Below are 56,313 nucleotides of genomic sequence, written 5' to 3'. Positions count from 1 at the left end.
GCCCGACTAATTTACGATTAGCCTCCTCGGGAAATGGAGATCCTGCATGGTGACTGCGAAGTCCAGCTTCGACATGGATCAGTGGTATCCTATTTTGAAATGCGTATATGGCGCCAGCAAGCGTGGATGCTGTGTCACCGTGAACTATAACTGCGTCAAGTTCTCCAGGTACTACAGTCGCGTCGAGACCTTCGAGAGCTCTCTGAGTAACCTGGGTGAGACTCTGTCCTGCTCGCATTATTCCGAGATTAATTTGGGGAATTATACCGAACGCCTCAAACGTCTCATCCGCCATCTCACGATGCTGCCCCGTCGCTATAATTCGAGGACAGAAATTTTTGTCTTCCTGCAGCGCCGCGTAAAGCGGTGCGCATTTTACGATTTCAGGCCGTGTTCCGATAATGAAAGCTATGTTGATCATTGGTCTCTCCGTTCTGCTTGATTACCTAGGTGCTCATCCAGGAACAGAACTGTGCCGACCAATACGGCACAAACCCACCCTACTCTGAAGAACGGAAGAATGTCAATTTTTATTGCGTACGGACCGGTATGGATATATTAAACGTAACCTCTCGCTTGAATGCTGAGGTTTTGATATGGCGATTATCCAATCGGTGAGTCGAGCTCTCGCAATCCTTGAATCACTCGCGACCCAAGATCAGGGCTTCAAACTCAGTGAACTTGCTGGCGCTCTGGAACTCGAAGTATCAACTTGTCATAATCTGCTAAAAACCTTAGTGACTCGCGGATATGTCATTCGAGATGGCGTTACACGGAATTATAAAATTGCAGGCAAGTTTGGCCAGCCTACTTCTTTAGGCATTCACGATCTTAATCTCCTAGAGGACATCGCATGTATAGCTCGGGATTACTCTCGAACACCGGGTTTTAACACATATATAGCCCTCCCGGAGCTACACTTAGTGCGCTATGCGAATTCCTTTGTCGACGGCCATAACGATCCGCGTAACACTGCGTTCTATAGTGAAAGTATAGGCATACATTCTGCGTCAGCCATATTATTTTTGGCTCACATACGGGTTATGAGATGTCATGCAGATCTACGAGGTCTTTTGTCGACACCGGCTGTGCAAGCACGCTTGGCTTCAGCTGAGGCGAAGGGTTACGCGTTGGATTTGGGATACTCCGTCGCAGATGTCCACGGGGTCGCATCACCCGTATGGCAGCACGGAGAAGTTGTCGCAGCTGTAGGTTTATACGGGTCTCGCCGTCTGTTAGACAGGAAGAAGCTAGAACAACATGGTTGGATTCTAATGCGGAGACTGCAAGAAATTGTGGGGAATAATATAAGATTACCGTCACGTCGGGACGGCGAGGTCGGTGATTAGTGATATTTGTACATGTAATTCTGCGGGAAGCAGCAGGCATTAACTAGCTAGATTTCAGCATCTGCGGAATAAGCGAAATTTATGGAATGAATTGCGCTGTTGTCAACGGGCGGCATGAGCCGGTGAATGGCTTAAAAGCAAGTCAGCAATGTTCTTTTTTGTCCCACGAAAATTTTTGTCATCCACGCTCTAGAGGTAGAAGGTCAGCTTAGATGCGCAAGTGACTTAATGTCGCAGGCTTTACATCCCGATCGCTATTATTCGCTTTTTTGAAAATTCCCACGCGATTGCCCCACTTCCCCGCGTTGTTCCGGAGACCGCCTTTCCGATTTGCTTGTCAATCGCTGGCGTCCATGGAACTAACTGAAACCCCAGTCCGTTGTCGATCATCGCGTATCGTCCCGACGCTAGAGTGATGCGCTGACGATAAACACCAGCCACGTTGTCACCCGGCGCAACGGGATCGAACGGCCTTCCTTCCTGCCGCGCGAGTTTCTCCCCGGCAGCCCTCAGCTCGCGCTCTCGAAGCGTGGACAGCAAACCCCGCTCGAACCTGACACGTTCCCCGTCCCGCTGCGCGAGCCCTTCCCGCACGAGATGATCCGCACGTCGACGCATCGCGTCCCGCACCTCCGCCCCGAAGCCGCCACCCAGTTCTGGCGGTTCGTTGGCCAAGGCCTGTCTGTCCAGCCATGTGGCCCCCTGCGCCTCTACCTGCTGCTCCAGCGTGAAGTCCGACCGCACCGCCAGCGCGATCCGACTTCGCCCTTTCGCGTCCTCGAACCGGCGCAGTTCGAGGATCGCTCCCATCGGTGCGTCGGTGGTCGCTTCCAGGCTGGGAAGATGCACATGATGGGTTCGTCCGTCGATCCCGTCTACTACCGCAAAGGCCGTGCCCTTCAACTCGTCATCAAGCCCGCGCCCGACCAGTCTGCCGAGGACAGGATGCTCCGCTTCGTCGCTCGCCAGCACCCACGACGCTTGCGGTCGTTCCACACCCTGTTCGGCAAGGCCACGATGAATCCGTTTGATGATGTCGTTGCGTTGCCCCATTTCACGCAATGTCGCCTCGGCGTGCTCCTCCAGCGCCCAGCGGCCCAGTTCGATCTGCCGCGCCAGCCCCAGTCCTTCCAGGCGCCGGAGACGGCCGACCTTGAGCACCTCGAACGTGTCGGGCCGCCGATCCGGTGAGGGGCGCATATCAATGAGTCCATGTTCACCCGCATCGCGCTGAAGCTGCCGATCGAGTTGCGTCCAGCGGTCGGCCTCGACCTGGCGCTCAACGGCGCGCCGAATCTCCACATCGTTGCGCAGACCGAGTTCGCGGGTCACGAGTTCCTGCGCACGACCCCGCATGCCTTCCCGGATGTAATCGCGCGCGATCACCAGGTCCTCGCCGTCTTGGGCCTTGCCCCGCACGATGACATGAATGTGGGGATGCTCAGTGTTCCAGTGATCGACGGCCACCCAGTCGAGCTTCGTGCCAAGATCGTGCTCAGCCTGCGTCATCAGGTCGCGCGTGAAGCGCTTCAGATCCTGCATCTCCACGGCATCATCCGGGGAAACGATGAAGCGGAAATGATGACGATCATCGGCGCACCGCTCGGCGAAAGCTTTGGGATCGACCTCGTCCTGCTCGGGGCCGAACAGCTTCGCCTTCTCGCCATCCTGTGTCACACCCTCGCGCCGCAGATACCGGAGATGCGGAGTCAGTGGTGCTGCGCGCGGTCCATGCTTCACAACGCGCGCCTTGATCACCACCCCGCGTGAGCGACTGGTGAGGAAACGGTTGGCATGCGCGCTCGCCACACGGCCGCGCCCGAAGGTCGAGCGACCACCACCGCCCTGCCTCCCTCGTCCCATGCCCCCCGCCCGCTGAGTGGCCGCCAGCGCCTGGGCAATGAAGGGCCGTGCCCGCTGGGTGCCGGGCGAGCGGATGCGACCCGGTCGAACCCGGAAATCGTCGTCTTTTGTCATGGAAATCCCCGCGAGGTGCGCAAAATGGCCGGAAACCGCCAGAAACGGGGAGAAGCAGGCTTCAGAGCGGCCCGCACCTCGCAGAGGGGGCCAGAAATCCGCAGAAATTCGCCACAAAACCACCCCCAACCGAGACGCACATCGCGGCTTTTATCCTGCCTATACGCAACCCCCTCCCCCAGCGTCCTTCTGTGCCCATCCAAACCCGGACGTAGCAACGAGGCAGGAGCCAGCATGCACCATGCCGTCATGGTCCATCCCTCCAGCCGACCGAAACGAAGAGATCCGATGGTGAAGCTGGTGGGACAAGGCTCACACCGGTCGTCATCGTCCCACTCGTTGAAGCCCGCACAGGACCGACGAACAGCTTCTCACTGGGAATGTGCGAGACTGGCGAAGCCTCCGGCAGTTGACGAAGAAATGTCGAAACAGCGTTGTCCCCCATCCGCCGTGCGACCGCAGTCACGTAAGCCCGCGTCTCGTCGGGCAGCGGTCGACCGGTCGCCAGATGCTCGTCATAGCGTCCGGGACCGGCGTTATAGGCGGCCAGAAACCCGGCGTCCCCGTAGCGGTCGTGCAGCCAGCGCAGATAGGCGGCGCCGGCGACGATGTTGTCGTGCGGGTCGAACGGATCGGCGCCGAGATTGAGGGTATGGCGCAGGTCACGCCACGTGCCGGGCATGATCTGCATCAGCCCCATAGCGCCCGCCGACGATATGGCATGCCGATCGCCGCCGCTCTCGATGCGCAGCACGCCGCGGATCCATGACGGCGGGATAGCAGCCTGACGGGCCGCCTCCCGCACCAGCGCGTCGAAATCCTGTGCATGCCCCGGAACCGGCGAGAGCGCCAGCGCGAGCCCGAACCGGGCGACCGTCAGGGCGCCCCATCGACAGTAAACCGTTCTCGACATCACAAATCCTCCGGCATGAGCATGTCCAGCGGTGAATCATCCGGGTGACGTTTCGGCGGCGAGAGGGAGAGTTGTGGCAGGACGAAGTTCCGTCGCCACGACTCCCATGCCCGGGTCACCGCTCCGGTGCCGGGGTAGAGATCGTCCAGCGCGTCATCCGGATGGGCGCCCAGCAACTCGAACGCCCAGTGACACACGGCGTCGGGTTTGGCGCCGGTCAGTCCGCGACGCAGGGTGATGCTCTCCTGAATCCAGTCCCGCATCACCAGGCGACGGCTGACGACAGGACGCCGCGCCGCCTTGATGATGACCGGCTCCCACGCATAGGCGACCGGAACATTGCGCTTGAAGGCGGCGAAGCCCTTGACCCACACCATCCAGCGCGCGCCGGTGTCCATGACGAGCGGCGCCAGCGTGGCGATCGACGCCGGTGTCGCGGCGGCATGCAGCACCCAGCCGTCATAGGTCGCGTCGAGGTGCCGCACGAGTGCCGCGTGATCGACCTCGCCCGCGTAGTCCGGCTGTCCGCGATAGAGGTGGGCGCAGTTCACGTAGGGCGGGTCGGCATAGCCGAGCCGGAGACGGACGCGCGTCATTCCCGGCCTCCCTGACGCTTGGCGGCGCGCGTCCAGACGAGGTTCCAGACACGACCGCCGCGACCGGCCTGAAACAGGGTGGCGCGGATCGGCTGGGCGAGCGACGGATCGTCCAACAGCACCACGACGTATTCGCCGGCGCGTTCCCCGGTGCGGGTCCAGCCTGCCCCTATCTCGGGCGCCTCGGCGTTGTCACCGAGATGGATGCGATAGTCGGGCGCGTTCTCCGCGTCCGTGTTCTCGGCTCGCGCGAAGGTCAGTTCCGCGTCGAGGGAGAGTGTGCGCAGGCGGCCGGCGAAGCCGCTCGCCGTGCGCGTGAAGACACCGATGTGGGTCATGGGTTGAGAGCTTTCGTGTCAGGGATTGTGAAAAGGTCTGGCGACGTCACGACGTCACTCGAGCGGCGGCTCGGGCGGCCGCTGAACCGCTGGACGCACCAGCATCGTGGGGAACCGTGGTCGCGGGTCCGGCAGATCCGGAAGCGCTGCGAACTGCGGAGGCGGTGGCTCTGCCTCGCCCGTGCGCAGGTAGACAGGGGTGGCACGACCGATCACGGTGTCGGCCGACAGGACACCGAAATAGCGTCCGTCGAGACTGGCCGGGACCGCCGAGTTCATGACGAAGACCTGCCCCGGCGCGAGATGACGGCACCCTCGCCACCCGGGTAGCGGACGCCCCCGATGGTCAACGGCTTTGGCCTCTCCGACCGTCTTCCCGTCGATGGTGACACGCAGGCCGACACGACAGACGGTCTGACCGGCGAGTGCTGCAACCGGCTTGAGCAGCGGCACGCCGAAGGGCAGATAGCCGCGCGTCGCCAGCAGCGTCGCGTCGCGCTCGGGCAGATGCAGCGCCACGATGTCGCCGACGCGCAGAGCGGCCGTCGGCGTGACCCGATACAGCCCGACCGGCACGCTGGCGGTGGCGTTCCACATCCAGTGTGGCGTGGGCGAGATACCGATCGTCGCCAGTGTCGTGAGTGCTGCGAAATAGGTGGTGAACAACCAGCCGCGCCGGGTCATGACGCGGTTCTCCGCCATAGCCACGCCTCATGGCGGGCGCGGCAGTAAAGAGGGGGCGGCAGCCCGGCCCGCAGTCGCGCGTCGAGATCGCGCCAGTAGTCCGGGCAGACAGTGCGCGGGTCAAACGGCTGCCGTTCGATGCGAGTGATAGCATCGAGCACCGCGCGAACCGGCCCGTCGCCGGTCTGACGCAGCAGCCTGTCGGCAGCGCCCGTGATCCATGGCAGAACGGCGCATGGCTCGCCCGGCGGCATGGCTCGCACAATGTCGATGGACACCGTGACGGCGCCCGTGTCGCTGGCAAGCCAGCGCATCAGGGCAAACACATCGCCTGCTGCGAAACTCACGCGGCGCCTGTGGCGATCAATTCTGACGCTGGTCTCGGGGATGCCGAAACGCAGCCAGTGTTCGATGCGGGTCTCGATCCAGACCAGATCGAGCTGCGCACCGGTAGGAGCGCGAAGATCGTTCATGACGGTTCTCCGACGGGAAAGGGAAGGATGGTGGCAAGGCGATCGCGGGCGCGCCGCGCCATGTCCGGGTCGATTTCGCAACCGACATAGCGGCGGCCGGCCAGCCGGCAGGCGACGCCGGCCGCGCCGGACCCGGCGAACCAGTCGCCGACGAGGCCGTCAGGCGGGCAGCTCACGCGCACCAGCAGGTCGAGCAGCGGCACCGGCTTTTCGGTGGGGTGGATGGCACGACCATGAACGTTGCGGAAACGCTGCACGGAGCGGGCGAGACGCGGGCCGCCGTCGAGGCTGCGATAGGTGCATGCCGCGATGGCGCCGGTGTGCGGCGGCCGGTGCTTACGGCGCACCGTCCGCGCCCGGGCGTCGTCCGTGGTAGCCACTTCGTTGTAGATGTCCTGCCATCGGGCGGTCGCGGGATAGAACTGCACGATCAGTTCGTGAACACGCCGGAAGCGGTCAGCGTGAAACACGCTGCCGTTCTGCTTCTCCCAGACGATTTCCTGCGCGTGCCGCAGCCGGGCGACCCGGAAGTCCGTCTCGGTCGCCATGAAGCTGCGCAGGGAACCGAACACCCACAGCGAACCGGACGGCGTCAGGGCTTGTGCTGCCAGCGGCAGCCAGCCCTCGACCCGCCGATCCCACGACAGGGAGGTCTCGCCGTAGGGCGGGTCGGCAAGGATCAGGTCATACGGTCCCTGCGCCGGCATGAGGTCGCGGCAGTCGCCGCAGAGCAGCGTCATGGCGATGTCTCCGCAGCGCCCTGCCCGCGTCGTCCGCTCAATTGGCGGCCACGGCTCTGACGAGGTGGAACAGGAGACGGGAAAAACGGACCGTTCCCGATATTGGTTCGGCGTATGTCGCAGCCCTGCGGCACGAAGAAGATCGCACGCCATGGGCCATGCATAGGGTCGCGCGCGGTACACATGTACAAAGAGAGTCTATTTAGACTCTTTAGAGAGAGACGATTTGTCATTGTTTTGCAGTCCCTTATCGATGGTTTTCGCACGCGATAGGCGTGGATTCACTGGTCGATAGGCGTGTCCGCACAAAATTATCGACAGGGATATCAACAGACTTATCCACAGACGCATCGGGAGCGGGCCTCAGGCGCACCCGTTCCGGCCAGTTCAGATCGGATAGTTCGATGCGATAACCGGGAAGCGGGTTGCTGCGGGCTATGCGCCGGAGGATCGCCACGAACGCTGTGAGCGTCTGGGTAATTCCTGTCTTGCGGTGCAGATGGGCGACCTCAAAAACCCAGCCGTCACGTTGCCGCCCGGCATGGCGGCGTGCGATCAGGTAGAGCAGTCGTTCGAGACCGCTGGTGAGGGTAAAATACGCCGGGTCAAGCGCGAGCACGGCCCTTGGCGTGAGAACCGCTTCGCGCACCCAGCCGGCGAGACGGATCTGGACGAAGCCGGCGGAGATCCGCCAGTCTTCGATCCACGGCGCGCCGGTCTGCTCATCAGTCCATTCTGACGCGCTCATGACGACATTGGTCCGGCTGAGGCGTTCGAGCCCGTCTGGCAGACGCTCGTAATACCCACCCGAAACGCAGCGCCCCGGAAAGCCGAGGATCTCATACCGTGTGGCCTGAAGGACTGTCGGGATCGGGGCGCCGCAACGCTGCGCCGCGATCATCGTCGATGTTGCCCAGATCAGGATGTCAGCGTCCCATATGGTCGCAAGCGCCATCGGAGACGAAACGAGGATGTTCTGACTGCCCTGCCTGAAGCGCAGCGGGGCGTGACGGCGTCCCTTCCCCAGCGCAAAGAACGCGTTGGACATGAAGAGACGGGGCATGCAGGGGGTCATGATCGCCCCTTTCCGCGCCGTGCGACACCCGCGCGCATGAGGATGTAATTTTTAGAGAAAATAGACTTTGAAAGGCCGTTTTCGACCCATGTTTTCAGATCTCCAGTTGTATAGGTGACGCGGTTACCGAGCTTGTAGAAGACAGGACCACCGCCAATTGTGCGGTATCGTTCAAGTGTTCTTGGTGAAATACCGAGCCATTCAGCAGCCTGTGGGGTCCGCAGATGCCGGGCCGGTCTCGGTTGGGGCCTTTTCCTGACCATGACTATTCTCCACTGAAACAGGACGTGGCGTAACGCCGCGTACCGGGGCGGAGACTGGCGAAAAAAAAGGCCGGGGGTGGTGGACGAAAACAGGGGGCTCCCAAGGAATCGTCCACCCCATCAGCACGGCAGACAGACTATGTTCAGTGGGCGCCGCGTCGCGTTTACTGGCGAGGCGAATCAGAACACCTTATGGAGAAGACGGTTGTTTTCAGCAGGGAGTGTGCGATGTCGTCTGCGGAAATGCACGACGACCATATTGCAGCAAGGCGAGGTATTCGCCGGCGGCAAGTTGCTCCCCAAGCGTCAGCAGGCGTTCGACGCGGGCACGCTGGTGAACGTCTTTCCACAGAGAGCCGCTCAGAGACTTCACTTCGGGGTCCGTCAGGGCCGCGATGTCACGCGCCGTGGCGCCGGAACGTTTGGCGGTGAGCGCCTGCAAGGCGTGGGCAAGACGCCTGATTCTATAGCGTGTGGGGCGAAAGACGTTGGGCAACGGACCGCTCCTCCTGCCATACAGATGCTCGATGAAGCGACGCAAATGATGAAGACGTACCCAACAGGATTCATCAAGAGGAATCACGACAGCGGGTCTGCCGTGGCAGTCATCGGCGATCCATAACCGCAGCGGTCCGGCCCGATCTCCCATGATGACGTGAAGGCCGTCATCGGCGGTTGCGGCATGAATGTGTGGTGTCAGGATCAGGGGTGTAAATGTGGCGGCTGTGTAGATTTCAGGGGCGCGGACCAGCGCGATGATGGCAGAGAGAGCCTCCGCCGCCCAAAGCGCAGGGGCAGCCCACGCAGGGATGGACGGGTCAACAGGGAAATCGGAGGCCCCACTGACGTGCAAAAGCATCGAGATTGCGCTGGCGGACCGTCTCGTCTGAGTCGGAGAGTCCGGTAAATGCATGGTATCCACGCACATAATCCTGATTCAGGGAGAGGAACTCCTGCGCAAAATCAGGGAGGTCGAGCGTGAACGCCCTGTCCAGAAATCCGGGACTATACCAATCGGGTCGTGTCTCCATCGTCGGTCAATCTCCTGTCATCACGTGGACGCGTCATCCAAAGATCAATCACAAGCAGCATCTGATCGGTTCGTGTCGGCAAACGTCCGTTGCGCCCGAACAGCGCCAGGGACGCGCTAATTGCGTCGAGAAGGGAATGTTCCGGTCACAAGATCAGCGTCAGGGGCAAGCCGCGCAAAAGAGGCCGCCCCGACGACAGCGGCACCCAACACTCCGAGGATGATCCGCATGAGCGGAGAAGAAATGCCGATCTCGGCCAATCCAGTTGTGGCGAAGTATCCCGCAACAGAGGCCGGAAAACAGAAGGCAAGCACGACGGCAAGTCTGATTTCGGGACGCCGGGCCGTCGTCAGCGCTACCCGAAATAGCCATAGTACGAGACTACCAGCAATAATGGCAGGAAGAACGGCCGCCAATCCGGCACCCATGCGATATGTCCAGAAGAAGACGATCAGTCCCGCCATTGTGGGCACGACAATGGATACAAGGCTAAAGAAGACCCAACAGAGCAGTGCGATCCCCAAGACCCACGAGATGAGCCCGATGACAATCATCTCCACCTCCGGCAAACAGTACGGGACATTATAATACGTACTGTTCTGTAGTTATTCCAGAAAAAAAGACGTACCCGATATGATCTGGCGGGGATGTTTTGCTCAAACAGGCTTACCAGAAGTGTTCCCCGCCTACATGCATGGGACTGCCGTTCCGCCCGGCTCATTCGTCCGAGCGCCGGTGCGTCGCTGCGATCTGCGCCATGGCATGCTCCAGTTCGCGCTCGATCTGCTGGCGCTCGCGACGGCTCAGGTGAAAGCTGGTCAGTTCGGCGCGCAGCATCTGGATGTGGCCGTGGTGCGTGGTCATCGTCCTGCTCCTTTCGTTTCTTGAAGACAGGCCGCCGGCTCATGCCGGGGTGGACCGGGTCAGGGATCGCCGCAGGCGACCGGCTCGCCGGCGCGTGGGGGAGCCGATTTTGTTCGGCGCGCCCGCAGGGGTGCGTCGGGCAAAATTGGGGGGACCACGCGTCCTTGACGCGGTTTGCCCTCGCGCATGGTACAATGGGAAGGCTGAGGGAAAGCCTCGTGTTCCTCTTGCGTCTCACGTCGGGCGACCAGCGCTGCCGCCCGCGCCCGGAAGAGCACGTGGGAAAAGAAGTGCCGGAAGGCCCCGCCCGGGAAGACCGGGCGGGGTTGGTGGTGGGGAGCTTACTCCCCGTTCCGGCTGCGGGGCCGGGTCCAGATGAGGGTGTAGCCTTCCCCTTCCTCGTCGGTGAACAGGTTGGCGAAGATCGGGGCGGCGAAGGAGGGATCGTCCAGCTTCAGGCTCAGATAGGTGCGGCCTTCGTTGGAGCGGCGGGTCCATGCGGCGCCGAGTTCAACCCGTCCAAGGTAGACGCGGTAGTTGGGGGCGTTGTCGTTGGCCCGGTTGGTTTCCGCCACCAGGCGGACGTTGCGGGCCTGCAGGGCCAGGGTGACGATCTCGCCTTCGAAGCCTTCGCCCACCTTCTTGAAGGAACCGATGTTAGCCATTGTCGTATCTCCATGCTGTTATCGGGCCGCGACCACCGTGGCCTCGATGGCGATCGACCAGCCGGAGGCGAGCGGCAGAGCACCCTTCAGGGCCGAAGCGCAGCGGAGGACGGCAGGGCCGGAACTTTCTTGTCTCGCGAGGAATGACGGCGCAGCCGTCAGGGGAAGAAAGTTCTGGAACGCCGTTGCGGCCAGCCGATCGAGGCGCAGCCGGTCTTCGGCTAGATCAGCCATCCGACAGAGGCCATGGTGTGCGGACCCGCCAGCCCCATGGAGAGACGATGCCGGCATGACCGGTCCGACAGGTGGGGAACGTGCGACATAGGAGGATATCGCGCTCGCCCGGTGCGACCGTCTTACCTGCTGTTGGCGCGGATCGCGGCTAGAGACACCCGCCCCTATCTGCCGCGTCCCTGCTACAAACGGTTCGAGCCGCATTCTATGGACCCGTCGTTTCAACGAAGGCTGGGCAGCCAGTTGTCCGCTGGACGATCCCTGCTTCGCCACTGCAGTTTCGACCTGTTCACCGACGCGGAAGGGGACCACCGCCTCCCTCATCCATCGTCCCCGCAGCCGGAACGGGGAAAAGTTCTTCCCTCCTCCAGTCCGGCGTGAGGGGTGGGGCAGTCCGGCTTAATCTCCTTCAGTGTGGAAACAGGTTGCGAAGGCGCACTTTATCGAAGTCATATGTTGATATATCTCTATTTTGCATTTCTACATTGTGCGATCGACTCAATGCTTTCGTATAGAAAAGAGGAACTCGTTATCATGAAGGCCGGTCTTTTCGTTCTTCCCATTTTTTCTGGATTTATGCTGGCCAATATATCTGCGGCGAGTGCTCAGAGCGTATCGTCCTGTTCTGTCGATGCTGTAAACGAGATCGGAAAGAACAGGAGCGCGGAGGATCTGGACAAAGAATTCAAGGCACATACCTGCTATTCCGGACATCGGATTGAAATCAAAAAAATTCAGCCAGTTCCCGAAATAGGCACGGGTCGAGTATCGGGAGATGGCGACTATTATCGGCGTCTTCTTTGCGAAGAGGGGAAACCATTTCATATCGACGGTGCCTATAGCGGCGTTCAGAGCATCTCCTGCATTTATAAAAGCATATCGAAAGAATAAACTCTTCTCACCACGGATGTTGATATACCCTTCTTGGAGAACGATGGCGCTCACGCGCCACTGTCCTTGCGGAACCGCCAGACCGGGATACCCATCTGTTTGGCCTTGTCGGCCAGATTGTCCTGAATGCCCGATCCGGGGAATACCATGACCCCGATTGGCAGGACTTTCAGCAGAGCGTCGTTACGCCGGAACGGGGCGGCCTTGCCGTGCCGGTTCCAGTCCGGTTTGAAGGCGATCTGCGCCACCTGCCGATGATCGGCCCACCGGGAGGCGATGAATTCCGCCCCCTTCGGTGAACCGCCGTGCAGCAGCACCATGTCGGGATGCTTCTCCCGCACCTTGTCCAGCCGGTTCCAGATCAGGTGATGGTCCTCGTAATCGAGCCCGCCAGTGACCGCGACCTTGGGTCCGGGAGGCACGAGCAGTTCGGTTTCGGCCTTGCGGCGGGCGTTGAGGAAATCGCGGCTGTCGATCATGGATGCCGTCAGGGTGCTGCGGCTGACCAGCGAACCGGAGCGCGGTCGCCAGGGCGACATGGTCAGGCGTTCGAACTGGTCGCAGGCGAGGGCGCGGAAGATCTCGTAGGCGTTGCGTCGCTCCAGCAGGGTCAGGCCCTCGGCGATGAGACGTTCCAGTTCCACCGAGCGGATCTCGCTGCCATCCTGTTCCTGCTGGCTGCGCTTCTGCGCTGCCTCGTTGCGATCGAGATCCCGTTCGACCTGCCCGACCATGCGGTGAAAGACGTTGACCGTGGACCAGAGCAGCGGTTCGAGATCGGGTTCCAGCCTTGTGTCGGTCAGCGTGGCTGACAGGGCATCGAAGATGTCGGCGACCGCGCCACCGATGCGGGGTGCTTCGGGCAATGGCCGCGGGTCCGGCTCATCCTCGAAGGGACGGTGGCCGTAAAGCTGGAGTTCCGCCAGCACATGGGCGGTTGAAGAGGTGGCGTGGGCGGGTTCGAAATCGTCCTGTGTGCGGGTCATGGGTCTGTCCTCCGGTTCTGGCCGCGCCACTCGCGGCCTTTCCGGGGGCGGATAGCGGCAGACGAAGGCCGGGCCGGAACCGCGCAACGCGCGGCCGGAACGCAGTGAAGGATGGCAGGGAGACGGCTATTTTGTTTCGCGATGCAAAGCGCGGACGCAGTCCCGCGCGGCGGAAAATAGCCGGCTCCGCCATTGCAGGCCCGGCCTGGCTGACGCCCGCTCCCCCTCTTAAAAGGCCCGCGGGCGTGCCCCACCCGGAAGCAAGGCAGGACAGCCCCGCACGACAAGGAAAAACGATGCCCCCACACCCCCTTCCCGGCCCGCCTCAGTGCGCGACGGGTTGCAGGAACCGCGCCACGTCCTGCGGGGCAAGCTGGGGATGCAGGATCGCCCGCATCGCCCCGCGCCCGAGATAGCGCAGATCATCGTTGAAATCCGCCAGACGCGGTGACAGCACAAGGCACTCGATCCCGGCCTCCTGCGTCCGGGCGAGCAGGGTCGTCACCGCATGGTCGCCGGCCGGGTCGTCATCGCGCAGCACGTAGAGGCGGCGCAGGGCAGGCGGAAACGCCATGGCGGCGAGATGCGCCGAGGACAGGCAGGCGGCCAGTGGCAGATCGGGCATGACCTCGCGGAGCGACAGCACCGTTTCGATCCCCTCGCCTGCCGCCAGAGCGTCAGAGGCTGCGCCAAAACGCACGGCATGGCCGAGCAGATCGCCCATCGCCCGACGGGGTATGGCGACAGGCGCCTTGCCGCGTCCATCGCACGCCAGCCAGGTGCGATGAACGCCGGTGACGCGACCTCCGAGATCGGTGACGGCGGCGATCATCGCGGGCCAGGTCTCGGGCGGACTGTCGGCATCAGCGCGATAGTAGCAGTCGGGGTGAAAACGCAGGGCAGCCAAAGGGGAACAGCGCGTCAGATCGCGTCCCCGCAGATAGACAGCCGCGACACCGGACAGGGGCCGGCTGGCATCCCACAGGCGGCGTGCGGCGTCCGTGCTGCTGCCTCCCGTCCCGGGCCGGTGCGACGGGGACGTTCGCGGGCGATCCGCCGCCCGGTCAGGTTCAGGCTGAGGCAGCGCCAGAAAGCTGCGCGCCTCGTCAGCAACGTCGCGGAATTCGATCAGACCGAGGCAATCACGGATCAGGTCGAGCAGATCGCCGAACGCACCGGTGCTGGCATCCGTCCAGCGCCCGGCGGCCCCGCGCCCTTCCGAAGGGCCATGCAGGCGGACATAAAGCGAGCGGCCGGGGGTGTTACGAACATCGCCGACCAGCCAGTAATTGCCATGCCGTCGCCCGGCCGAGAGGTAATGACGGCACACCGCCTCGGCGTTCTCCGCCAGACGGCGTGACAGGTCCCGTGCATCATGCTCCGCCATCATGCCGCCTCCCTTTCCGTCACGCGCTCAATCGGCCAGGTTTCGAAGAGCCGTTCCAGAACCTTATCGCCCGCCTCATCGACCGGCACGAAAAACCGCAATGTCCACGAGATGATTTCCGAAAACAGGCCATAAGCCCGCAAACGTTCCCGCATCCCTTCGGTAAAGCCGGTCAGTTCGATCCGCGCCCGTCCCATCACCCGCACCCGCCGCACCTGCATGCGTTCGGCCAGATGCAGGACCGTTCCATCGTCCAGCATAGCCCTGCGTGCGTCCTGCCCGGATAGCGACAGACTGCCGGTCACTCCGGCACTGGTGGCCCATGCCACAGGTACGCGCCGGCCGAGCACGCGTTCGCCGTCACCGGTCTGCAGCCGATAGACCCGTGCATGATCTGTCGGCAGACGTTTCCAGACCGGCAACAGCAGCCCCGTCACCATATGGAACTCGGTCTCGACGAATTCATCGACCGTACGCAGATCCGCCTCCCACAAAGCCGCGAAAGTGGCCTCATCCACAGCCTTCCAGTGGCTCGCCGCGAAGGCGTCACGCGAGAGGATCTGCGTGTCCATGGACCTGACCAGGCGGACGCGCCATTCGAATTCCCCGTCTTCGGTCACCAGGCCGGGTGCCGGAACACGCACCGCGACCCGCCCCGACTGGGTATTGCGCACAAGACCGGACTCCCGCTCCCGTCCCAGAGCCAGTGCTTGCGAGAGCGTAACGGGTTCCGAGCGCCGACGTTCCCGGATGGTCAGCAATTCCGTGTCCGCACCGGTTTCGGCATGGGTGTGGATGGTCTGGCGCGCGAGAATGGTGAAACTGTCCGCACGCAGGGTTTCCAGCCCCGCATCATAAACACCAGCCGCCACCGCCGCCTCGACACGTCCAGCCAGCAGATCCTCGAATGTCGCGAACAGCAGGTTCTGCAACGCCACCGGCAGGGCGAGCATCCGGTTGAGGAACGTGGAAATCGGTGGAAGCTTGTCTTTCAGGCCCGTATCATCGACCAGAGACAGACCCGTCGCATCCTCGAATTGCGCCAGTGTGCAGCCTTCGACCTTCTCCCGGGCGAGAAGACGGTAGAACTGCCGCAGCGCATCGCGCGCATAAGGACTTTCGAGGTTGTCTTCCGGGCGGAACAGCCCCTGCCCGCCCGTCTGACGCTGGCCCCGGGTCATGGCGCCCAGCGTGTCCAGCCGGCGGGCGATGGTGGAGAGAAAGCGTTTTTCCGCCTTCACGTCCGTGGCAATCGGCCGGAACAGAGGCGGCTGCGCCTGATTGGTCCGGTTGGTGCGACCCAGCCCCTGAATGGCGGCGTCCGCCTTCCAGCCGGGTTCCAGCAGGTAATGCACCCGCAAACGGCGGTTCGCAGCGGAAAGCTCGGCGTGATAGGACCGGCCGGTACCTCCGGCATCCGAGAAGACCAGAATGCGCTTGGCATCATCCATAAACGCCTGCGTCTCGATCAGGCTGGCGGCGGCGGGTCGGCTTTCCACGGCAAGCCGATCCCCCTTGCGCACCACGCGCCGCGAGCGGCCGGTCACCTCGGCAACGGCATCGGTGCCAAAATGCTGGATGATCTGATCGAGCGCGCCAGGCAGTGCCGGGAGCGCTGCAAGCTGTTCGATCATCGCATCCCGCCGGGCCACGGCCTCACGGCTCAGGACAGGCCTGCCGTCGTGAAAGACCGGCCGTGAATACACATGATCCGACCCGTCGCTATAGGGTTCATAAAGCTGGACCGGGAAAGAATGTTCCAGATACCCAAGAACGTATTCGCGCGGCGTCACATCGATCCGCAGGTCATTCCAGTCTTCCGGCGAGATCTCGGCCAGCCGCCGTTCGGTCAGGGCCTCCCCCGTGGAGACAAGCTGGATGACGGCCGCATGGCCCTCGTCCAGATCGCGCTCGATTGCGCGGATCAGGGTCACGGTTTTCATGGCCGTGATCAGATGGTTGAAAAACCGCTGTTTCGTGCTCTCGAAGGCCGAGCGGGCGGCAGCCTTGGCCTGCCGGTTCAGCGTGCCGTCCGTTCCGGTGATGTTGGCCGCCTGCATGGCGGCGTCGAGATTGTTGTGGATGACCATAAACGCCTGGGCGAAGGCGTCATAGATGCGGATCTGTTCTGGCGTAAGCTGATGCTCGACCAGTTCATATTCGACGCCATCATAGGAGAGCGACCGGGCGGTATAGAGTCCCATGGCCTTGAGGTCGCGCGCCAGGACCTCCATGGCCGCCACACCGCCGGCCTCGATGGCGGCAATGAAATCGGCCCGTGTGACGAAGGGGAAATCCTCCCCGCCCCAGAGGCCCAGACGCTGGGCATAGGCCAGATTATGGACCGAGGTCGCACCCGTGGCGGAGACATAGACCACCCGCGCATCCGGCAGGGCATGTTGCAGGCGCAGTCCGGCACGCCCCTGCAAGGAGGCTTCCTGATCGCCCCGCTCTCCCTTGCTGCCAGCGGCGTTCTGCATGGAATGCGCTTCATCGAAGATGATGACCCCGTCGAAATCAGCCCCGAGCCACTCGACGATCTGCTGGACGCGGGAGGCTTTCGCGCCGCGCTCTTCGGTCCGGAGCGTGGCATAGGTGGTGAACAGGATGCCCTCGGTCAGACGGATAGCGATGCCCTGCGAAAAACGCGACTGGGGTGTGACCAGCAGCCGTTCCATTCTCAATGCCGACCAGTCGCGCTGCGCGTCTTCGAGGAGTTTGTCCGACTTCGACACCCAGACCGCGCGCCTGCGGCCGTTAAGCCAGTTGTCGAGAATGATACCCGCGACCTGGCGGCCCTTTCCGGTGCCGGTGCCATCGCCAAGGAACCAGCCGCGGCGGAACCGGACACCATCGGGATCGTCCTCACCGACACGGGTGAGGATGTCCCATGTCTGATCGGCTTTCCACCGACCTGCCAGAAAGCGATCATGGGCCTGGCCAGCATAGATGACGGATTCCAGTTGAGCGTCGGAGAGCAGGCCGTCATGGATGACGGCGTCAGGGAGGGTTGGCTTGTGGGAAGGCCCGGGCGGGCGCACCGAGGCCATGGCGGCCGACTGGACCAGTTTAGTGGGATGCGACCGGGCGCCGGGAATTGCGATGGTCTGGAGACGATAATCCTCATAAAGAGTATCAGATAGACGTGTCGCCGCAGTTTCATGCTTATCCGGCGGCAGGATGTCATACGACAAAAGTGCGCCCTGCATCTCAGAGACCGTCCTGTGACCCGCGGCGGCCTTGCGCCCGAGATAGCCGCGCACAGTGCGGGACAAGGAAAGAGCAGCAGAGCGTGACACTGGCGACGATTGGCGGGTCTGCGGCTGACGGGACGGCAGATCACCGGCGATCCAGCCCAGCAGGGTCGAAACATCCGGGGCCGTGCCGTGGGCCGCAACGAAGTGCGATGGCTCGGAAGCAGGTGTGCGATCGAACACCAGAAGCCGCGTTTCAACGCTCGTGCCATGCTGCCGATAGAGTTGCCCCGCGACACCCGCCGAAAACACCAGACGGGCTTTGGCCTGAAGAGTGGAGAAACCATCGGTCCAGCGCGGGTTATCAGGGCAGAAGGACAGACTGGTCAGGGCGACCAACCGACCACCGGGCCGCAACCGGTCCAGTGCTGAGGCGATGTGCCGGAAGGTCGTGTCAGGTGCGCGACCGGCCACATGCACCGTCGCCGAGAAGGGCGGATTCATAATGACCACATCCGGCTGGATGGTCTGCGGCAGATAGTCGTGGATCTGTGCGGCGTCATGCCGGAACAGGCGGGCTGCCGGAAAGAGCGCTGCCAGCAGGTCAGCACGGCCCGGCGCCAATTCATTGAGGGTCAACGAGGCACCGGCCAGTTCGGCGAAGATGGCCAGAAGACCGGTCCCGGCGGACGGTTCGAGTACGTGCTCGCCGCGCGCGAGACCCGCCGCCCGCATCAGGCAGAACGCCAGTGGCAGAGGCGTTGAGAACTGCTGCCAGGTCTGGCTGTCGTCCGACCGACGCGTCTGCGAGGGCATAAGGGACGCAAGCCGTGCAATGCTGGTGAGGAGATCCGCATCGCCCGAGGCGCGGGCCATCAGGGCCGGTCCATAGCGGCGCAGGAACAGGACGGACGCGGCTTCGGCAGCGTCATAAGCCATTTTCCAGTCCCACGCGCCTGTCGCATCAGGGGCCTTGAAGGCGCTCTCCATCGCCTGGCGCAACCGGCTGGCGTCCAGTTTCTCACCGCGTTCGAGATGGGCGAGAAGCAGTCGTGCGGCGGCGTGACCGCTCGTCTCACCGATAGGGGTTACAGGCCAATCCATGACGGAAGTCTCCGGGGAAAAAAGACGGACGGTCCCGGCACGCCTCCCTCTCCCGCACCGGAACCACCCGGTTCAGAACCACCCTTTCCCTCTCCGCTGCCGCACATCCGGGGCACGCGGGGCTTGAAGCCGCCACAATCTCTTCGTAACGGTTTTGCGAGGCTTACGCCTGAACCATTCCTACAGAAGGCATTGCACATGAAAATTTCCGAACTGGTCGATCAGATCGCCGAGACAACCGACGCCAGCAAGACCGACACCCGCAAGGTGCTCGATGCGCTCGTGGAGGCGATGACCGCCGCAGCCAAAAAAGGCGAGGAGATCTCCCTGCCCGACTTCGGCAAATTCAAGGTCAAGGACGTGCCGGCCCGGGAAGGACGCAATCCGGCGACCGGTGACAAGATCCAGATCGCTGCCTCCCGCAAGCTGACGTTTACGCCCGCCAAGGCCCTGAAAGACGCGTTGAACGACTGAAAACGCGCCCTCTCCGATGGTCCTGACAAACAGCAGGATGTCCTATTTTTGTGGATCGGAATGTCCTGTTTCTGTTACTGTGCAGGAGCATCAGGGAGGTCCATTGAGGTCATCATGACCCAGCCACGTCGCACCAGAACACTGAAAGATCGGCTGAAGACACGCATTCGCCGCGCACGCAGCGACGTCTTCGTGCCGCGTGACTTCGCCGACCTTGGCGAATATGACAGTGTCAAAAGAGCCCTTCGACAGCTCATTGTCGAAGGCGAGATCGCGCGTCTGGGCTACGGGGTCTACGCCCGCGTGAAAACGAACGGCCTGACTGGTCGCCCGATGCTTGCCGTCCGCGGCGGCTTTGATGGAGCCGTACGTCAGACTCTCAGCAAACTGAAGGTCAACTGGCGGGAGTCCGATGCGGTCCAACAGTACAATAACGGACGCACGACACAGGTTCAGGCCAATCCGGTCTTCGAAGTCCAGAGCCGGTTCAACCGGAAACTGCGCTACCGAAACCTCGAGGCGCGGTTTGAAAAGCCTTACGCCTGATCTGCTCGCTGAGGTTGCCGATGCGCTTGACCTGTCATCAGCATCTCTCGTGGAAAAGGACTACCGCGTTGTCGAGGTGCTGGCAGCACTTCAGCATACGGACCTCCCTCAAGGGATAAGTCTGGTTTTTGCTGGCGGCACGTGCCTTGCTCGTGCTCATCGGCTGGTCGCCAGAATGTCGGAAGACGTGGATCTGAAGATCGCGATTACACCGCTGCCGTCGAGTAAGAATGCGGCCCGGAAAATTCTGGGCGCCCTGAAGGAGACCATCAGAAAAATCACCGCAGACCTCGGGTTTCCCGATCCGGTCATTTCCGCGAAAAATGAAAACCACTATATCTGCGCCGAGCTGAGCTATGCGGACAGCACGGGCGAAGACGTCGAACTGCGCCCGCACCTTCTCGTCGAACTGACATATGCCCCCGCCGCTCTCCCGACCGTCGAAAGATCGGTCCGGTCGTTCGTCAGCGAGGCGACGAATTGCGAACCAGAGATACAGCAGATCACCTGCATTTCCGTGGACGAGACCGCTGCAGAGAAATTCGTGGCCCTGACCCGTCGGACAGCAGGTTATCTGGAAGGACGGAAAACAGACGCTTATGACCGCTTCCTGATCCGGCACGTCTACGACCTGCATTGCATCCTACCCCATCTCGATCTGCCTCGCGTCTCGACACTTGCCAGACAGATCATGGTCAGTGACGCAGAGCAGTTTAAGAGGTGGTTCCCTGCGTATGCCGCAGACCCGGAGGCAGGCACCGAACAGGCGTTAGCCTATCTTATGACGAATTCAGAATGTCGTGATTCCTTCGATCGGTTTCAGGCATCCATGGTTTACGGCGAACATTTCACCTACGACACGGCAATGGCGTCAGTACAGAGTCTCTATGCCGCCATTAAAGAAACCGAAAATCATGTAGATGAAAAGAACGATGTCGAACCAAATAGAAAACGACCGAAATAAAGACAACGACGATAAAGATTATCACTTTTCCAAAGGAAAAACCGGCAGGATCGTCCGTTGGCTGCTCCGCATTGGCAAGCGGTCTGAAACCGTTGATGAAACTGTCACCGCACCCGCCGTCCTTACACTTATGGCATTCCTGTGGACTGACAAACATCCGGATTGCGGCCAGTTTCCGATCTGGGTCTATGTCGCCTCCGTAGCTGCAGCCGGAACCTGGTACGGTCTCGTCAGAGGGGGGCCTGAATTTATCCGCCCCTTCTTCAGGGGCATCTTGACGAGCGGCCTGACCACGATCGCGCTCTACCTTTGCTTGCCTCATATTGCGCAGCCGCAGGAATGGTCTTCCATATCAGGTAATATGATCATCATGGGCATGGACATGTTTTTCTTCGCCCATGCGCTTTCAGCTATCGCGCGCGAGTTTCTATTAACGACAGAAAATCAGTGGGAAAAAGGACGTATACGACGCCAAGAAATATTTGCCCGAGGCATTAATTTTAATGCGTGGTCCAACACATATTCCTCATTCTCTGGATTTATAAAATACCTAGGATCTCAGTTCTATTTATTCTTGTGCTTACTTACTACATCAAAATCTATGGAGGGATTTCCTCCTCTGCTATGCGCTTTTATTATTTTGTTACGTGCCGCTCTTACTGTGTGGGGGGTGGGATATTTTTCGGCTAAAATATCCGGGATACATTTTTGGCACATGCTCTCCAGTCTCGCGCATTTATTGTCTCCACGTATCTAGCTTGCATCTTTGCCAATCATGAAAACCGGTCTCCTCCTACGGTAAACGTATATCGATTGGCGCGGATGGCGTCATCAATCACCCCATCGGTGGTTTGATAGTCCCATTCGCGTTCAAGAGAACGATACAGCCAGCGTGCCAGATCGCGCAGGGCCTCGGTAACCCCTTCCTCCGCGTCAGCCGTCATATCCTGATCCGACGGGCTGTCGCGACTGACGTCGATCCGCATCGTATATTCATGGTAATAGAGGCCGCGTTGGGTAATCCGCGCGGTCAGCTGGTAGAAATTCCACCTCTGGAGCGCAGTTAGCTGGTCTGCAATGGCATGAAGCGCCTCGTCCTGCGGCGCGTACTGACGGATTTTATGGGACGCACGCGGCGCATATTTGTAGACACCCTCGAACGAGGCGCCGTCCCCCTGACTGGAAAACCCCCGGAAATAGATGCAGGGATCGCATACGCTGGACGGGCCTGTCGAACGCCGTGATACCGTCGCAACGTCCACCCCGATTACGGCGCATATGCGCAGAAAGTCCTCATAGACAGCATCCCACCAGGGAAAAGCGTCCAGAGTATCCCGATACCAGCAACGGGCTTTTTCGCGAGCGGCAGCGGACAGTTCATCGATCTGATAAACGGTGACGGAGAGGATCTCAGGCATCAGGATCATCTCCTTCGAGAGCACCGGCCAGCCACTCGTTGGTGCTGGTCCAGCCGACGGATTTACCCGCCCCAAGATCAATGAGATGCGCGCCACCCCCGAAAGCGTCGAGACGGGGACGCGAACAGGTATTTGCATACTCCATTCCCCACAAACCGGAGAGTGAAAACGCTTCCGCGCATTTCAGCACGAATGCGATGACGCATTCCGGGTCGCCGCCAGACTCATCATGGATCCACAATTCAGAAGAGCCTTCCCTAGACAGCAGAAGGGAGAACCCGTCAGAGAGACAAAAACCATCTTCATCCTCCGTCTCGTTCCGATAGAGTTCCAGCGCTTTGAGCGCGTTTTCATGTGTTCTTACGTCGAGAAGGCAGGAGAAATGCGTAAAATAATCGGCCATTTTCGGACCCTCCATACAGAAAAAGCCCGGAACAAATCCGGGCTTTCGCAAAGGCAACGATGAAAAATGCAGCTGGAAGATCAGACCCGCTCCATGAGCTTGCGGGCCTTGCCTTCCAGATCGAGCCGCGTGTCCTGATTGCTCTTTGTGCGGGCAAAGGCCGTAATACCCTGCACGAAATCGAACACGCTTTCCGGTGGCCGGCCTTCCTCATGCAGGACCGTCTCGATGATTTTCGCCGTCTCGGGTTTCGAGAAGCCCTGTCGGCGCAGAAAACGCTCGCGGTCGTCCTCGTCACGGGCTACGATCTGCTTGCGTGATTCCTGAATTCCGGAAACGAACGATGCTGTGCTGGCGTTTGCGAAATTCCGCAGCGCAGGTGCAGCCTGTTGGACAAAGCGGGAGGCCGCAAACTTGCTGTGCCGGATCGTGATCTGCTGCAGATTTTCCTGCCCCCAGATCAACCGGTTCTGGCACACACCGCGCAAGTAGAAAGAGGCAATACCGAGGCTTTTGCTACCGACTTCGGAATTCCATGCGTAAAACCCCCTGAAGAAAAGATCAGGATCGCCATTTGGCAGCCGTCCCGCCTCGATCGGATGCGTATCATCGACGAGAAACAGGAAAACGTCCCTGTCCGAGGCATACAGGGTTGTGGTTTCCTTCGTGATGTCCACATGCGGATTATGGGTCATGGTCGCCCAGTCAATGACACCCGGTACTTTCCAGTTCGTATCCCCTGTTCCATTACCGGCAATTTTTCGCACCGCACCCACAAGCTCGTGGTCCCAGATCCGGCCGTAATCCGGCCCGGTCACGGCCCGCAATTCGACACGGCCGTCGCCGGTCTCCAGCGTCTTGACCAGTTCCGCCCGATGGGACAGCAACCCATGCTGTAAGTTGATCGCGGCTAGCGGAGCCGGAAGATTACGCAGGTAAGACGACGGCGCGCTAACAAGGCTGCACAGTTGCCCGAAAGACCAATGGGTCGGCGCAACCGGCGCACTCTGGCCGGGGACAGACAGGGTCAGCCGCTCGGCGTTGTCGCGTGACGCGTCCACGCGGATGGCGCGGCTCTCCACCGTGCGCGCTGTCGCCCGTTCCGCACGGCTCAGGGTCGCCGCGTGCAGATCAGCGAGTGAGAGATAACGCTCGTCATCGGGCCGGGAATACCACTCGGACGCCACACGGTGGTCAACCCGGCCACGGGAAGGATCAATACGAAACCCGCTGGCGGGACGGGCTGAAGGAAGAACGGTCATGGTCATGGAAACTCTCCTCTTGCGCCGGATATTCGGCACAAAAGGCGAAGCCGCCCTCTCCCTCTTCAGGGCATGACCAACATGAAAAAATGCGGCTTCCGGAGACCGAAAGCCGCGTCATGACCATAGAGAATAATAGAGTGTTCAGAACGTTATCATGAGTTGTCGAGGTCGGTCTCCAGCATCTGATGCGGAGACTTCGCCCGTCCCATCCACGGTTGCGGCCGGATTTCCTTCAGCCAGTCTACAAAACTCGGGATAAAGCCGAAATCTTCGCGCATATGCTGCTCACCGATCAGCCGGACGGGCACGACCCTGCCCGTTGAAAGCGTAAGGGTGACACCAAATATCCGCTCCGCGAGGTAGATCCCTTCAGCATGATGCCGCAAGGCCCTGTGACGGAAGTCTGCCGATATCCGCTTGGACTCGTCGAAGAAGTCATGAATTGGCAGGAAATCGTCTACCGTTCCACCCCACTGCCGCACGGAAGAGAGGGCATGATGATAACTATGCGCCATGGTCGGCCTCCTCTGTCCAGCTATGTTCGTAATATTCCGAGGACGTATAGCGCTCGTTGAATTCAAGCGTGACGGTTCGCTCAGGCACGTCAAAAATGATATCGCCATATGCGCCATCATTATTTTCCCAGCCGCCATGCGTCTGTGCAAGGGCGTCGTAACAGACATTCTCGATCGCATCGTTGAGGGAGCCGGACACCTGGGTAACGTCAGCATCGGGCCATGACGTGGTCTTCATGGCAATTTCGCGCTGAAGAATGTCGGCCTGGTCTTCGGGCGTGACAGTGATATCCTCTATTTGGCCGCTGTCCCCCTCGCCATTAAAGGAGACCTTGACCTGGGTGATGCCGTGAAGGGCGAGTGTGGCGAATACAATCCGCCGGTTCTGCACCGCCGCATCTCTCTGCGCTGCTTCGTGACGTTGCCAGCGCAGCGTATAGTCAACCGGGGCAGCTTCAGGGGTGGCGGGGACGCCTGATGTTTCTGACATGACAAGCTCCATCGGATCATACAGTTGGAAGAAAGGGCGGGCCGTGACTCCGCGAACCTCGGGATCACGGCCCTGAGTGGTTGGGAAATGGTTATTCAGCGGCGATCTCGGCGTTCAGGAAGGCCGGCAGTTCCACGTCTTCCGCTGTGTGGTTCTGTTCCTCGTCAGGCGCGGCATGCTCAGGCAGCCCCGCACGCAGTGCTTCGGGCAACCAGCCGAAACCTTCGAGCAGCCGTTCCGCCTCACGGGCCATATCCGCTTTCTTGAGATGCGCGATCAGCCCCGCCGCCTGTTCACCGCGTGCTTCGCGCACGGCGTCCAGAATATGCGGCTTGGTCACGCGACCGAGATAGTTTTCGACCGTCGGCTGCCAGCCCGCCTCGACCGGATCAAGGCGCAGGGCCGATGCCAGCCGGTTGCTGCGGGCCAGTCGGCGCTCAATCGCGCGCGGAGAAACTGACCCGTGCGGATTGACCTTCTCGAACAGGGCATTCACCCCGAAAGAGAGGCAGTGCGCGAGAAGGGCCGAACGACTGGTCTCATCCAGCCGATCCAGCCACGCCCAGAGTTCGTCCTCGTCCTGCGGGAGATCCTGCTTCCATCCTTCGTGCCGCGCGCGCAGGGCATGGGCCGCCAGACTGCTGCCCAGATCGGGCGCCTGGATCGGGAACCCGACAACGCGCACCCCGGCTTCGAGGCAGGCACCGCTGCGATCGTCGCGGAACAGGCTGAGGCAGAGCGTATGCAGGAATTCGGTCAGCGCCACATCGGGGTTGCTGGCAAACGCATCACGAAGGGCCAGTGTCCGCCACGCCGTCAGTTCGGAGAGCAGGCGATCCGGGATGGGGCGGCGGAGATCATCCTCGTCTTCGGCGTCGTCGGGCGCAGTGTGCTGTCCCGTCGTGCCGGCAGTCGTGTCGTCAGCATGGTCCTCGGAAGTGGCGCCGTCTTCCAGGGCTGCCGCAGGATCGTGCGCGTCGGAGAGGTTTTCATCTTCAAGGTCTTCCGGATGGGCAAACCCGCGCTCGATCAGCAGGGTGCCGTCGCTGTCGAGGCTGACGAAGGCTCCTCCCCGCACGATGTCGCCCGGATCGAAAATTGCAGGACGGGTTTCAAGGGCTTCGATGGCCTGTTCAATCTCGCCAAGGCGATGATCGATTTCGTCGGGCAGTTCGTCGGCCTCGGCGTATTCCGCTTCTATGGTTTCCTGCTCCGCACGCAGGGCGGCCAGACGCGCGGCCTCGTCCTCGGACAGCAGCGCCGGCGTCCCGTCGATCTCGACCAGATGGCGGGTGTGCCCCCAGGGGAACGACAGGGCTGTCTCGACCCATTTCCAGCCTTCGGCCCTGACCTCCTCGGCGGCTGCCTGTAGTTTCTCTATCACGAGACGATCGAGGATAGCGGGATCCTGCAGCCAGCCCCCATCATCGTCCTCGAACAGATCGCGCATGACATGGCCGCCTGCCGCGACATAGGCGTCCAGACCAACAAACCGCGCACGGGCATCCGACGCCCGGACGGTCTTTTCGGTCAGCATCCGCCGGATGACGTAAGGTTCGCGATTATGGCTCTGGGCGACGATTTCCCAGACCTGCTCCTGACGCGCCGCATCATCGCTGATGGAAAACGCCATGAGTTGCTCAAGCCGCATGCCATCCTGTTCGTAGACGTCCAGCAACTTTTCGGAGACGCTCATCAGGCGTAGACGCTGCTTGACGACCGTGACCGGCACGAAGAACGCCGCCGCGATTTCCTCCTCGGACATGCCTTTTTCGAGCATGTCGCGGAAGGCCCGGAACTGATCCAGCGGATGCAGGGCCACGCGCTGGACGTTTTCGGCGAGAGAATCATCCTCGGCGAGTATGGACGATCCTGCCTCGCGCACGACGCAGGGCACCGGGGCGGTCTTGTTCAGCTTCTTCTGCTTCACCAGCAGTTCGAGCGCGCGAAAACGTCGCCCGCCAGCCGGGACTTCGTAGGTGCCGGTCTCGGCCCCGCTGTCGTCGAGGACGGGGCGGACATTCAGGCTCTGCAACAGCCCGCGGCGCTCGATATCCTTGGCCAGTTCATCGATCGAAAGACCGGACTTCACACGCCGGACATTGGCTTGGGACAGGACCAGCTTGTTGAACGGAATGTCACGCGAGGAACTGAGCGCGATTTTGGAAACGGCGGTTGCCATGGCGAAAAACTCCATGACGGGCGGACAGGAGACTCTCTCCTACCCTCTCAACCCGTCACGGAATTCCCAACTTCACTTTCCCTCTTCATAGCCGCTTCGAGGTGCACGGCTTTCCCCATGAGGAAAGAACGGGCACGGATGTAGCCATGCGTAAAATCGCTTAGTGATCAACGGGAACATAGCCCGGCAGCTTTTCCATGTTATCGATCCAGCGCCGTAATGACGGGTAAGGATCAAGGGCGATGTCGCCCTCCGGCGCCAGTGCGAGATACGGATAGGCGGCACAATCCGCGATAGTGGGTCGGTCTGCTGACAGCCATTTCTGGGTGCTCAGATGCTGGTCAATGACCTTGAGCGTTCGCTGGCTGTTACGTACGGCATCGTCGTAACGCAGGGGATAGTCGAACAATTTCACAAGCCGTGCGTCTGCCGGACCATGCTGGATTTCATTGACGCTCACCGACAGCCACTCGATGACGGCTGCCCGGGTTGCCGGATCTGCCGGCCACCAGTCTGTCTTGCCGTATTTTTCCGCCAGATAGACGAGAATGGCCTGAGAATCCCAGATCACGGTCTCTCCGTCCTGCAGGACCGGTACCTGCTGCCAGGGGTTGAGGGCGGTGAACGCGGCTGTTTTATGTGCTCCTGCCACAAGGTCGACATCCTGAATGTCAAGTTCAATGCCCGTCAGCGCTGCGAACAGCCGAACCTTGTAGCAGTTTCCCGATGGGGGACAGTTGTAGAGTATTGGTAATGTCATAACCGGTCGTTCCTTGGTTTCTTCCGCCGGAGCAGATCACCTGTCCCCGGCGCATCAAGTTTGGAGACAAAACGAAATCAATGATCGACGCAAGGAGTGACCGGTCGGTACAATTCTGTTAACGCGCAATTCACCCCGCCATTCCCTGGCGTCGGGCGGTTGGAAAGGTGTTTTGCGCTGGGCGTATCCACCTCCTGCCTATTTCCCTACAGTGGACAACCGAAGCCGTTCACCGCGAGACCATAGGTCCAGGTGTTCTATTTGGCAGGCCACCCGACATAGGAGGCCGCCCAGTGCAAAAAGCGTTTCCACACGCCACTGACCACGGTAGCCAAAATGGGTGTCAAGGAAAAGCCTGAAGGTGCTTCTAATGGAAATTCCGTGACCTGAAACTGAGCCTGTCGAGACCCGAACTGGCCGGATCGTCGTCCCCTCCCCGCGCTCCGACCTGACGGAGCAATCCGGACAGATCGGTGAGTTCCAGCGTCACCAGATGCACGACATCCCCCTCGCGCTGGACGCGCCCCCTGGCGGCCACCATGCTGGCCGAGAGGATGATCGATCGGTATTTCTCGAAGATGTCGGGCCAGATGACCAGATTGGCGATGCCGGTCTCGTCCTCCAGCGTGATGAAACACACCCCCTCGCCGGATCCGGGCCGCTGGCGCACCAGCACCAGTCCGGCCGCTTCGACCCGTTTACCGTCACGCAGCACCATGGCCGTGCCGCAGGGCACGATCCGGCGTTGCCGCAGATCCTCCCGCAGGAACGACACGGGGTGGGCGCGCAAACTCAGCCCAAGATGGTTGTAATCGCCCACCACCTCGGCGCCGTCGGTCATCGGGACCAGCGCCATCGCCGGCTCGTCGGTTTCGCGGGACTGCGCAGCCGCGGCGAAGAGCGGCAGCGGTTCGTCATGCAGGCCCTTGATCGCCCACAGCGCCTCGCGCCGTGCCAGCCCGAACGCCGGCCGGAAAGCGTCGGCCTCTGCCAGACGCACCAGCGCTTCCTGCGGCACCCCGGCCCGACGCCACAGATCGTCGATCGAGGCGAACGGCCGCCGTAGCCGCGCCGCCACGAGCGCCGCCGCATGGGCGTTGGCCAGCCCCTTGACCAGGCTCATCCCCAGCCGCACCGCGAAACAGCCGCGATCGTCATCCTCGCCTTCAAGAGTGCTGTCCCAGCGGGAAGAATTTATACAGACCGGTCTGACCTCAATGCCGTGGTCCCGGGCATCGCGCACCAGTTGCGCGGGCGCGTAGAAACCCATCGGCTGGGAATTCAGAAGCGAGGCCAGAAACACGTCCGGATGGGTGCATTTCATCCAGGACGACGAATAGGCGAGAATGGCGAAACTGGCCGCATGGCTTTCCGGAAAACCGTAGGAGCCGAAACCTTCGAGCTGCTGGTAAATGCGCTGCGCGAACTCTTCCGGATAGCCCTTGCGCGTCATGCCTTCGAGCAGACGGGTCTGGAAATGGGACACGGTGCCGGTGTTCTTGAACGTCGCCATTGCCCGACGCAGCCCGTCCGCCTCGGCGGCGGTGAAGTCCGCGCAGACCATGGCGACCTGCATCACCTGCTCCTGAAACAGCGGTACGCCGAGTGTGCGCTTGAGCACCTCCTCCAGTTCCGGTGTCGGATAATCCGGCTCTTCCAGCCCCTCCCTGCGCCGTAGATACGGATGGACCATATCTCCTTGTATCGGGCCGGGTCTCACGATTGCGACCTCGATCACCAGATCATAATAGGTACGCGGCTTGAGGCGCGGCAGCATCGACATCTGCGCGCGGGATTCGATCTGGAACACGCCGATGGTGTCCGCCTTGCGGATCATGGCGTAGGTCCGGGGGTCTTCGGCCGGGATGGTCTGAAGCGTGAAATGCTGGCCCTTGTGCGCAGCGAGCAGGTCCAGCCCTTTTTTCATGCAGGTCAGCATGCCGAGCGCCAGGATATCGACCTTCATGAATTTCAGGGCGTCGATATCATCCTTGTCCCATTCAATGATCTGGCGCTGATCCATCGCCGCCGGCTCGATGGGCACCAGCTCGTCCAGCCGGTCGCGGGTCAGCACGAACCCGCCGGGATGCTGCGAGAGATGGCGCGGTACACCGATCAGACAGCGCGCGAGGTCCAGCGTCAGGCGGATGCACCGGTCGGTCAGATCGATCCCGGTCTCGGCAAATTTCTCTGCTTCGACATGCCGCGACCAGCCCCAGATCTGTTTGCTCAACAGAGCAATCACGTCCTCCGGTAGCCCCATCACCTTGCCGACGTCGCGCAACGCGCCCTTGGCGCGGTAGCGGATCACCACGGCGGTCAGCGCCGCGCGGTCGCGACCGTAATGATCGTAGACCCACTGGATGATCTCCTCGCGTCGAGCATGCTCGAAATCCACGTCGATATCCGGTGGTTCGCCCCGTTCCTCGGAAATGAACCGCTCGAACAGGAGCGTGGTGCGCGATGGGTCGATGGCGGTGATGCCGAGCACGAAGCACACGGCGGAATTGGCCGCCGAGCCCCGTCCCTGGCAGAGAATGTCCCGTCGCCGCGCTTCACGAACGATGGAATGCACCGTCAGGAAATACGGCGCGTATTGCATGCGCCCGATGAGCGTGAGTTCATGGCGCAAAATCGTCTCGACGTCCGGCGGGATTATGCCGCCATAGGTCTCCCGCGCCCCCTGCCATGTCAGGTCCTCCAGCGCCTGTTGCGGGGTCTGGCCCGGAATCTCGATCTCGTCGGGATACTGATAGGCCAGATCGTCCAGAGAGAACCGGCAACGTTCGACGATCTCCATCGTGCGGTCGATCGCCTCAGGATACCGCGCAAACAGCCGCGCCATCTCCGGCGGTGGTTTCAGGTAACGGTCGGCGTGACGCTCCCGGGCAAAGCCTGCGTGCTCGATGGTGGTGTTGTGCCTGATGCAGGTGACGACGTCCTGCAGGATGCGGCGATCATGGGTATGGAACAGCACGTCGTTGGTGACGACAGTCTTCACGCGCTGGGCGTGGGCGAGATTGGCCAGGTCGTAAAGCCGCATCTGGTCGTTGGGGCGGCGGCGCAGGGTGAGCGCCATATAGGCGCGGTCACCGAACGCCTCCCGCAACCGCCGCAGATGCGCCGCACACTCCTCGTCGGCGACATCCGGCACCAGCACGGCGAGCAGTCCTTCGCCCCATTCCACCAGATCACGCCAGAGCAGGCGGCACTTCCCCTTCCCCGCCCGGGCCTTGCCGAGCGTCAGCAGGCGGCACAGCTTGCCATACGCGACCCGGTCGGTCGGATAGACCAGCACGGGCGGCGCGTCCTCCAAATCGAGGCGACAGCCGACAACCAGGCGCACCCCGAATTCCTTTGCGGCAAGATGCGCCTGAACGATGCCGGCAAGCGTGTTCCTGTCGGTAACACCGAGGGCCGTGATCCCGAGCGCCTTCGCCTGCCCGAACAGTTCACCGGGCGACGACGCGCCGCGCAGAAAGGAGAAATAGCTCGTGACCTGAAGTTCGGCGTAGCGCGGTGCCGAAGCGCTCATGCGAAGAGCCCATGCAGGAACCAACGTTGCGATCCGGTCTCGCCGTGTTCGCCGTCACCGGCGCGGAACAGCCAGAATCGCTCGCCAGACGTATCCTCGACGCGGAAATAATCCCGCGCCGTGGTCAGCTCCGCATCACCTTTCCACCATTCTCCGAATATTCTCTCCGGCCCGTCTGCGCATTTCACCTTGTGGCGCAGGCCTCGCCAGACGAAAAATACCGGAGGATGGTCGGGTAGCATGGCCATGGTCTCGATCGGCTCGGGTCGCGGCAACAGACGGGTCGGTCGCGGCCAGCCTTCGGGCCAGGTCGTATCCTGAATTGGCGCAAGCGGCGGTACTCGCTGAACTGAACGCTCGGGAACATCGCTTTCCACTGGCACAACGCGGTAAAGCGCCCCGCTGCCCAGCCGGTTGGCCAGTGTATCGACCAGTCCGGACAGATCGGCCTCCGGTTCTTCAATCAGGGATGAGACCTGCTGGCGCCGCTCCACTGGTTCGGCCAGCATGGCAATCAGTTCCATACGCTCGATGCCAAACCCGGGTTCGATGGTCTCAATCTGGTCAGACAGAAGACGCAGCAGATGCTTCGGATCGCGGACGGGCCGAGCCAGCGCGAGACGCACCGCCTGCACGGCGTTGTCGACACGATGCAGCAGGAGATCCAGTCGCCGTGCACCGAGGCCGCGTTCTTCGAGGCCGATGCAGAGCGGCGGCACCAGTTTGCCTATATAGCGCGCGATGGTTTCGGCGGCGGCAATTGGCTCGGCGAAGTTGCGCGACACCGCGACGGGATCGACCGGACGGATCGGCAGGATGGGTTCCTCCACCCTGCCATAGGCCTGATCCAGCCTTCGTGTGATTTCCGGACCGAAGCGCAGCACCAGCGGGGCGCGAGGTGCGTTCTCGAGATCGCGGACCCGAGTCAGGCCGAGGTCGGCCATTCCGGCAACGACGTTGGTCGGGAGGCGGAGAGCAGCGATCGGCATATCCGCCAGAGTAGCGACGTGCTCTCCGGGTGGAACGACAATCGCCGTGCCCGGCGTGGTGCGCGTGACAGCATAGGCTGCTCCGAGCGTATCAGCGACGGCGGCTCTCGCCGTGATACCGGATCCGTTCAGGCGACGAACAATGTCACGTAACATTGTGGCCTCACCGCCCAGGAGATGATCGGCTCCGGTGGTGTCGAGAACCAGCCCGTCCGCCGACTTGCCGGACGCATCGACCGCCACGATGGGACTGACCCGCTGCTGCAGCCACAGCGCCAGCCGTTCCAGCGCCGCACGGTCCGCTTCGGGCTGACCGTCCTGAACCGCCAGGCCCGGAATCAGCGCCTGCGCTTTGGCAACTGGCATTCCGATCACCACCCCGCTTTTACGGGCAGCGCGGTCGGCGGCCAGCACGACGCGACGACTGCCCTCGCGCCCCGCGAGGACCAGTGGCTGTTCAGGCGGAGGCGCGCCGTCGCCCCGTTCGCGGCGGAGCCGGTCGGTGGCCCAGAACGGAAGCCAGATCACCGTGGTTCGCCTCGGCTCCTGCTGTTTTGTCCGGACTTCCGGCAATCCGCAATCCTGCCTGTCCATTTCGTACCTCCACCTCGAAGTCGGCGCTTTCGCCGGATCGTGTCCGGATCAGTTCCAGCAACCAGCGGCTCTCCCCTACCCCCTGAACCGGCAGCGGCGCCGATGGCAGAAGCGAGACCCGCCAGCGTGTGGTGCTCGCCGTCGGCTGCCCGAAATCAGCGGCATCCCTCTGTCGTCTCCACCGTCGGAGGGCGAGACCGATGCCGCCACCGCTTTCAGCCGCGAGTTGCAACCGGCGCGAAGCCGTCATGGTCAGGCGACCGACTTCGGCGACCACCGCGCCCAGGCCCGGATGACGCAGTCCTTCCTCGAAACAGGCCAGCACGTCACGATCGGTGCCACTCTCGACAAAAAGCACCCGCGAGGGTGGAAGGCCAACCTGCTGAAGTGCGGGAGTAAACAGATCGGCAACTGTCACAATCCATAACACCTGACCTTGTGTACGTGCGGCGATACCGGCAGCAAAACGGGCGGCGGCAGCGGCGTTGAGGGCGTCGTTGCCGCCTCCAGCGATCTCATGCAGGGCTCCGAGAGTCAGCCCTCCACCGGGAAGTCTCCGGTCGATCTCCGCTAACCCAAAGGGCAGTGTGGCACGCTTGCGACTGGTCTGTCCTTCGAGACGACTGATCGCGGCCCGCAGCGTCTCCAGACCGGGTTTTTTATGGGTTTCAGCAGTCATGTCACGGCTCGGCGTCCCTTATGCAGGCAAATTTCCTGATTATATGTTCCTGATTTGTTCCAATCATGCTACGCAAGTCAATGCAAATTCGCTCTGTATCCGGCATGCTGGTTAGCGATGTTCGATCAGTATCGTTGATGAAAGTGCGCTAAGGAATTGAATCCAGAACCTTCTCCTGCTTCGGGCAGCGATGATTATCTGTCCCGTCTGAATGAGGCCCAGCGACAGGCTGTCACGCACGGGACCGGAGTCTCGACAGGCGGGGCGGATTCATCCCCGCTGCAGGTCATCGCCGGGGCTGGTTCGGGCAAGACCAACACACTGGCCCATCGGGTCGCGCATCTGATCGCCTCAGGGGCTGATCCGCGCCGCATCCTGTTGCTGACCTTCTCGCGCCGCGCCAGTGTGGAGATGACGCGGCGGGTAGAACGCATCTGCAAAACCGTGCTGGGCGACAAGGCCGGACCTCTCGCTGACGCGCTGGCCTGGTCTGGGACGTTCCACTCCATCGGTGCGCGGCTGCTGCGGGAGTATGCCCAGCAGATCGGCATGGATCCGGCGTTTTCGATCCATGACCGCGAAGATTCCGCTGACCTGATGAATCTGATCCGCCATGATCTGGAATTTTCCAAAACCGAGAAGCGGTTCCCCGGCAAGGGCACGTGCCTTGCCATCTATTCCCGTGTGGTGAATTCAGGCGCGCCGCTCGCCGATGTATTGCTGAAGCACTATCCGTGGTGCGCGGGCTGGGAAGCCCAGTTGAAACAGCTTTTCGCCGGTTATGTCACGGCGAAACAGGAGCAGAGCGTGCTGGATTATGACGATCTGCTGCTGTGCTGGGCGCAAATGGTCAGCAACCCGGTTCTGGCCGCAGATATCGGCGGCAAATGGGATCATGTGCTGGTCGATGAGTATCAGGACACCAACCGGCTGCAGGCGGAGATGCTGCTGGGCATGAAGCCCGATGGCCGAGGCCTGACGGTGGTGGGTGATGACGCGCAGAGCATCTATGCCTTCCGGGCGGCGACCGTGCGCAACATTCTGGATTTTCCAGTGTCTTTCGATTCCCCGGCGCGCATCGTGACGTTGGATAGGAACTATCGTTCCACGAAACCCATTCTGGATGCCGCCAATGCGGTGATCGGCGAGGCGACGGAGCGGTTCACCAAGGATCTGTGGACCGAGCGGGCTTCGGAGGAAAAGCCACGACTGGTCACTATCTGGGATGACACGGCGCAGGCCAACTACATTGCCGATCGAGTGCTGGAAGAGCGTGAGGCCGGAACACCAATGAAGCAGCAGGCTGTGCTGTTCCGGGCTTCGCACCATAGCGGCACGCTGGAGGTGGAACTGACCCGGCGCAATATTCCGTTCGTGAAATTCGGTGGCCTGAAGTTTCTCGACAGTGCGCATGTGAAAGATATGCTGGCGCTATTGCGTTTTGCCCAGAACCCACGCGACCGCATCGCGGGCTTTCGGGTATTGCAGCTTCTGCCGGGCGTGGGGCCGGGTTCAGCCCGGCGCGTGCTGGATACGATGGGCGAGAATGCCCATCCCTTCGAGGCGTTGAAGGATGTCAAAGCGCCACAGCGGAGTGGTGAGGTCTGGGCGGGTTTCGTGAATATGCTGACCGCTCTCGGCAGCCATCAGGTCGGCTGGCCGGGCGAGATTGCAGCCGCGCGGTACTGGTATGAGCCACATCTGGAGCGGCTGCACGAGGACGCCTCCACCCGTCTGGCCGATCTGGTGCAGCTTGAGCAGATTGCCGGAGGGTACCCGTCACGCGAGAAATTCCTGACCGAACTGACGCTGGACCCGCCGGATGCCACGTCCGATCAGGCTGGCGTGCCGTTGCTGGATGAAGACTATCTGATCCTCTCGACCATTCATTCCGCCAAGGGGCAGGAGTGGAAGAATGTGTTCCTCATGAACGTAGTCGATGGCTGCATTCCGTCTGATCTGGCGACGGGCGAGCAGGACGATATCGAGGAGGAACGCCGCCTGCTCTATGTGGCCATGACGAGGGCGAAAGACAGTCTCGATATCATGGTGCCGCAGCGTTTCTATGTGCATGGCCAGCACAGCCGGGGCGACCGACATGTCTATGCTTCACGTACACGCTTCATCGACCGGGACATGCTGCCTTTGTTCGAAGCCGTGTCATGGCCTGTCGTGAAACCGGAAGAGCAGGCAAGGCAGGAGGCGGTGAAGTCGGTGCGGATCGATATGGCAGCCAGATTACGCGGCATGTGGTCGTAAGGGAGCAGGCGGATGTGCAATCTCTATTCCATGACTTCCAACCCGCAGGCGATCCGCGAGATCGCGAAAGTTCTTGAGGATCGCACGGGCAATCTCCAGCCGCTGCCGGAGATCTACCCGAATACGATGGCGCCGATTGTGAGGAACGGGGAAGGCGGTCGTGAACTGCTCATGGCCCGCTGGGGTATGCCGACTCCCCCCCGGTTACCTGAAAGGCCATAAGGTGGATCGCGGTGTGACCAATATCCGCAATCCGGGATCTGCATGGTGGAAGCGCTGGGAAGGGGTGGAGCACCGCTGTTTGGTGCCGCTGACAGCGTTCTCGGAACCCGAGCGTTTGCCTGATGGGAAATCACAGCCTGTGTGGTTTGCCCGCAGCGACGGAGAGCCGCTGGCTTTCTTTGCCGGTATCTGGTGCCGATGGACATCCGTGCGGAAACTGGCTGATGGAGAGACAACGGATGACCTGTTTGGATTTCTGACCACCGAGGCAAACCGGGAAGTTGGAGCCATCCATCCGAAAGCCATGCCGGTGATTCTGACGCAGCCGGATGAGCTGGATGTGTGGATGAATGCGCCAGCAGAGGAGGCGCTGGGGCTTCAACGGCCTCTGTCAGATGGGCATTTGGCCCGTCGTGAACCACCCTACCTCGTGGAAAATGGAAGCTAAAATGGGATCATACTTCTTGCATTTTTCATCCCGGATATAAGTAGAAAAGACGAGTGCAACAAAAATCCCAAGTATGCTGATCTCTCATCAATCAGAGTTAATCGTGTGGTGATCTCCATATCGTTGGGCTCATACTTCCCGAACGTGCGAGACATCGCCGCCATTGGTCGGCGGTGCAGAGGCCTGCCGGAAAGACGAACACACCAGACCCAAAGCAATCGCTACAATGCCTGTAGCGTGCCAGAGATGCAGACGTTCGTGAAGAAACAACGTCGAGAGTATGACTCCAAAGGCCGGGATCAGATGAATGCTCAGGCCTGCACGTTCCGCACCAAAAAATCTGACAGCGCGCATGTAGAGTAAATAGGCCAGAACGGACGGAAAAATGCCCACATATAAGGCAGCTGCGGCAAATGAAATCGTCCAATGAGCAGATGTCGCACTTATCGGAGCGATGAACCAGAGCGGCAACAGGAGGCAGACGCCGATCGTGATATGAGCACCCAGCACACCCAACCGGTCGAGGTCTGCCGGCAGGCGACGGATCCAGAGCGTGTAAAACGCAAAGCAAGCCATCGCAGCAAGGACAACAGCATCTCCCGGCACGAGCGCGAGGGCGCTCCATTGTGACCATTGGCCGTGCAGAACCAGCGTGAACACGCCCAACAACGAAAGTATCAGACCAGCGCCCTGAGCGAGTGTAAGTCGCTGCCGGTAAAAGATCGCACCGAAGAAAACAATCATGAGTGGTATCAGCGCGTTCATCAGAAGGGCGTTGCTCGCCGTGGTCGTTCGTACACCAACATAGATCAGGGCATTGAAGCCGACGATCCCTGTAAGCGCCGTCCCGAGCATAAGCCAGCGATGCTGCCAATAACGAGGAGCATCACGGCGCATGATAGGGAGCGCAAACGGCGACAGGCAGACAAAAGCAACGACCCAGCGGACGGTCAACAGGGTCAGGGGTGCGGTCAGATCGCGAACCGCACGGCTGACGATAAAATTTCCGGCCCAGAACAGCGGTGGCAATCCAAGTGACGCATACGCCATAACACGCTCTACGATGCGTGGAGTACGAATGCGGTTTGCGGTCATACGTCGTGGCTCGACGATACGATCCCAATATCAGGTCCCTCCACCCAACCGAGCGACAGAGCCTTCCTGCGTCGGATCACCTCTCGAATACGCACATCAAACGAACGCCCTGCACCGCTCCACGAAACAGACGCCTCACCCGTCAGATGCAGAAGATCACCGTTGTCGAAATTGATGAAGAGAAGACCAGCCCGAGGATTTTCCAGAAAGTTTCCAAACGTGTTGAAATAACGATTACCTGGGTAATCCGGAACAGTCAGGACATCACCGTTGAGCTGCACAAAACCTGATGGTCCGCCGCGATGCGAGACATCCATGCCGCCGTGGACGACAGACGATGCGCAGGAGGCGATGAAGAATGTGCTGGCGGTCATGATGACGTCGCGCGCCTCAGCGTCTGGTGCCGGATATCTCTCCACGGCACCGGGTAATCGAAGCAGCGATCGTGGCTCACGTGGGCGGATATATTTTGGACAGTTTCCGAAACTCTGCAGAACGCGCATCCGGATGCCGTCCGCGTCGTTCGCCAGAACGGTGCCGTTGGCGCGGTTGCGTCGGCGTGTCGCAAACTCGATCCCGAGGATCGCGATCGGGCGTTCCGGCGCCAGCGCTTCAGCCACAGGATCTCCTGATAGGGGATGCCAGGCGAGATGAAGTGTTATCTCGTCAGGACTTGAGAGAAAGCCGGGCACGCCGGTAGCAAGCGTTGCAACCGGCCAGCCGTCGGGAGAAAGGGCACCCAGCACGACATAAGGCAGCGATGCAAAGAACGTGCGATGCTGCTCTGTCATGAAGGAGCGAATGAAAGTGCTCGAAGGTGCGGCCACGCCAGCCAGTGCCTGCGCACGCCGTTCGCCCTCGTGAAATGCGGTCGCCGTGTTATCCATCGTCGTGATCCGTCATGTCGGAACTGAATGAGGCAAACATGCCACGTAGCATCTCCGAGCAACAATACAGAACGGTCCGTTTATTGGCTATTCACTTTCAGGGTTTTTCGCCTTCCTCCTTCCGTTTCTTGAGGAACACACGATCACGTTCGATGAACCGGGCCACCATAATTGGAACCAGACGGGCCGGGTTCTTGCCGACATTGGTGTCGTCGCCATTCTCCTCCGCGAGAAAACGGGCATACAGAAGAAGGTCACGATGAATGTCCGCGGGAAAGGCAATCGTCATCCGGACAGGACGACTGTCGGGAATTGCGGTGATACGAAGCTTATCCATTGCGATGTTCTCCTTTCGCAACATAAGGTTTGAGTATCAGGTCGCGCCCCAGCAGAAGCGTGAACGGCAGACCGGGACGGTCGGTGAGGGTTGGCTGAATATCGAGTGAGCGGTCGACCAGCCGGTATCCCACCTGAGAGAACCCGTTGCTGGCGCCACTGCGAATGGCCTGGGCGAGATTGTTCTCGCTCTGGCTCGTGCCAGCTTCCGACCCGACGCTGAGCAGCGTGGTCACCAGTGCGGCTTTGAACAACTGGCCCCAGTGGTTGTTCACCTCGTCCGACAGGCCGGACTGGCCGATCGCGTCGGCGCCGGGCAGTTTCTCCAGCACGAGGCTTTCGCCGTCCGGGAAAATCAGCCGGGTCCAGATGATCTGGGTGCGTTGCTGCCCGAAGGAAATGCCGCTGTTATAGGCACCGAACAGCGTACTGCCCTGCGGGATCAGGAGATAGCGCCCTGTCGGGCTGTCATAGACGTTCTGGGTGACGTGCCCGACGATCTGGCCCGGAAGATCGGAACTGATCTTCGTGTTCAGCGCGCCCGCAATGACCGTTCCGGCCTGAAGCACGTAAGGGGAGAGGAGCGGCAAAATCCGATCGGGGCTGATGGTCTGCCGGTCAGGTTGACCCGCGAGAAAGGCCCGGTTCTCTGCCTGTGGTCCGGTGCTGGTCGTTCCTGCACCCTGGCCAGGGGACGCTGAGGTCGCAGATGAAGCCGGCTGCACGTCATGCTGATCACGCACATCGACTGAGGCAAACAGTTTGCTGCCAATGGCGGCATCAATTTCCTGCTGAGCCCGACGCGCATCCTCGTTGCCGATCGCATTGGCAGGGATTGATTTGCCCTGCCGCTGCGCGTTGAGGATTGGCCTGCCCAGATCACCGGGAAGCGCGGGTCCGAGCCTGGGCACATTGGAATAATCTTTCGGGAGGTTGTCCAGACCTGCCGCAGATGGTGGGGACGCATTGTCCGGACCGACTGATGCTGACGGCGCTCGATGGCTGGCTTCCAACGCATATCCGAGGGCGAACGCCACGACGATGACGCCGATCCCCCCGAGTGACCAGATCACCGTCCGCGACAGACGCACGACGCGTGGACGCTCGGCACGGAGGCGCAGATCGGGAGGCGTCGCCGGTGGGGCCGGGTTTCCCCCATTGGGCGGGGCATTCTGATCAGGGCGTGGAGCGGTGTCCTGCCCTGCCCCCTCTTCTCTGTCCTCGCTCATGACGGCCGCCCGTCAGTGCGCACGATGCGCACGCGCTGCTCGCTGGTCTTGTCGCCGAGACGCAGCTCGGCCGCGGCGAACAAGCGGTCAACGATCATCCAGTTCTGGCGGACCCGGTAATTGACCAAAGCCGGGTTCCCGTCCGGCCCCAGCACGAAAAGAGGTGGCAGATCCCCCTGCCCGATCCCGCTCGGGAAAGCGATATAGACTTTGCGTCCGTCATCGAAAGCCCGCGAGGGCAGCCACGGGGGCACCCCGCCTTTTGCTGGCTGTATGGCGTAGCGAAAATGCAGATCGTCGAGATTCAGCCCCGCATCCACAGGAGCCTCTTCTTCGGCGTCGTCATTCTGACGGTGCAGCGCGATCAGATCGTCCTCGGGATAGTCCCACGACACGGACGCCATGTAGGTCGCCGGTGTGGAACGCAGTTCCGCCAGGTAGGTCCGGCGGTCGGTATTGACGATCAGATTGGTCGTGAGATCGGGACGGGTCGGCTTGACCAGGATATGGACACGCTTGGCAGTACCACTGCCGCTCGATGTATCCCCGATCACCCACCGGACGGTGTCACCAGCGGCAACCGGCCCGCTTCCGACCAGCTTTTCGCCGGGCTGGAGCATGATGTCGGTAATGTCACCGGGCGACGCGTAGACCTGATAGAGCGCGCCGGGACTGTAGGGATAAACCTGCACGGCATTGATAAATCCCGCCCGCGTCGGCTGGATCCGGGCGGCGACGTTCGCCTGAATCACACGCACGGTCGGATCGGCAACCTCCGGCGCACCTCGCCGGGCCTGGACGCTGCGCGACGGCAGGCGTTTCAGTTGGCCCGGCAGCGGCAAAGGTCTGGCGATTTCCACCACCTGCACCGGTTTGGGTGGATCGGGCAGGCGTGTAGCCCGCGCCGCATCATCATAGCGAATGGCGGGCGGATGATACTGTCCGGCACAGGCGGACAGGGTGAGCAGCACCAGCGGCAGGGCGCGCAAGACCATGCGGATCATTGTCCGAGTTCCTTCGACCAGTTGATGGCGGTGACATAGATGCCAAGCGGGTTTTTCCGCAGGCGATCGGCCGTGCGTGGGGTGACGATCATGACCGTGAGAATAGCGGTCCAGCGTTCGGTTCCCGTGAAGGCGCCGTCGCGGTAATGCCGTTCGGTCCAGGCCACGCGGAAACTGCCGGGCGATGCCCGGATGACCGACGACACATCGACCTCGACCTGTTCGTGGCCGACCCGTGAGAACGGGTCGTTGAGGCGGGCATAGTCGTTCAGCGCCTGTGCGCCGGAAATCATGGTGAACTCGTAGGCCTGCAGCCAGTTCTGCCGCACAACGACAGGATCGGCGGACAGGCCACGCACATCTTCGATGAAGCGCGCCAGATACCACGACACCTGCGGATCGGTCGGAACATAGGCCGAGGTCGCTGGGCCGATCACCTGTGTCTGGCCGAGTTTGTCGACCTGCACGACCCAGGGGACGATGGTGCCACGCGCGGACTGCCAGACCAGGCCGATCCCGAGTGCTGCCGAGAGGAACAGACTGCCAAAAGCCATCAGCCGCCAGTTACGGGCCTGCACACGGGCGGAGCCGATCCGGTCATCCCAGATCTGGGCTGCGTGTTGATAGGGTGTCACGGGTTCGGGTGTGATCCCGTAGCGTGTGGTAGAGCGACGGAACATCATTGTTTCTCCGAAAGATCGATGGCTGCCGATCCACCGCCGCCATCGGCGGAGCGGATGACATGGGCCGCTTCGGCCGCGTGGGTCGCGGCATTGCGACGCTTCATTTTTTGTGCCCAGCGTGGGGGCTTGCTGTCGGGAGCAGAGCCGGCGCCGCCGCCTTGACCTTTGCCGGCGCTGTCTGACGGGCCGGCAGAATTCCCGCCACCCGCCTCGGAAGCGGCTCCGCCGGTAAAGCGCCCCCCTGTTGCGGTGAAGGCGCCACGAGCACCGGCGCCGTAACTCTGTTTCATGGACGCTGCGGCCCCGGACGCCCTGCTCTTTGCTGCGTTCATGGCTGCGGCACCTGGTGCGCGGGCGACACCACCAAGCCCGGCGGCCATGCGCGCGCCCGCGCTCCCACCCGCGGCGCTCATGGCTCCCATGGAATAGGCGCTTGAGGCCGCCCCCGCCGCAGCGGCCCCGCCACGAGCGGCTGCTGCCGTGGCGGCCAGAGCCGCGCCACCACCGGAGGCGATGGCGGCAGGGGCGGCGACAGCCGCCGCTCCCATGGCGCCGACCGCCATACCGGTGCCGACAGCAGCACCCGCGCCAAGTTGTGGGGCGCCGGAGATCAGGCCGTTGGCCAGTGAACCGCCGAAAATCGCAAGCCCGACCATGCACAGGGAGGCCAGAACCACGGACAGCGCCTGTCCGATGGTGGGCGAACTGTTCCCGTAGGAGGTCGTGAACTGTTTGAAGAGGCCGGAGGCGACGGCGGAAATGACGGCCAGCACCATGATCTTCACACCGGACGAAACGACGTTCCCGAGAACCTTCTCGGCCAGAAAGGCCGTCCGGTTGAACAGGGCGAACGGGATCAACACGAACCCGGCGAGGCTGGTGAGCTTGAATTCGACAATCGCGACGAAAAGCTGCACCGCGAGGATGAAGAAGGCCGCCAGCACAATGAACCAGCACAGAAGCAGCACGAGGATCTGTACGATGCTGGCAATTGCGCCGAAGGAAAACGCCAGTTTGCTGGCCGCATCAAGCAGCGGTTGTGCGGCGGAGAGGCCGGTCGCGGCCAGCCGTCCCGGATGCATGAAATCGGCAAGTGTCAGCGTTCCCCCACCCGCTTTAAGACCGAGCGCGGCGAAGCTGTTGAAAACGACGCTCGAGAGATGGCTGAAATGGTTGATGACGAAGGCAAAGAAGCCGACATAAAGCGTCTTTTTGACCAGACGCTGGACAATGTCCTCGTCCACCGCCCAGGCCCAGAACAGCCCGGCCAGCAGCATATCAAGGACGGAGAGCGATCCGGCGAGGGACACGACGCTGCCCCGCAGCAATCCAAAACCGGAATCGATGGTGGTCTCGAAGGTGTTGAGGAACCCGTCAATAATCCCGACATTACTGGCGTCCATCGATCAGTCTCCCGAACCGGGAACGGAGACAGTCTCGGGAACATAGGCGTCGTACTGCGCGAAATGCTGGTATTGTGCCTCGGCCCCGGCTTCGTTCGCAGCCTGTCGGGCACGTTCCAGTTCAGCAGCCCGACCGTTGGCGGCGAGTTCCGCCTGAATGTCAGATAACTGACGGGATTGCAGGGCCATAAGCTGGTTTCCGGCCTGCGCCGCCTGCAACGCACCCGCAGAGTTCTGGCTGGCCGAGACCAGTTGCGTCACGGCCGAACTGTCGGTTGGGATGTTGCCGACCACCCGGGCCTGCAGTTTCAGGGCATCCTCGAACCCACCGACGGAATTCTGCCACCGCGTCTGTGCCTGACTGAAAAGGGTGCTGTCAGACATGCCGGACGAGACGGATGTGTACGCCTGCTGATACTGCTGCTCGACGGACTGGACGCTGTAGGCAATGTTCTGCGCCTGGGCCAGAAGGGCGGTGGTCTGGGAAACCGTCGATTGCAGCGTCGACAATGTCGAGAGCGGGAGCGTCGCGAGATTGCGACCCTGATTGACCAGCATCTGCGCCTGGTTGGCGAGCGATGTGATCTGGTTGTCGATCTGCTGGAGTTCGCGTGCTGCAATCAGGACGCTCTGTACGTGATTGGCTCCGTCATAGACCGCCCACTGCGCACAGGCAGGTTTGACTGGCATGAGAAAAAGCAGAACGGCGCCCACAGCTGCGGCATAACCGCTACGGAAATATTTTGCCCGAATACGAAAAGATCTTTCCGTCATGGCACGCCTCCGTGACGCAGAAGGTCCGCGACCCACGTCACACCACGCGCCTCAAACCACGCGGGCAGAAAACCCTCCCGCCCATGCTCCCCCAGCACGGCGTCAATCAGCCGATGATCGTCTTTCCCCGACGCCGCACACAGCGCGAGCGCGACCGGCCCGAGCCCCAGTTCGAACAGGCGGTTCCCGCGCTGGGTCTGGCAGTAATATTCCCGTTTCGACGCAGCGCGGGCGATGATGGCGGTCTGTCGGTCGTTGAGGCCGAAATCCCGGTAGAGGGCCATGATCTGCGGTTCGATGGCGCGCTCGTTGGGCAGGAATATCCGTGTCGGGCAGCTTTCTACCACCGCAGGCGCAATAGGAGAGTTCGCGATGTCCGACAGAGACTGCGTGGCAAAGATGACGCTGGCGTTCTTCTTGCGCAGGGTTTTCAGCCATTCACGCAACTGACCGGAGAAATTCCCGTCATCCAGAACGAGCCAGCCTTCGTCGATCACCAGCAAGGTGGGTCGTCCGTCCAGCCGTCCTTCAATGCGATGGAACAGATAGGACAGCACGGACGAGGCGGCACCAGAGCCAATCAGTCCTTCGGTTTCGAACACCACCACATCGGCATCACCCAGATGCTCGGTGTCAGCATCAAGCAGGCGACCGTAGGGACCGCCGAGACAGTAGGGTGCGAGCGCCTGTTTCAGTGCGTTGGACTGAAGAAGAGCGACCAGGCCCGACAGGGTGCGCTCCTCCTCCGGCGAGGACGCGAGGGAATTCAGGGCCGACCAGAGATAGGATTTCACCTCCGGCGTCAGCGCGATCCCTTCACCGACAAAAATCTGGCCCAGCCATTCGCTGGCCCATTTGCGCTCGTCCGGATCGTCAATCTGAGCCAGAGGCTGGAGTGAAACACCGGGAAAGCCGTCCACGCCCAACCCGTTCTCGTCCGTCAGGCCACCACCGAGATCATGCCAGTCGCCGCCCATGCCGAGCGTTGCGGCGCGCATGGAGCCACCGAAATCGAAGGCGAAGATCTGCGACCCCACATAGCGCCGGAACTGAAGCGCTATGAGCGCCAGCAGCACAGACTTCCCCGCTCCCGTCGGTCCCGCGATCAGCGTATGACCTACATCGCTGGCATGGAGAGAAAACCGGAACGGCGTGGCCCCGGCGGTCCTGCCGTAGAAGAGCGGCGGCGCCTTGAAATGGACATCCTGCTCCGGCCCGGCCCAGACGGCGGAGAACGGGATCATGTGCGCCAGATTCAGCGTCGAAAGCGGGGGCTGGCGCACATTGGCGTAGACGTGCCCAGGCAGGCTGCCGAGCCATGCTTCGACCGCGTTCAGAGTCTCGGTCATACAGGTAAAGTCGCGACCCTGAATGATTTTTTCCACAAGGCGGAGTTTTTCAGAGGCGATGCTGGCGCTGCCATCCCAGACCGTGATGGTCGCAGTGATGTAGGCCTGCCCCACATCATCCGCCCCGAGGGACTGCAACGCCAGATCGGCATCGGCCGCCTTGTTGGCGGCATCATTGTCCACCAACACGGATGCTTCGTTGGTCATGACTTCGCGAACAATGGCCGCGATGCTTTTGCGTTTTGCGAACCACTGACGCCGGATCTTCGTCAGAACCTTGGTCGCGTCGGTCTTGTCGAGCAGGATCGCGCGCGTTGACCAGCGATAGGGCATGGCCAACCGATTGAGATCGTCCAGAATTCCGGGGAAGGTCCGGCTGGGAAAACCCGTGATGGTCAGGGTCTTCAGGTACGCATCACCAAGTTTCGGCTCCAGCCCCCCTGACAACGGCTGATCCACCAGCAGCGCATCCAGATGCATCGGGATTTCCGGTACCCTGACCCGCTGATTGCGGGTCGAAATGGTACTGTGCAGGTAGGTCAGCGTCCCGCCGTCATTGAGCCACGCGGCCTCGGGCATGAATCCATCGAGCAATGCCAGAAGACGGTCGCTGCGATCAATGAAAGAATTCAGTATGCCATGCGGGTCCGGTCCGTCGTGTTCCCGACCCTCATAGAGAAAACGCTCGGCACGACCTGATGATTCCGCCGGTGGTAGCCATACCACGGTCAGGAAATACCGGCTCTCGAAATGCGCGCCCTCATCCTCGAACTGTTCCCGGCGCTCCAGATCCACCATCTGGCTGGCGGCATCGGGAAAATCACTCTCGGGATAGAGCGTGGCAGGTGTTCGCTGCGCTTCCACGAACACGGCCCAGCCGGAACCGAGACGCCGCAGGGCGTTGTTCAACCGGCCAGTCACGCCGACAAGTTCGGCCGGCGTGGCGGAATCCAGATCCGGACCACGAATGCGCGCGGTGCGCTGAAAGGAGCCATCCTTGTTCAGGACAATACCTTTTTCGACCAGCGCTGCCCAAGGGAGGTAATCCGAGAGAAGTGCTGCACGATTGCGATATTCGCCAAGGGACATCATCGCCCTGCCCTCCTCATGCCCGGAACCAAGCGGGATAGCGGAGATGCCGCCGCCCCACTTCGACAAACAGCGGATCGCGTTTTGCACCCCAGACCGCGAGGCTGTGGCCTACGATCCAGAACACCGCGCCGACCAGCCAGAGCCGCAGACCCAGCGAGATCGCCGCGCCCAGCGTGCCGTTGGCGATCGCCAGCGTCCGTGGGGCGCCGCCGAGCAGGATCGGATCGGTCAGGGAGCGATGCACGGGGACATGAAAGCCCGGCACCGCGTCGTCGTCATATCCCACCATCAGATCAATGCTCCCCCGGAGAAGGAGAAGAAGGACAGGAAGAAACTGGACGCCGCAAAAGCGATGGACAGACCGAAGACGATCTGAATCAGGCGACGAAAGCCTCCCGAAGTTTCACCGAACGCAAGGGTCAGGCCGGTGACGGTGATGATGATCACCGACACGATGCGCGCGACGGGTCCCTGAATGGATTCCAGGATCTGGTTGAGCGGCTCCTCCCACGGCATTCCGGAGCCGGACGCCCAGGCGGAGGAAGTTGCGGCAAACAGCGCGATACCCGCCATGCTGGTCAGACGGGACAGGCGATTGGTATGGGCGCGCGTCATGACGCGCGCGGACAGGGTCTGCGACATCAGAGTGTGTCCTCAATGCTGGAGAGGTTGAAGGAATGTGGACGCCGTGCTTCGCCGATCGGGAAATCCAGCGAGGTCATGCGGTAAAGGCCTGTTGCCGGATCCAGTCCGTCCACCGTTGCGAGTTCCGTCAGCCGCCGGGCAGTACCGCGTCCGGACAGCACCGCGATCACATCGATGGTTTCCGCGATCATGCCGCGCGGCACCGTCACCACGGCCTCCTGGATCAGTTGTTCCAGACGGAGCAGGGCTGCGAGCGCTGAGCCGGCGTGCAGCGTGCCGATACCGCCGGGATGACCGGTGCCCCACGCCTTGAGCAGATCAAGCGCTTCGGCGCCGCGCACCTCTCCGATGGGAATGCGGTCAGGACGTAGACGGAGGCTGGACCGAACGAGGTCAGAAAGCGTGATGATCCCTTCCCGGGTCCGCAGGGCGACGAGATTGGGCGCCGTGCACTGCAATTCCCGTGTATCCTCGATGAGGATCACGCGGTCCCTGGTCTTCGCCACCTCGGCCAGCAGGGCGTTGACCAGCGTCGTCTTACCGGTAGACGTGCCGCCCGCAACCAGGATATTCCTGCGCTGGACGACGGCCTCGCGGAGATAGGCCGCCTGTGCGACGGTGATGATCCCGGCGTCGATATAATCGTTCAGCGTGAACACCGCGACAGCGGGCTTGCGGATCGCGAAACTGGGCGCTGTCACGACCGGCGGCAGCAATCCCTCGAAACGCTCGCCTGTCGGGAGTTCGGCCGAGATCCGGGGCGCGGCCTCATGAACCTCCGCGCCGACATGGTGCGCGACCAGACGCACGATGCGTTCGGCATCGGCGGGGCCGACCGTGTCCCCGGTGTCGGACAGCCCCTCTGACAGGCGGTCGATCCAGAGGCGTCCATCAGGGTTGAGCATCACCTCGACAACAGCCGGATCGGCGAGATGTCTTGTGATGGCCGCTCCCAAAGCCGTACGCAGCATGGAAAAACCACGTGCCGCCGCGTCGTTCGTTGTCACATGGCTGAACATTGTCATTCCCGTTGTCGAGCGGGTCCGGCCATTCCGGACCGCAACGGGGACAAATAGAGGAGGCACGCGTTTCTAGATCGCAACAAGAAATTCGGCCATCATCGTACCGGGGCGTACGAAAGCGTATACAAACTGGCAGAGGCGTAGACGGCTAAAAATTTGGCGTATTATCAGTGCATTAGGCTTGAAACTTTTAATCCGACGTTGTCAGGAATTGCGGTGATCCGAAGAAACCGATGGCAACGATGGCGATGACTGACTTCGCGAGCGTGAAACTTTTGAGCCGGGCCAAATATTAAGTTATGGACGCGAGTGTCAGGCCCCGCTCATCAACGGCAATGCGCACAATACGATACTTGGATGAGGCAAGTTTTTACTGTGTTTGGAACTACAAACCAACGCATGATTGGACCCGACACACTTTACATCGACGAAGACGGCGGATTGACAATATTGTCGTTGCGCTAAATATCGAAGTCACACACCGTCAAAAAGTTGCTCCGAAGGTGTGACCCGTGCTTGAATCGACACGGCGTGCTCTTAATGATGAAATGCCTGCGTTCCGAAGCTTATAACGATTCACACCCTATATTGAGGACTACCCTATTGAGCAGCGACAAGGACATCATTCTCGGTCGTCTGAATGCGATGACGCAGATCGTAACGGCGCATCTTGCAACGACGAAAGTGGAGACCGACCAGCTTCCGGAACTCGTACGTCGGCTTTATGCGTCGCTTTCAGAGGAACAGCCTGTGCCGAACACGGCAGGATTGGCAGCAGCCCGGACAACCAGCAATGTTCCCTCGCCTGCTGAAAAGACAGAACCGTCCGTGACTCTCGACGAGACACCGGCGGAGGCGACGTCGCCCACAATTCTGGCCGTCGAGAAACAGCAGCAGCCAGCCGTCCCGATCAAGGAATCTGTCTTTCCCGACTACATCATCTGCCTGGAAGATGGGAAACAGCTGAAATCGCTCAAACGGCACCTCGCGGCTGCCTTCGACATGACCATTGAGGATTACAAGGCCAAATGGGGGCTGCCTGAAGAATATCCGACCGTCGCGCCGAATTATACGGAAATGCGGCGTCAGGTGGCACAAAAGATCGGCCTTGGAAAGCGTGCTTCCCAGAGTGACGACAAAACGGACGGCACCGATGCGTCTGCGCGGTCGGCCCCGGGAACACCATCACCTACACGAAACAAGGCCAAGGGTGGCCTAAAGGAACGGTCAGCCGGAAAAGCCGATGAACATCGACTGGCCAACGCGTTCTCTCGATGATCCGGGGTGACGCGTTAGGTTGATTTGTCAGTCCTTTTTAACAGCGGCGTCGCTGCTTTCATTCGCCTCACGCTCAATGTCTGTCCGGAACCGCCTGTCGCTGGCCAGCCGTCGCCCCAGCATCTCGACGAAACGGTCGTAGCGCTCCGCCCCCTGGGCACGGGCCGCTGCGGCCATGCTGTCCGAAAGACCCGGCATACTGGTGAACCAGAGCCGGATGAACAGCGCGAGCGTCTCGACCGAGATCGACAGGTCGCGCTCGATCCGCGCCTGACGACGATCGAGCCGCTGCACGGCGGCTTCCAGCGACGCTTTGGGATCGCCACCAGCGCCTTCCGGGTCGAGCCACGCCGCAATCGCGGCTTCGGCCAGCAGGGAGTCCGACATCGACCGTCGGGCGGCCTGCGTCCGCAGCCCCTTCCACAGATGCGGCTCGAGATAGACCGAAAGCCGCTTCTTCTTCTGGCGCGCGCCGCTCATGACAGCCCCAGATCATTGCCGGGATCAAGAGCCGCCTGACGGGCTTTGCGGGCCAAATCCGCCGTCAGCACGGCATGAAGGTCTTCCTCTTCCATCGGATCGCGTTCACGCTCGCGCATAGGCGCATCACGCGCGGGGTCCTCGTCGCCCTGCGGTGGCAGGTCGGGCTCCTCGGAAACGTCCATTTCCGGCTGACGGCGCGCCTCGGTGCCGACAGGATCTTCTTCCTCACCCGCCTCCTTGACCGCATCCTCTGGTGTGTCGGGCTTGACCTCAGGCTTTGATGGCTGCGGACGCGAGGTCCAGTCGTCGGGTGCGACCGGTAATCCTCGTGTCCCCGTCTCCGGCGCGGGCAAGAGCCGTTCCCGAAACCGGCTGTCGCGAAAATATTGCGCCTTTTTTGCCCGAACGGGCGACATCCCCGAGAGCAGGACCAGTTCGTCGGTTGCTGGCAGTTCCTGAACCTCGCCGACGGTGAGCAGTGGTCGGGCACTCTCCTGACGGGACACCATGAGGTGCCCGAGCCATGGCGACAGCCGATGACCGGCATAGTTCTTCTGCGAGCGGATTTCGGTTGCGGTGCCAAGCGCATCGGAAACACGTTTGGCTGTCCGCTCATCGTTGGTCGCGAAGCTGACGCGAACATGGCAGTTGTCAATGATCGAGTTGTTCTGCCCGTAGGCTTTTTCAATCTGGTTGAGCGACTGGGCGATCAGAAACGCTTTGATCCGGTAGCCAGCCATGAAAGCAAGCGCGCTTTCGAAGAAATCGAGCCGCCCGAGCGCGGGAAACTCGTCGAGCATCAGCAAAAGACGCTGCCGCCCTTCTGCTCCGGACAGATCCTCGGTCAGCCTGCGCCCGATCTGGTTAAGCATCAGCCGGATCAACGGCTTGGTGCGACTGATGTCCGAGGGCGGGACAACGAAGTATAACGTCGTCGGCCGGGCCGGATTGACGAGATCGCCAATCCGCCAGGTGCTGCGGCTCGTCACCTCGGCCACGACAGGGTCACGATACAGACCAAGGAACGACATGGCCGTACTCAGCACACCGGAGCGCTCGTTGGGGGATTTGTTGAGCAATTCACGCGCAGCCGACGCCACCACCGGATGGACGCCACGCTCGCCAAGATGGCGCGTGCCCATCATCACAACGAGGGTGGCCGCGATCGAGCGTTTCGGATCGGACAGCAGGCTGGCGACACCACGCAAGCTTTTGTCCGGTTCCGCATAGAGGACATGAAGAATGGCTCCCACCAACAGGGAATGTGAGGTTTTTTCCCAGTGATTGCGTCGTTCCAGCGAGCCTTCGGGATCGACCAGCACGTCGGCGACGTTCTGGGCATCGCGCACTTCCCACTCGCCGAGACGGATTTCCAGCAGCGGATTGTAGGCGCATGACGCGAGATTGGTGGGATCAAACAGAATCAGCCTACCGAAGCGGCCCCGGAACCCGGCCGTAATGGACCAGTTTTCGCCCTTGATATCATGGACAATGGCTGAACCGGGCCAGGTCAGCAACGTCGGGATCACCAGCCCTACGCCCTTGCCCGAGCGCGTCGGCGCGAAGCAGAGCACATGCTCCGGGCCATCATGCCGGATGTAGTCGCGCTCCCAACGCCCCAGCACCACGCCATCCTGGCCGAGAAGTCCGGCCTGCTCGATATCGTCGCGTTCGGCCCAGCGGGCCGATCCATAGGTGGCTGTGCGTTTATGCTCCCGCGCGCGCCTGACGGACAGGACCACTGCTGTCAGGAAGGCGAGCACTCCGCCAGATCCGGCGATCCATCCGCCTTCTACGAAAATGTGTGGTGCATAGGCGTCGAACTCGTACCACCACCACGGAAACAGAAATGGCGGATAGAGCGGCCACCGTCCGGCCACCACAGTCCACGGAGGACCGAGTTCTGGCTGGAATGCGAGCCGCCACGCGACCCACTGCGTTGCGGCCGACCAGGCCATAATGACAATCAGGAAACAGAGGCCGAGTTGCCCCCACAGGATACGAGAACCAGACATGAATTCCTCCCGAGTTGGGAGGAATTCTGCATGGCGACACGCCCTTCAGTTCAAGACTTTTCCCAGTCAACTGACGGCACGGGCGTGCGGAGGCGTAAACAAACTGGCGCGGGCGTAAGTAGCACTTCCAAACGCCTTCTGGCTTCAGGCAGACCCGGCAAGAGTCAGTTTTTTGTGGGTGGGTGCCTGTGGGTTTCATCGTCCAGCAGACGTTCCGCAGCGACCCACGCCTGATCCGCAGCATCCTTCTCGTCCAGAACATTGGCTGAGACTACCGCGCCATCAAGCAGGTAGATCATAAAGTGGGCAAGTTGTTCAGATCGCTCTTCCAGAACGCCGTTCGCCTCCAGAAGCGCCCGGATGGCGTGCCGCAGGCTGCGTTTCTGTAGTCGGGAAATCTCGGCGATAGTATCCTGCTTTCCCTTGTATTCCTCAGTCGCGCGAGAGAACACACATCCCGCAAAATCGGGCTGACGAAACCAGGATGTATGCCAGTCGAATACGGCGCGCAGGCGGGCTCTCGGCTCCGCATGCGCGCTGACAGCCTCGATCAGCGAGGCCTCCAACGTTTCAATATGTCCTTCAAGGTAGTCGGTCACTAGCCCCTCTTTGTTGCCAAAGTGGTAGTAGATTGCCGTCTTCGCGACCTGCGCGGTGTCGGCGATGTCATCGACACTGACCTGGTGGAAACCCGAACGGGCAAAGAGGGAGCCCGCTGTCGTCAAGAGAGTAGCCCGACTATCGGGACCATTCCGCTTTCTGCGGAGTTTTTGCTGTGGCACGTCCATGACCTCACAGGAATTCGCATCAATCCGTCTCATTCATAATCCGAACGTTTTGTGCGTCAACAAGTTCAAGGCACAGATCAGGCCACAGCAATTCCCTTTCCACAAGTTAATAAAGCGATATCAAATGTACCGGTCGTTCATACACGGGACGTTATCTGATCAGTTGACTGCCTCCAGGGCCGCGGTCGGAACTGGTTTGACGGCTTTCATTTCGGCCAGTTGCCAGTCCCAGTACGCTTCACTGGAGTTCAGGCGCATCGCCGCACCCTCGAGCACAGATCGCGCTTCACCGGGATACCGCCGAAGAACAGGCACAATGACATTGTCAATCCAGCCATCGCCATGCAGGGCATCGACCTCGACATGCTCGCTGTAATAATCCAGAATCGACGGTTGATCGTTGCCAATACCGACGCGACGGCAACCCGAGAGCAATTTGGCGTATTGCTCGGGATCCGAGAGTTCCGTAATTGCGAGCGCACCGATCGAGCGGAAATATTCCCGCCGGTTGAAGGCGAAATAAAGCAGCAGATTATACCCCGAGAGGCCCTCCCAACCCAACGCATCGACAAACTGGGTCGGATTATCTTCAATCTTGAGATAGTCGAGCAGGTCGCGGTAGAGACGCACATGCGTGCGGGCTGGGTTACCCTGCCCCATCTCATCCCAGAAATTATGCGCGACTTCCATCCGGACATCTTCGTCGATACCGACAAGAGACAGCACGATCAGGTCATAAAAACGCATATTCAGCGCGTAATCGGTCGTAAAATACTTGATGATCTGCGGTCGTGACGCGTCGGTCTTCATGAAATCGAATACCGCATGGTTATACCCGGAATGGCTCTTCCAGAGGGACTTGATGGCGTCGCCAATTGCTTCCGGCTCGACATCGGCCGGGATTGGGCTGGCCTGGCTCAATTCCCACTCCATCCACGAAACTTCGATCGCACGGCGAGCTCGCAACAGTTCGATACTGTACTGGTTATCAGTAAGGCCCGGGTGGGGCCGGGAGAGATGCAAACCATACAGGTCATGCAGCACGCGATGAACGGTCTTCCGTGCGGCAAGGTCGCTCTGTGCAAACGCCATATCACAGCACCGATGCGCGAGCGCCTCCAACTGACCCGAGGCTCCGCGAGAGGCAAGGAACGTATCCGCGTTGTCGTTGGAAAGTGCATCATTCACCAGACGGCGCAGTGCCTGCGGTGTATCGTCAGCGATGTTGATCTCCGGTCGCGCAAAAGCAGCGCCGCCAGCATGTGTCAGCATAAAGCAGTTCCTTGCAATGTGTGTACAATCTGGAAACAGCTCGCGACCTGTATGTTGCACAGTGACGAAACGGTCCGTTTTGAGTCAAGAAAAAAGACCGTACTGACGCGTATTCGTCATAATTGCAGAGGCAGAACCGAAGGCCTAGCCGCAGGTATAATGCTTTTGTGAAAGTACGATCCGCGCAGTATGTTGTTTTTAGGTAGTTTTACAGCCCCCCGTGGTCGGAGGCAGCGTAAAGCCGCGGCACTTCGAATCGCACTGACTGTTCTGTTCCTGATCCAGTCAGCGGGAAATCTCACAAGAACGTGAATGTTTCGAGCGTAAAACGCCACGCCACGACCGACAGGGGCACGCCCCGACCCGCCACGATACTCCTTACCACATTGTTTTATTGCGGTTTTCTATTTTCCTGCGTGCCGATGAGAGGCACGATGGCACACATCTGAGCTTCAAGAAAAGGCAGGACGATGCGCGCAAAAGACGCTACAGTGTCGACATCGCCCCGTGTCATTCTCGACCCTACCGGTCATGGAGACGGTAACGGTGAGGGTCTGCGGGCGCTGATACGAGCCCTCGCCCGGCAGGCGGCGCGGGATTACATTGAACATGAAAACGGACCGATCCGTACACGATCGGAGGACTAACAGGAGGTCTTCATGAAGGTCGCGCTCTACGCCCGCTATTCTTCTGACAACCAGCGCGATGCCTCCATTGAGGATCAACTGAGGCTGTGTCGGGAATATGCTGCCCGTCAGGACTGGAACGTAGTCGACAGCTACAGCGACAGAGCCGTCTCTGGTGCCTCCCTGCTTCGTCCTGGTATTCAGGAACTGATGCAGGACGCACAGCGCGGGAAGTTTTCGATCATTCTCGCCGAAGCCATGGACCGTCTTTCGCGCGATCAGGAAGATATCGCCGGGCTGTTTAAACGAATGAAGTTTGCCGGGGTGCGGATCATCACGCTTTCAGAAGGCGACGTCACCCAACTCCATGTCGGGCTCAAGGGCACCATGAATGCCCTCTTTCTGCAGGATCTGGCAGACAAAACGCGGCGCGGCATACGGGGACGCGTTGAAGCCGGTAAATCGGGCGGCGGTCTGTGCTATGGGTATGACGTCGTCCGAAAATTTGACGCTGCCGGCGAAGCTGTCCGCGGAGAGCGGTCGATCAACATCAGCGAAGCCGCGATCGTGCGGCGCATCTTTCGTGAATATGCAGACGGCAAGGCGCCTAGGGCCATTGCGCTCGATCTGAATGCGGAAGGGATTGTCGGACCATTGGGAGGTGCCTGGGGACCATCCACCATCCACGGCAACCGTGACCGCGGCACCGGCATCCTCAACAACGAGCTTTATATTGGCCGACTGATCTGGAACCGCCTTCGCTATCTGAAGGATCCGGAAACTGGCAAGCGCGTCTCGCGCCTGAATCCAGAAAGTGAATGGATTCTGCAGGAGGTTCCTGAACTTCGAATTGTCGAGCCTGACCTATGGGAAGCGACCAAGGCCCGTCAGGCAACGACAACGTGGTCGCAAAAGACACGTGGTGACGGCGTCCATCCTCTGAACAGTCTCAAGCGTCCTCGTCACCTCTTCACTGCGATGACACGCTGCGGCTGCTGTGGCGGTGGTTTTTCAATGATCTCGAAAAACCTGCTTGGCTGCTCGACTGCGCGCAACAAAGGCACTTGCGACAATCGCATGACCATCCGGCGGGACATGCTCGAGAAGTCTGTACTTAACGGGCTACGGACGCGCCTCATGGACCCCGCGCTGTTCAAGGAGTTCTGTGATGAGTTTACTCGGGAGGTTAACCGCGTGAGAATGGAGCGCGGCGCAGATCTCGCTGCGATGCGCGCGGAACTACCCCGCGTTGATCGCGAACTGGACAAGGCGATCCAGGCCATTCTCGACGGCGTACCCGGCGTCAAGCTGAAGGACAAGATCGGACGGCTGGAGGCCCGCAAGGAAGAACTGACGGCTCTGCTCGCCGATGCACCCCAGCCACCTCCTTTGCTGCATCCAAACATGGCTGTGATCTACAGGGAACGCATCGAAGCCCTTTACGAAAACCTTCAGAAGGAGGATGCGAGCCTTGAGGCCATCGAGAGGCTGCGCGGTCTGGTCTCACGGATCAAGCTGATTCCGCTGGACGGCGAGCTTGCCATCTTCCTCGAAGGAGACCTCGCTGCAATTCTGAACTTCTCGTCCAACAAAAAAAGCGCCGCAGTCCATCCGGACCACGACGTTCTTCAGTCGTTCATTGAACAGGATACATTGGTTGCGGGGACCTGCAACCGAAGAAAACTGCGCTCTGCCGGTAAAGAGCAGGCTACATTGGTTGCGGGGGCAGGATTTGAACCTGCGGCCTTCAGGTTATGAGCCTGACGAGCTACCGGGCTGCTCCACCCCGCGGTGGTGTGTGATGATGTTGGGGATTTTTGTGGTG

55 protein-coding genes, 1 tRNA gene and 1 pseudogene (1 of these 57 only partly in view) are annotated in these 56,313 nt (G+C 61.0%); 10 read left to right on the top strand and 47 right to left on the bottom strand.

The annotated features are described in order from the left end of the window. Nucleotides 1–421, bottom strand: the 5' portion of a protein-coding gene (gene wecB, locus HKD31_RS12270; protein ID WP_089179464.1) for a non-hydrolyzing UDP-N-acetylglucosamine 2-epimerase. The gene continues 728 nt to the left of window position 1, outside the view; 421 of the gene's 1,149 nt are visible here — the first part of the coding sequence; it begins with the start codon at nt 419–421; the stop codon falls past the left edge of the window. A 175-nt stretch (nt 422–596) separates the two neighbouring features. Between wecB and HKD31_RS16355 the strand changes: the two genes are divergently transcribed. Further along, a complete protein-coding gene (locus HKD31_RS16355; protein ID WP_086898729.1) occupies nt 597–1,349 on the top strand; it encodes a helix-turn-helix domain-containing protein in 753 nt (250 codons plus the stop codon). Between the two features lie 240 nt (nt 1,350–1,589). Here HKD31_RS16355 and HKD31_RS12260 read toward each other — a convergent pair whose 3' ends face one another. The 19 genes from HKD31_RS12260 to HKD31_RS12175 form a co-directional block, all read right to left on the bottom strand. Further along, nucleotides 1,590–3,326 carry a relaxase/mobilization nuclease domain-containing protein gene (locus HKD31_RS12260; protein ID WP_194265298.1) on the bottom strand — a complete coding sequence of 579 codons (1,737 nt, stop codon included), beginning with the start codon at nt 3,324–3,326 and terminating at the stop codon, nt 1,590–1,592. Nucleotides 3,327–3,573: 247 nt separating this feature from the next. Further along, the gene (locus tag HKD31_RS12255) at nt 3,574–4,239 is read right to left on the bottom strand and encodes a lytic transglycosylase domain-containing protein (RefSeq protein ID WP_194265272.1); all 666 of its coding nucleotides are present in this window, start codon (nt 4,237–4,239) and stop codon (nt 3,574–3,576) included. Continuing rightward, entirely contained in the window at nt 4,239–4,835 is a 597-nt protein-coding gene (locus tag HKD31_RS12250; RefSeq protein WP_194265273.1) for a hypothetical protein, read from the bottom strand. The genes HKD31_RS12255 and HKD31_RS12250 overlap by 1 nt, the downstream gene beginning before the upstream one ends. After that, the gene (locus tag HKD31_RS12245; RefSeq protein ID WP_194265274.1) at nt 4,832–5,173 is read right to left on the bottom strand and encodes a DUF736 domain-containing protein; all 342 of its coding nucleotides are present in this window, start codon (nt 5,171–5,173) and stop codon (nt 4,832–4,834) included. Before HKD31_RS12245 ends, HKD31_RS12250 begins: the two co-directional genes overlap by 4 nt. A 54-nt stretch (nt 5,174–5,227) precedes the next feature. After that, a complete protein-coding gene (locus HKD31_RS12240; RefSeq protein WP_194265275.1) occupies nt 5,228–5,857 on the bottom strand; it encodes a S26 family signal peptidase in 630 nt (209 codons plus the stop codon). Next, on the bottom strand, nt 5,854–6,330 hold the full coding sequence (locus HKD31_RS12235) for a DUF2840 domain-containing protein (protein WP_194265276.1): 477 nt from the start codon (nt 6,328–6,330) through the stop codon (nt 5,854–5,856). The genes HKD31_RS12240 and HKD31_RS12235 overlap by 4 nt, the downstream gene beginning before the upstream one ends. Further along, the gene (locus HKD31_RS12230) at nt 6,327–7,070 is read right to left on the bottom strand and encodes a DNA-methyltransferase (protein WP_194265277.1); all 744 of its coding nucleotides are present in this window, start codon (nt 7,068–7,070) and stop codon (nt 6,327–6,329) included. Before HKD31_RS12230 ends, HKD31_RS12235 begins: the two co-directional genes overlap by 4 nt. Before the next feature lie 247 nt (nt 7,071–7,317). Continuing rightward, a complete protein-coding gene (locus HKD31_RS12225) occupies nt 7,318–8,145 on the bottom strand; it encodes a replication initiator protein A (protein ID WP_194265739.1) in 828 nt (275 codons plus the stop codon). After that, a complete protein-coding gene (locus tag HKD31_RS12220; RefSeq protein ID WP_081938982.1) occupies nt 8,142–8,408 on the bottom strand; it encodes a helix-turn-helix transcriptional regulator in 267 nt (88 codons plus the stop codon). Before HKD31_RS12220 ends, HKD31_RS12225 begins: the two co-directional genes overlap by 4 nt. A gap of 211 nt (nt 8,409–8,619) precedes the next feature. After that, on the bottom strand, nt 8,620–9,267 hold the full coding sequence (locus tag HKD31_RS12215; protein ID WP_228120627.1) for a DUF2285 domain-containing protein: 648 nt from the start codon (nt 9,265–9,267) through the stop codon (nt 8,620–8,622). Then, a complete protein-coding gene (locus tag HKD31_RS16350) occupies nt 9,227–9,439 on the bottom strand; it encodes a transcriptional regulator domain-containing protein (RefSeq protein WP_166443806.1) in 213 nt (70 codons plus the stop codon). Before HKD31_RS16350 ends, HKD31_RS12215 begins: the two co-directional genes overlap by 41 nt. A 116-nt stretch (nt 9,440–9,555) precedes the next feature. Further along, nucleotides 9,556–9,993: a hypothetical protein gene (locus HKD31_RS12210; protein WP_194265279.1), complete on the bottom strand. Its 438-nt coding sequence runs from the start codon at nt 9,991–9,993 to the stop codon at nt 9,556–9,558. Between the two features lie 163 nt (nt 9,994–10,156). After that, nucleotides 10,157–10,303 (bottom strand): hypothetical protein, encoded by a 147-nt coding sequence (locus HKD31_RS12205; RefSeq protein ID WP_194265280.1) that lies wholly within the window; start codon nt 10,301–10,303, stop codon nt 10,157–10,159. A 341-nt stretch (nt 10,304–10,644) separates the two neighbouring features. Continuing rightward, nucleotides 10,645–10,968, bottom strand: coding sequence for a DUF736 domain-containing protein (locus HKD31_RS12200; protein ID WP_035378674.1), 324 nt, complete (start codon nt 10,966–10,968; stop codon nt 10,645–10,647). 18 nt (nt 10,969–10,986) lie between these two features. Continuing rightward, on the bottom strand, nt 10,987–11,202 hold the full coding sequence (locus HKD31_RS12195) for a hypothetical protein (RefSeq protein ID WP_003617598.1): 216 nt from the start codon (nt 11,200–11,202) through the stop codon (nt 10,987–10,989). Nucleotides 11,203–11,700: 498 nt separating this feature from the next. Continuing rightward, a complete protein-coding gene (locus HKD31_RS12190; RefSeq protein ID WP_035378678.1) occupies nt 11,701–12,147 on the bottom strand; it encodes a hypothetical protein in 447 nt (148 codons plus the stop codon). After that, complete coding sequence (locus HKD31_RS12185; RefSeq protein WP_194265281.1) at nt 12,144–13,079, bottom strand: DUF2493 domain-containing protein; 936 nt, start codon at nt 13,077–13,079, stop codon at nt 12,144–12,146. Before HKD31_RS12185 ends, HKD31_RS12190 begins: the two co-directional genes overlap by 4 nt. A 325-nt stretch (nt 13,080–13,404) precedes the next feature. Further along, entirely contained in the window at nt 13,405–14,466 is a 1,062-nt protein-coding gene (locus HKD31_RS12180) for a DUF7146 domain-containing protein (RefSeq protein WP_035378747.1), read from the bottom strand. Continuing rightward, nucleotides 14,466–18,764 carry a bifunctional class I SAM-dependent methyltransferase/DEAD/DEAH box helicase gene (locus HKD31_RS12175; RefSeq protein ID WP_194265282.1) on the bottom strand — a complete coding sequence of 1,433 codons (4,299 nt, stop codon included), beginning with the start codon at nt 18,762–18,764 and terminating at the stop codon, nt 14,466–14,468. Before HKD31_RS12175 ends, HKD31_RS12180 begins: the two co-directional genes overlap by 1 nt. 198 nt (nt 18,765–18,962) lie before the next feature. Here HKD31_RS12175 and HKD31_RS12170 point away from each other — a divergent pair, with 198 nt between their 5' ends. The 4 genes from HKD31_RS12170 to HKD31_RS12155 all read left to right on the top strand — a co-directional run bounded on the left by HKD31_RS12170 (nt 18,963) and on the right by HKD31_RS12155 (nt 21,505). Next, nucleotides 18,963–19,238, top strand: a complete 276-nt coding sequence (locus HKD31_RS12170) for an HU family DNA-binding protein (RefSeq protein ID WP_035378684.1) — start codon at nt 18,963–18,965, stop codon at nt 19,236–19,238. Between the two features lie 114 nt (nt 19,239–19,352). After that, nucleotides 19,353–19,784 (top strand): hypothetical protein, encoded by a 432-nt coding sequence (locus HKD31_RS12165; RefSeq protein WP_035378686.1) that lies wholly within the window; start codon nt 19,353–19,355, stop codon nt 19,782–19,784. Then, nucleotides 19,765–20,748, top strand: coding sequence for a nucleotidyl transferase AbiEii/AbiGii toxin family protein (locus HKD31_RS12160; protein WP_052051222.1), 984 nt, complete (start codon nt 19,765–19,767; stop codon nt 20,746–20,748). The genes HKD31_RS12165 and HKD31_RS12160 overlap by 20 nt, the downstream gene beginning before the upstream one ends. Beyond that, entirely contained in the window at nt 20,717–21,505 is a 789-nt protein-coding gene (locus HKD31_RS12155; RefSeq protein WP_035378688.1) for a hypothetical protein, read from the top strand. The genes HKD31_RS12160 and HKD31_RS12155 overlap by 32 nt, the downstream gene beginning before the upstream one ends. A gap of 16 nt (nt 21,506–21,521) precedes the next feature. Here HKD31_RS12155 and HKD31_RS12150 read toward each other — a convergent pair whose 3' ends face one another. From HKD31_RS12150 to HKD31_RS12105, 10 genes are all read right to left on the bottom strand, one after another. After that, nucleotides 21,522–22,166 carry a hypothetical protein gene (locus HKD31_RS12150; RefSeq protein WP_035378691.1) on the bottom strand — a complete coding sequence of 215 codons (645 nt, stop codon included), beginning with the start codon at nt 22,164–22,166 and terminating at the stop codon, nt 21,522–21,524. Then, on the bottom strand, nt 22,159–22,569 hold the full coding sequence (locus HKD31_RS12145; protein ID WP_035378692.1) for a hypothetical protein: 411 nt from the start codon (nt 22,567–22,569) through the stop codon (nt 22,159–22,161). Before HKD31_RS12145 ends, HKD31_RS12150 begins: the two co-directional genes overlap by 8 nt. An 80-nt stretch (nt 22,570–22,649) precedes the next feature. Continuing rightward, complete coding sequence (locus HKD31_RS12140; RefSeq protein WP_035378694.1) at nt 22,650–23,837, bottom strand: DUF932 domain-containing protein; 1,188 nt, start codon at nt 23,835–23,837, stop codon at nt 22,650–22,652. 149 nt (nt 23,838–23,986) lie between these two features. After that, on the bottom strand, nt 23,987–24,349 hold the full coding sequence (locus tag HKD31_RS12135; protein WP_194265283.1) for a DUF6915 family protein: 363 nt from the start codon (nt 24,347–24,349) through the stop codon (nt 23,987–23,989). After that, a complete protein-coding gene (locus tag HKD31_RS12130) occupies nt 24,339–24,839 on the bottom strand; it encodes a DUF6878 family protein (protein ID WP_035378699.1) in 501 nt (166 codons plus the stop codon). The genes HKD31_RS12135 and HKD31_RS12130 overlap by 11 nt, the downstream gene beginning before the upstream one ends. Before the next feature lie 91 nt (nt 24,840–24,930). Beyond that, complete coding sequence (locus tag HKD31_RS12125; protein WP_194265284.1) at nt 24,931–27,021, bottom strand: ParB/RepB/Spo0J family partition protein; 2,091 nt, start codon at nt 27,019–27,021, stop codon at nt 24,931–24,933. 160 nt (nt 27,022–27,181) lie between these two features. Continuing rightward, the gene (locus HKD31_RS12120; RefSeq protein ID WP_035378701.1) at nt 27,182–27,781 is read right to left on the bottom strand and encodes a glutathione S-transferase family protein; all 600 of its coding nucleotides are present in this window, start codon (nt 27,779–27,781) and stop codon (nt 27,182–27,184) included. Between the two features lie 367 nt (nt 27,782–28,148). Further along, nucleotides 28,149–31,316 (bottom strand): error-prone DNA polymerase, encoded by a 3,168-nt coding sequence (locus tag HKD31_RS12115; protein ID WP_086898285.1) that lies wholly within the window; start codon nt 31,314–31,316, stop codon nt 28,149–28,151. Continuing rightward, nucleotides 31,313–32,833: a DUF6504 family protein gene (locus HKD31_RS12110; RefSeq protein ID WP_035378706.1), complete on the bottom strand. Its 1,521-nt coding sequence runs from the start codon at nt 32,831–32,833 to the stop codon at nt 31,313–31,315. The genes HKD31_RS12115 and HKD31_RS12110 overlap by 4 nt, the downstream gene beginning before the upstream one ends. After that, the gene (locus tag HKD31_RS12105; protein ID WP_228120624.1) at nt 32,763–33,578 is read right to left on the bottom strand and encodes an ImuA family protein; all 816 of its coding nucleotides are present in this window, start codon (nt 33,576–33,578) and stop codon (nt 32,763–32,765) included. Before HKD31_RS12105 ends, HKD31_RS12110 begins: the two co-directional genes overlap by 71 nt. Before the next feature lie 156 nt (nt 33,579–33,734). Here HKD31_RS12105 and HKD31_RS12100 point away from each other — a divergent pair, with 156 nt between their 5' ends. Further along, entirely contained in the window at nt 33,735–35,837 is a 2,103-nt protein-coding gene (locus tag HKD31_RS12100) for an ATP-dependent helicase (RefSeq protein ID WP_194265285.1), read from the top strand. Nucleotides 35,838–35,849: 12 nt separating this feature from the next. Then, nucleotides 35,850–36,507 (top strand): annotated as a pseudogene (locus tag HKD31_RS12095) (SOS response-associated peptidase). 129 nt (nt 36,508–36,636) lie between these two features. Here HKD31_RS12095 and HKD31_RS12090 read toward each other — a convergent pair. From HKD31_RS12090 to trbB, 12 genes are all read right to left on the bottom strand, one after another. Continuing rightward, nucleotides 36,637–37,602, bottom strand: coding sequence for a DMT family transporter (locus HKD31_RS12090; protein WP_035378710.1), 966 nt, complete (start codon nt 37,600–37,602; stop codon nt 36,637–36,639). Then, nucleotides 37,599–38,489 carry a pyridoxamine 5'-phosphate oxidase family protein gene (locus HKD31_RS12085; protein WP_035378712.1) on the bottom strand — a complete coding sequence of 297 codons (891 nt, stop codon included), beginning with the start codon at nt 38,487–38,489 and terminating at the stop codon, nt 37,599–37,601. Before HKD31_RS12085 ends, HKD31_RS12090 begins: the two co-directional genes overlap by 4 nt. Nucleotides 38,490–38,586: 97 nt before the next feature. Beyond that, nucleotides 38,587–38,826, bottom strand: a complete 240-nt coding sequence (locus HKD31_RS12080; RefSeq protein ID WP_035378714.1) for a DUF2274 domain-containing protein — start codon at nt 38,824–38,826, stop codon at nt 38,587–38,589. After that, nucleotides 38,819–40,054 carry a TraB/TrbI/VirB10 family type IV secretion system protein gene (locus HKD31_RS12075; protein ID WP_089179467.1) on the bottom strand — a complete coding sequence of 412 codons (1,236 nt, stop codon included), beginning with the start codon at nt 40,052–40,054 and terminating at the stop codon, nt 38,819–38,821. Before HKD31_RS12075 ends, HKD31_RS12080 begins: the two co-directional genes overlap by 8 nt. Further along, complete coding sequence (trbG, locus tag HKD31_RS12070) at nt 40,051–41,058, bottom strand: P-type conjugative transfer protein TrbG (protein WP_194265286.1); 1,008 nt, start codon at nt 41,056–41,058, stop codon at nt 40,051–40,053. The genes HKD31_RS12075 and trbG overlap by 4 nt, the downstream gene beginning before the upstream one ends. Beyond that, nucleotides 41,055–41,738: a conjugal transfer protein TrbF gene (gene trbF, locus HKD31_RS12065; protein WP_089179469.1), complete on the bottom strand. Its 684-nt coding sequence runs from the start codon at nt 41,736–41,738 to the stop codon at nt 41,055–41,057. The genes trbG and trbF overlap by 4 nt, the downstream gene beginning before the upstream one ends. Further along, nucleotides 41,738–43,144 (bottom strand): P-type conjugative transfer protein TrbL, encoded by a 1,407-nt coding sequence (trbL, locus tag HKD31_RS12060; protein WP_194265287.1) that lies wholly within the window; start codon nt 43,142–43,144, stop codon nt 41,738–41,740. The genes trbF and trbL overlap by 1 nt, the downstream gene beginning before the upstream one ends. Nucleotides 43,145–43,147: 3 nt before the next feature. After that, a complete protein-coding gene (gene trbJ / locus HKD31_RS12055) occupies nt 43,148–43,918 on the bottom strand; it encodes a P-type conjugative transfer protein TrbJ (RefSeq protein ID WP_194265288.1) in 771 nt (256 codons plus the stop codon). Next, nucleotides 43,915–46,359: a conjugal transfer protein TrbE gene (trbE, locus tag HKD31_RS12050; RefSeq protein ID WP_194265289.1), complete on the bottom strand. Its 2,445-nt coding sequence runs from the start codon at nt 46,357–46,359 to the stop codon at nt 43,915–43,917. The genes trbJ and trbE overlap by 4 nt, the downstream gene beginning before the upstream one ends. Before the next feature lie 13 nt (nt 46,360–46,372). Beyond that, nucleotides 46,373–46,648: a VirB3 family type IV secretion system protein gene (locus HKD31_RS12045; protein WP_194265290.1), complete on the bottom strand. Its 276-nt coding sequence runs from the start codon at nt 46,646–46,648 to the stop codon at nt 46,373–46,375. Then, entirely contained in the window at nt 46,648–47,001 is a 354-nt protein-coding gene (locus HKD31_RS12040; RefSeq protein WP_194265291.1) for a TrbC/VirB2 family type IV secretion system protein, read from the bottom strand. Before HKD31_RS12040 ends, HKD31_RS12045 begins: the two co-directional genes overlap by 1 nt. Continuing rightward, on the bottom strand, nt 47,001–48,023 hold the full coding sequence (trbB, locus tag HKD31_RS12035) for a P-type conjugative transfer ATPase TrbB (protein WP_228120621.1): 1,023 nt from the start codon (nt 48,021–48,023) through the stop codon (nt 47,001–47,003). The genes HKD31_RS12040 and trbB overlap by 1 nt, the downstream gene beginning before the upstream one ends. A 606-nt stretch (nt 48,024–48,629) precedes the next feature. On the opposite strand from trbB, the gene HKD31_RS12030 reads away from it, so the two are divergent. Next, complete coding sequence (locus tag HKD31_RS12030; RefSeq protein WP_194265292.1) at nt 48,630–49,304, top strand: Ros/MucR family transcriptional regulator; 675 nt, start codon at nt 48,630–48,632, stop codon at nt 49,302–49,304. A gap of 27 nt (nt 49,305–49,331) precedes the next feature. On the opposite strand, the gene HKD31_RS12025 is transcribed toward HKD31_RS12030, so the two are convergent. The 4 genes from HKD31_RS12025 to HKD31_RS12010 all read right to left on the bottom strand — a co-directional run bounded on the left by HKD31_RS12025 (nt 49,332) and on the right by HKD31_RS12010 (nt 53,862). Then, nucleotides 49,332–49,784: a CopG family transcriptional regulator gene (locus HKD31_RS12025; RefSeq protein WP_194265293.1), complete on the bottom strand. Its 453-nt coding sequence runs from the start codon at nt 49,782–49,784 to the stop codon at nt 49,332–49,334. Then, entirely contained in the window at nt 49,781–51,802 is a 2,022-nt protein-coding gene (locus tag HKD31_RS12020; RefSeq protein ID WP_194265294.1) for a conjugal transfer protein TraG, read from the bottom strand. Before HKD31_RS12020 ends, HKD31_RS12025 begins: the two co-directional genes overlap by 4 nt. Before the next feature lie 164 nt (nt 51,803–51,966). After that, entirely contained in the window at nt 51,967–52,623 is a 657-nt protein-coding gene (locus tag HKD31_RS12015) for a TetR/AcrR family transcriptional regulator (protein WP_194265295.1), read from the bottom strand. 126 nt (nt 52,624–52,749) lie between these two features. After that, entirely contained in the window at nt 52,750–53,862 is a 1,113-nt protein-coding gene (locus tag HKD31_RS12010) for an iron-containing redox enzyme family protein (RefSeq protein ID WP_194265296.1), read from the bottom strand. A 491-nt stretch (nt 53,863–54,353) separates the two neighbouring features. On the opposite strand from HKD31_RS12010, the gene HKD31_RS12005 reads away from it, so the two are divergent. Both HKD31_RS12005 and HKD31_RS12000 read left to right on the top strand, forming a co-directional pair. After that, nucleotides 54,354–54,509, top strand: a complete 156-nt coding sequence (locus HKD31_RS12005; protein WP_156105403.1) for a hypothetical protein — start codon at nt 54,354–54,356, stop codon at nt 54,507–54,509. 12 nt (nt 54,510–54,521) lie between these two features. After that, nucleotides 54,522–56,246 carry a recombinase family protein gene (locus HKD31_RS12000; protein WP_194265300.1) on the top strand — a complete coding sequence of 575 codons (1,725 nt, stop codon included), beginning with the start codon at nt 54,522–54,524 and terminating at the stop codon, nt 56,244–56,246. Here HKD31_RS12000 and HKD31_RS11995 read toward each other — a convergent pair. Continuing rightward, nucleotides 56,203–56,279 (bottom strand) — tRNA-Met (locus HKD31_RS11995). The two genes, HKD31_RS12000 and HKD31_RS11995, sit on opposite strands and share 44 nt — an antisense overlap. Between the last annotated feature and the right edge of the window lie 34 nt (nt 56,280–56,313).

The organism is Gluconobacter potus (assembly GCF_015244705.1).
In the GTDB taxonomy this organism is placed as follows: domain Bacteria; phylum Pseudomonadota; class Alphaproteobacteria; order Acetobacterales; family Acetobacteraceae; genus Gluconobacter; species Gluconobacter potus.
This window is presented reverse-complemented; position numbering and strand designations above follow the sequence as displayed.

What these genes read in the sequence shown, in the direction of transcription:
- HKD31_RS16355 (WP_086898729.1), top strand. Translation starts at nt 597, where the DNA reads ATGGCGATTATCCAATCGGTGAGTCGAGCTCTCGCAATCCTTGAATCA.
- HKD31_RS12260 (WP_194265298.1), bottom strand. Translation starts at nt 3,326, where the DNA reads ATGACAAAAGACGACGATTTCCGGGTTCGACCGGGTCGCATCCGCTCG.
- HKD31_RS12255 (WP_194265272.1), bottom strand. Translation starts at nt 4,239, where the DNA reads ATGTCGAGAACGGTTTACTGTCGATGGGGCGCCCTGACGGTCGCCCGG.
- HKD31_RS12250 (WP_194265273.1), bottom strand. Translation starts at nt 4,835, where the DNA reads ATGACGCGCGTCCGTCTCCGGCTCGGCTATGCCGACCCGCCCTACGTG.
- HKD31_RS12245 (WP_194265274.1), bottom strand. Translation starts at nt 5,173, where the DNA reads ATGACCCACATCGGTGTCTTCACGCGCACGGCGAGCGGCTTCGCCGGC.
- HKD31_RS12240 (WP_194265275.1), bottom strand. Translation starts at nt 5,857, where the DNA reads ATGACCCGGCGCGGCTGGTTGTTCACCACCTATTTCGCAGCACTCACG.
- HKD31_RS12235 (WP_194265276.1), bottom strand. Translation starts at nt 6,330, where the DNA reads ATGAACGATCTTCGCGCTCCTACCGGTGCGCAGCTCGATCTGGTCTGG.
- HKD31_RS12230 (WP_194265277.1), bottom strand. Translation starts at nt 7,070, where the DNA reads ATGACGCTGCTCTGCGGCGACTGCCGCGACCTCATGCCGGCGCAGGGA.
- HKD31_RS12225 (WP_194265739.1), bottom strand. Translation starts at nt 8,145, where the DNA reads ATGACCCCCTGCATGCCCCGTCTCTTCATGTCCAACGCGTTCTTTGCG.
- HKD31_RS12220 (WP_081938982.1), bottom strand. Translation starts at nt 8,408, where the DNA reads ATGGTCAGGAAAAGGCCCCAACCGAGACCGGCCCGGCATCTGCGGACC.
- HKD31_RS12215 (WP_228120627.1), bottom strand. Translation starts at nt 9,267, where the DNA reads ATGCTTTTGCACGTCAGTGGGGCCTCCGATTTCCCTGTTGACCCGTCC.
- HKD31_RS16350 (WP_166443806.1), bottom strand. Translation starts at nt 9,439, where the DNA reads ATGGAGACACGACCCGATTGGTATAGTCCCGGATTTCTGGACAGGGCG.
- HKD31_RS12210 (WP_194265279.1), bottom strand. Translation starts at nt 9,993, where the DNA reads ATGATTGTCATCGGGCTCATCTCGTGGGTCTTGGGGATCGCACTGCTC.
- HKD31_RS12205 (WP_194265280.1), bottom strand. Translation starts at nt 10,303, where the DNA reads ATGACCACGCACCACGGCCACATCCAGATGCTGCGCGCCGAACTGACC.
- HKD31_RS12200 (WP_035378674.1), bottom strand. Translation starts at nt 10,968, where the DNA reads ATGGCTAACATCGGTTCCTTCAAGAAGGTGGGCGAAGGCTTCGAAGGC.
- HKD31_RS12195 (WP_003617598.1), bottom strand. Translation starts at nt 11,202, where the DNA reads ATGGCTGATCTAGCCGAAGACCGGCTGCGCCTCGATCGGCTGGCCGCA.
- HKD31_RS12185 (WP_194265281.1), bottom strand. Translation starts at nt 13,079, where the DNA reads ATGACCCGCACACAGGACGATTTCGAACCCGCCCACGCCACCTCTTCA.
- HKD31_RS12180 (WP_035378747.1), bottom strand. Translation starts at nt 14,466, where the DNA reads ATGGCGGAGCATGATGCACGGGACCTGTCACGCCGTCTGGCGGAGAAC.
- HKD31_RS12175 (WP_194265282.1), bottom strand. Translation starts at nt 18,764, where the DNA reads ATGGATTGGCCTGTAACCCCTATCGGTGAGACGAGCGGTCACGCCGCC.
- HKD31_RS12170 (WP_035378684.1), top strand. Translation starts at nt 18,963, where the DNA reads ATGAAAATTTCCGAACTGGTCGATCAGATCGCCGAGACAACCGACGCC.
- HKD31_RS12165 (WP_035378686.1), top strand. Translation starts at nt 19,353, where the DNA reads ATGACCCAGCCACGTCGCACCAGAACACTGAAAGATCGGCTGAAGACA.
- HKD31_RS12155 (WP_035378688.1), top strand. Translation starts at nt 20,717, where the DNA reads ATGTCGAACCAAATAGAAAACGACCGAAATAAAGACAACGACGATAAA.
- HKD31_RS12150 (WP_035378691.1), bottom strand. Translation starts at nt 22,166, where the DNA reads ATGCCTGAGATCCTCTCCGTCACCGTTTATCAGATCGATGAACTGTCC.
- HKD31_RS12145 (WP_035378692.1), bottom strand. Translation starts at nt 22,569, where the DNA reads ATGGCCGATTATTTTACGCATTTCTCCTGCCTTCTCGACGTAAGAACA.
- HKD31_RS12140 (WP_035378694.1), bottom strand. Translation starts at nt 23,837, where the DNA reads ATGACCATGACCGTTCTTCCTTCAGCCCGTCCCGCCAGCGGGTTTCGT.
- HKD31_RS12135 (WP_194265283.1), bottom strand. Translation starts at nt 24,349, where the DNA reads ATGGCGCATAGTTATCATCATGCCCTCTCTTCCGTGCGGCAGTGGGGT.
- HKD31_RS12130 (WP_035378699.1), bottom strand. Translation starts at nt 24,839, where the DNA reads ATGTCAGAAACATCAGGCGTCCCCGCCACCCCTGAAGCTGCCCCGGTT.
- HKD31_RS12125 (WP_194265284.1), bottom strand. Translation starts at nt 27,021, where the DNA reads ATGGCAACCGCCGTTTCCAAAATCGCGCTCAGTTCCTCGCGTGACATT.
- HKD31_RS12120 (WP_035378701.1), bottom strand. Translation starts at nt 27,781, where the DNA reads ATGACATTACCAATACTCTACAACTGTCCCCCATCGGGAAACTGCTAC.
- HKD31_RS12115 (WP_086898285.1), bottom strand. Translation starts at nt 31,316, where the DNA reads ATGAGCGCTTCGGCACCGCGCTACGCCGAACTTCAGGTCACGAGCTAT.
- HKD31_RS12105 (WP_228120624.1), bottom strand. Translation starts at nt 33,578, where the DNA reads ATGACTGCTGAAACCCATAAAAAACCCGGTCTGGAGACGCTGCGGGCC.
- HKD31_RS12090 (WP_035378710.1), bottom strand. Translation starts at nt 37,602, where the DNA reads ATGACCGCAAACCGCATTCGTACTCCACGCATCGTAGAGCGTGTTATG.
- HKD31_RS12085 (WP_035378712.1), bottom strand. Translation starts at nt 38,489, where the DNA reads ATGGATAACACGGCGACCGCATTTCACGAGGGCGAACGGCGTGCGCAG.
- HKD31_RS12080 (WP_035378714.1), bottom strand. Translation starts at nt 38,826, where the DNA reads ATGGATAAGCTTCGTATCACCGCAATTCCCGACAGTCGTCCTGTCCGG.
- HKD31_RS12075 (WP_089179467.1), bottom strand. Translation starts at nt 40,054, where the DNA reads ATGAGCGAGGACAGAGAAGAGGGGGCAGGGCAGGACACCGCTCCACGC.
- trbG (WP_194265286.1), bottom strand. Translation starts at nt 41,058, where the DNA reads ATGATCCGCATGGTCTTGCGCGCCCTGCCGCTGGTGCTGCTCACCCTG.
- trbF (WP_089179469.1), bottom strand. Translation starts at nt 41,738, where the DNA reads ATGTTCCGTCGCTCTACCACACGCTACGGGATCACACCCGAACCCGTG.
- trbL (WP_194265287.1), bottom strand. Translation starts at nt 43,144, where the DNA reads ATGGACGCCAGTAATGTCGGGATTATTGACGGGTTCCTCAACACCTTC.
- trbJ (WP_194265288.1), bottom strand. Translation starts at nt 43,918, where the DNA reads ATGACGGAAAGATCTTTTCGTATTCGGGCAAAATATTTCCGTAGCGGT.
- trbE (WP_194265289.1), bottom strand. Translation starts at nt 46,359, where the DNA reads ATGATGTCCCTTGGCGAATATCGCAATCGTGCAGCACTTCTCTCGGAT.
- HKD31_RS12045 (WP_194265290.1), bottom strand. Translation starts at nt 46,648, where the DNA reads ATGGTGGGATATGACGACGACGCGGTGCCGGGCTTTCATGTCCCCGTG.
- HKD31_RS12040 (WP_194265291.1), bottom strand. Translation starts at nt 47,001, where the DNA reads ATGTCGCAGACCCTGTCCGCGCGCGTCATGACGCGCGCCCATACCAAT.
- trbB (WP_228120621.1), bottom strand. Translation starts at nt 48,023, where the DNA reads ATGTTCAGCCATGTGACAACGAACGACGCGGCGGCACGTGGTTTTTCC.
- HKD31_RS12025 (WP_194265293.1), bottom strand. Translation starts at nt 49,784, where the DNA reads ATGAGCGGCGCGCGCCAGAAGAAGAAGCGGCTTTCGGTCTATCTCGAG.
- HKD31_RS12020 (WP_194265294.1), bottom strand. Translation starts at nt 51,802, where the DNA reads ATGTCTGGTTCTCGTATCCTGTGGGGGCAACTCGGCCTCTGTTTCCTG.
- HKD31_RS12015 (WP_194265295.1), bottom strand. Translation starts at nt 52,623, where the DNA reads ATGAGACGGATTGATGCGAATTCCTGTGAGGTCATGGACGTGCCACAG.
- HKD31_RS12010 (WP_194265296.1), bottom strand. Translation starts at nt 53,862, where the DNA reads ATGCTGACACATGCTGGCGGCGCTGCTTTTGCGCGACCGGAGATCAAC.
- HKD31_RS12000 (WP_194265300.1), top strand. Translation starts at nt 54,522, where the DNA reads ATGAAGGTCGCGCTCTACGCCCGCTATTCTTCTGACAACCAGCGCGAT.